Below are 57,671 nucleotides of genomic sequence, written 5' to 3' on the forward strand. Positions count from 1 at the left end.
TGTGGGAGAGTAGGACGCCGCCGAACAATCATTGCGGAAGCCCCGCACCAGCCCTTACGGGTTCGGTGCGGGGCTTTTCTGCGTTTACGGGCCGGGCCGGCGTGATATTCCCTCCGGTTCGGGGTCGGGCCGGGCTGGGTCGGGGTGACGACCCGGCGAGGGCGTGGCTCGGGGTGCTCAAAGGCGGCCGGCGGCCTTGAGGGCGAGGTAGGCGTCGGCCAGGGCTGGGGCCAGGGTGTCCGGGGTCGCGTCGACCACGTGGACGCCGTGGCGGGTGAGCTGCTCGGCCGTGCGGCGGCGCTGGGCCTGGGACTGGGTGCCGGCCGCGGCTTCGTAGACCGCGTCCACACTGCCCCGCGACTTTGTCATGTCCGCGACGTGCGGGTCGGCGACGGAGGCGAGCAGGACCGTGTGGCGCTGGGTCAGGCGCGGCAGGACGGGGAGCAGGCCCTCTTCGATGGGAGAGGCGTCCAGGCTCGTCAGGAGGACCACCAGGGACCGCCGTGGGGCGCTGCGCAGGATGGTGGACACCAGGGTGCGGGCGTCCGTCTCGACCAGTTCCGGTTCGAGGGGGGCCATCGCGTTCACGAAAGAGGGCAGGACGTCGGCGGCCGCGCGGGCCAGGACCTGGGCGCGGGGGCGGCGGTCGTGGGCCAGGAGGTCCACGCGGTCGCCGGCGCGGGTGGCCAGCGCGGCGAGGAGGAGGGCCGCGTCCATCGCGGAGTCCAGGCGGGGGGCGTCGCCGACGCGTCCCGCCGAGGTGCGGCCCGTGTCCAGGCAGATCAGGATGTGCCGGTCGCGTTCGGGGCGCCACGTACGGACCGCCACCTTGTGCTGGCGGGCGGTGGCGCGCCAGTCGATCGAGCGGGTGTCGTCGCCGGGGACGTAGTCGCGCAGGCTGTCGAACTCGGTGCCCTCGCCGCGGGTCAGGACGCTCGTACGGCCGTCCAGTTCGCGCAGGCGGGCCAGGCGCGAGGGAAGGTGCTTGCGGCTCGTGAAGGGCGGCAGGACACGGACCGTCCAGGGGACGGTGTGGGCGCCCTGGCGGGCCAGCAGGCCGAGCGGGCCGTACGAGCGGATGGTGACGCGGTCGGCCGTGCGGTCGCCGCGGCGGGTCGGGAGCAGGCGCGTGGTGAGGCGGCGGCGCTCGCCCGCGGGGATCCGCACCTCGTGGCGGGACGCGGCCGCTTCCGTACCGGGGAGCCAGCTGCTCGGGGGCCAGGCGTCGCGGACGCGGGCCCGCAGCATGCGGCTGCCGGGGTTGGTGACGGTGAGGTGGACGTCCGCGGGCTCGCCGAGGCGGACCGAGGTGGCTCCCGAGCGGGTGAGGCCGAGGGAGCCGACCGGGGCCGCCAGGGCGTAGTCGACCGCGCAGGCCAGTGCGAGCGGGCCGTTGACCGCGAGCATCCCCGTCCAGCTCGGCTCCAGGATGCCGACGGGGATGCTGCCGAGGGCCGCGAGCAGCGCGGCGCGTCCGGTGAGGGCCATCAGCGCGGGACGGGGACGTGGGTGAGGATCGCCGCGATGACCGCGTCCGGGGTGACGCCTTCCATTTCGGCTTCCGGGCGCAGCTGGACGCGGTGGCGCAGGGTGGGCAGGGCCAGGGCCTTGACGTCGTCGGGGGTGACGTAGTCGCGGCCGGTCAGCCAGGCCCAGGCGCGGGAGGTGGCCAGCAGGGCGGTGGCGCCGCGGGGCGAGACGCCGAGGGTGAGCGAGGGCGATTCGCGGGTGGCGCGGCAGATGTCGACGACGTACCCGGCGATCTCGGGGGAGACGGAGACCTTGGCGACGGCCTCGCGGGCGGCTTCGAGCTGGGCCGGGCCGGCCACCGGGCGGATGCCCGCGGCGTGCAGGTCGCGCGGGTTGAACCCGGCGGCGTGGCGGGTCAGGACCCCGATCTCGTCCTCGCGGGACGGGAGCGGGACGGTCAGCTTGAGCAGGAAGCGGTCCAGCTGGGCTTCCGGCAGGGGGTACGTGCCCTCGTACTCGACCGGGTTCATGGTGGCGGCGACCAGGAAGGGCTCCGGGAGCGCGCGCGGGGTGCCGTCGACCGTGACCTGGCGCTCCTCCATGGCTTCGAGGAGGGAGGACTGGGTCTTGGGCGGGGTCCGGTTGATCTCGTCCGCGAGGAGGAGGTTGGTGAAGACCGGGCCGTTCTGGAAGGAGAACTCGGCGGTGCGGGCGTCGTAGACCAGCGAACCCGTGACGTCGCTCGGCATCAGGTCCGGGGTGAACTGGACGCGCTTGGTGTCGAGTTCGAGGGAGGCGGCCAGGGCCCGTACGAGGAGGGTCTTGGCGACGCCGGGGACGCCTTCGAGGAGTACGTGGCCGCGGCACAGGAGCGCGACCACGAGACCGGTGACGGCGGAGTCCTGACCGACCACGGCCTTGCCGATCTCGGTGCGGAGCGCTTCGAGGGAAGCGCGGGCGCTGTCCGCGGTCACAGCCGTGGACTCGGTGGCCGGGTACGTCATGACGTACGGACCTCTCTTTCGAGGGCGTCGAGGTGGTCGGCGAGCGCGACGAGTGCCGCGTCGTCGGAAGGGGTGGGGCCGAAGAGCAGGGTCGTCAGGTCCCCGGACCCGTCCGTGAGTCGGGCGGATACCGCCGAGACGAGCGCGGCGGGGTCATGGGCCTGGGTGTGCGGTACGCCGACCAGTGCGGCCAGGCGTTCGCGGGTGGCGGCGCGCAGCACGGTGGCGGCGCGGTCGCGGGCGCCGGCCTTGCGGTAGAGGCGGGCGCGGCCCTCGGTGGCCTCGGAGGCGCGGATGGCGACGGGGAGCCTCTCGGTGACGAGGGGGCCCAGCCGGCGGGCGCGCCAGAGGGCGGCGAGGGCGGCGGCGACGAAGAGCTGGAGCAGGGCCCAGGACCAGCCGGCCGGGATGAGGTCGAAGAGGCTCTTCTCCTCGGAGGGGCCGGTGTCGGGATCGGAGTCCGCGGGGGACGGCAGGTACCAGACGAGGTTCGGGCGGGAGCCGAGGAGTTGGAGGGCGAGGGAGGCGTTGCCCTGCTCGGCGAGGCTCTCGTTGAGGAGGATCGTCTCGGAGCCGAGGAGGACGGTGTCGCCGCCGGTTCCCGCCGGGAGGAGCAGGAGGGTGGGGTGGCCGCCGCTGGGGTAGCAGGCGGTGACCGGGGTCCCTGCGGGGGGCTTGGCGGTTCCTGCCGGGGTCCCTGCCGGGGTGGTGGTGTAGCGGAGGCCGCCGCCGGTGGATGCGCGGCCGGCGGAGGTGGCGGCGGGCAGGGTGCAGGCCGGGTCGAGGTCGTCGCTCGCGGCGTCGCCCTTCGTACGGATGCCGGGGGCCAGGTCGGGGAGGCTGTGGCCGCTGGGGCCGAGGAGGACGGTGCGACCGCCGGAGAGGTCGATGGCCGAGCGGATGGCGCTGCGCTGGGGTGTGCCGAGGCGGTCGGGCTCGGTGACGAGGAGGGTGGTGCGGGGGCCGGCCGCGTCGGCGGCCTCGCGCGCGGTGGTGACGACGCGGGTGGTGACGCCGCGGGCCTTGAGGAGCTCGGCGACGGCGCGGCTGCCGGAGGGGTCGGCGGAGCGGGGGTCCAGGTGGCCGTGGCGGGTGCCGGAGTCGAGGGCGGCGAGGAGGATCGCGCCTGCGGCGAGGACGGCGAGGGTGGTGAGGGCGCGGCGGATGCGGCGCGTGCGGGTCGCTGCGCGGGCGGGGGCGGTGCTGCTCTGCGGGGCCGTTGCGTTTGCGTGGGCGGCGGGTGCGGTGTCCTGCGGGGCCGGGGCCGGGGCCGGGGCGGGGGTGGGGCCGGTGCCGGCGGGGCCGGGCGCGCGCCGGGGCGTCTCCTCGGGCGCCGAACGTGGCGAGGGGTCGGGGGGTGCGGCGGTGGTGTGTTCGACGCCCTGCGGGGAGCGCCCCGGCGCACACCCGGCCCCGCCGTCACCGGCCGGGCTGGGACCGGCCGAGATGGGGTCGGCCGGCACACACCCGGCCCCGCCGTCACCGGCCCGGGTGGCACCGGCCGAGGTGGGGTCGTCCGGCGCATGCCCGGTCTCGCCGGCATCGGCCGGGGGCGAGCCGGGGGAGGGTGCGGTTGGGGTGGGTTCGGCGGCCTGCGGGGAGCGCCCCGGCACACGCCCGGCCTCGGCGTCACCGGCCCGGGTGGGACCCGGGGCATGGCCGGCATCGGCCGGGGGCGAGTCGGGGGAGGGGGCGGTGGGGGTGGGTTCGGCGCCCTGGGGGGTGGGGTCCTGGGGGCGGGTCATGGGGTGGGTCCCGTCAGGAGGGGCTTCGTGCGGTCCAGGGTGAGGTCGAGGGTGCGGAGGCGGGCGTAGGTGGTGGCGTCGGCCGGGCGGCCGCCGTAGGTGACGTCGTCGAAGGCACGGGCGGCGGCGCGGAGGTCTGCGGCGTGGTCCGGGAGGGATACGGCGGCTTCCGCGGCGGCCTCGTCGGCGGTGCGGCCCGGGCGCGGGTCGAGGAGGGTGCGCTCCTCCAGGGAGCGGACGACGGCGCGCATGCGTTCCTGGACGGCTTCGGTCCAGCGTCCTGCGGCGGCGTGGGCGTCGGCGGCGGCGCGGTGGTCGGCGGCGCTGCGGATGCCTTGGTCGAAGAGGGCGGCGGTGGTGAGGGCGGTGCGGCGGGGGGCGCCGAGGCGCCACCAGAGGGCGGCGACGGCCAGGACGACGAGGAGGACGATGACGACGAGACCGACGGTACCTCCGGGGGTCGCCCCGGAGGCCGCGCCGAACGCGTCGTCGAGCCAGTCGAAGAAGGCGCGCAGGGCGCGGTTGATCAGGCTCGGGTCGTTCTCGTGGTAGATCGGCTTGGACAGTTCGCCCTCGGCCGCCTCCCGGGCGGGTTCGCGCGGTGTCGTGACCGGTGGTGTCTCCGCGCCCGGCAGCAGCGCCGTGGCGCGGGTGATGAGGCCCCCCGTACTCATCATCGGTGTGTCAGCCTCCGGTCGTGCCGTAGTTGTCGAGGCCGGCTGCCCGGGCGAGCTCCAGGTCGAGGCCCTCGCGGCGGATGCGCTGGTCGACGTAGAGGAGGACGGTGACGCCGGCCTGCATCGGCATGACGATGGTCTGGGCGATGATCAGACCGATGGCGCTGGTGATCAGTACGCCCCAGGAGGTCGCGCCCGTGCCGTTCAGGATGCCGTCGAAGCCGCCTCCGAAGGCCAGCGCGCCGCCCATCTGGAACGGGAAGACGATCACCCCGGCGACGAATCCGGTGATCAGGGCGGTCAGGACCGTGATGCCGAAGATGCGCCACCAGGCGCCCTTGACCAGCTTCGAGGAGCGGGCGAAGGCCGTGATGACGGTGCTCTTCTCCAGCATCAGGGCGGGCGAGGCCAGGCTGAACTTGATCCCCAGCCAGGCGATGAGCGGCAGCCAGACGAGGAGGCCGAGGACGGCCAGGGGGATGTTCTCGGCGAGGAGTCCGGGAGCGATCAGGACCGCGCCGAGCAGGAGGGCGCCGACGGCCGTCAGCAGGGTCACCCCGATGAGGCGCAGCAGCTGCGGCCGGGCGTCGCGCCAGGCGTCGGAGACCGAGGAGTCCCGGCCCAGCACCGCGCGACTGAAGATCATCGTGAGCATCGCGGTGACCACGATGGTCCCCAGGAGCTGGATGAACTGGACCACCACGGACACCGACAGGGTGGCGCCGATGTCGTTGAGCATCTCGTCGACGGTGGCGTCCTCGGGCGAACTGAGGGCGAGGTCGCTCAGCATGTACTTCTGCACGAGCACGCTGATCAGCTGGACGACCGTGGCGACGACCAGGGTGATCGGCAGGACCGAGCGCCAGTGGGAGCGCATGGTGGCGACCGCGCCGTCGAGGATCTCGCCGAGATCCATGGGGCGCAGCGGGATGACGCCGGGCTTGGCGGCGGGGGGCTTGCCCCACGGGGCGGGCCCGCCCGGGTAGCCGTACGGGGTGCCGGGCTGCTGGCCCCAGCCGGTGCCCGGCTGGGGCTGGGGCTGCGTCCGCGGGGGCTCGGGGGTCGCGGAGCCCGGGCTGGACCACTGGCCGGGCGGCGGCTGCTCGGCGGACCACTTCGGTCCGCCGGCGGGCGCGGAGGACTGCGGGGCGCCGCCGTCGGTTCCCGGCCGCTCGCCGTCGGACGGAGAGGATCCGGGCGTAGCCCAGCCCGGAGAGTCGTTCATCGTCGCTCCTTCACGTGCGCCTGCTGCGGCGGGGGCGCTGGTCGCTGCCATCGTGCCACGTGGGGTCCACGGATGGACCAGCCGTCCCCCTGGATGCCCGGCAGGCCGTACCTTCAATTGTCACCCGGATCCGGGGGAGACTGGTCGAGCTGATCACCACGCAGGTTCGAGGGGCGATTTCCAGCCCTTTTGGCTGTGGGACAGCTCACCGCCAGGTAACGATTAGCTAATGGGATGATGTCAACCATGAAGGGACGCGTCCTTGTCGTCGACGACGACACCGCGCTGGCCGAGATGCTCGGCATTGTGCTGCGGGGAGAAGGTTTTGAGCCGTCGTTCGTAGCGGACGGCGACAAGGCACTTGCTGCCTTCCGGGAGGCGAAGCCGGACCTCGTGCTGCTCGACCTCATGCTGCCCGGACGGGACGGCATAGAGGTGTGCAGGCTGATCCGCGCGGAGTCCGGCGTACCGATCGTGATGCTCACCGCCAAGAGCGACACGGTCGACGTCGTCGTGGGCCTGGAGTCCGGGGCCGACGACTACATCGTCAAGCCGTTCAAGCCGAAGGAGCTGGTGGCCCGCATCCGGGCCCGTCTGCGCCGGTCGGAGGAGCCCGCCCCCGAGCAGCTGACCATCGGTGACCTCGTCATCGACGTGGCCGGGCACTCGGTCAAGCGGGACGGCGCCTCCATCGCCCTCACGCCGCTCGAGTTCGACCTGCTGGTCGCCCTCGCGCGCAAGCCCTGGCAGGTGTTCACCCGCGAGGTGCTGCTGGAGCAGGTCTGGGGCTACCGGCACGCGGCGGACACCCGCCTGGTCAACGTGCACGTACAGCGCCTGCGCTCCAAGGTCGAGAAGGACCCGGAGCGCCCCGAGATCGTCGTGACGGTGCGCGGTGTCGGCTACAAGGCCGGACCCAGCTGACGTGCAGTCCGGCACGTCCGGCGGGGGCCGGCGCGGTTCCCGCTGGGGGAACCCGCGGGTCGCCCGGCTGCTCCAGGAGGGAGCACCCGGCGGCGCCGTGCTGCGGCTGTGCGTGCGTCTCGTACGCCGGCCGCTGCTTCCGGCTGTCCGGCTGTGGCGGCGCAACATCCAGCTGCGGGTGGTGGCCGCCACCCTGCTGATATCGCTGTCCGTGGTGCTCGCCCTGGGCTTCGTCGTCATCGCGCAGGTCAGCAAGGGCCTCCTCGACGCCAAGGAGGAGGCCGCGGAGAGCCAGGCCGCGGGCGGTTTCGCGGTCGCGCAGGAGAAGGCCAACACGCCGGCGACGGTGGACGGGCCCGACGCCAGCGACAACAAGGTCGGCCGGGACGCCAGTACCTGGATGAACTCCCTGATCAAGCAGCTCGCCAGTGGCGGCCAGAGTGCCTTCGAGGTGGTCGCGCTCGGCGCGGGGAGCGGTGAGCAGGCGGCGACCGGCACGCAGGGCGTCAAGGGCGCCCGCGCCTCCGGCAACGTGGACCCGACCGCGAGCGTCCCGCTGGCGCTGCGCCGGGCGGTCGACCATGCCACCGGGGCCTTCAAGACCTTCTCGCAGATCCGGTACACGAGCGGCGCCGAGCAGAAGGAACCCGAGTCGGCGCTGGTCGTGGGCAAGCGGCTCACCGACATCAACGGGGACCCGTACGACCTGTACTACCTCTTCCCGCTGACCCAGGAGGAGGAGTCCCTCAACCTGGTCAAGGTCACCATCGCCACGGCCGGCGTGTTCGTGGTCGTGCTGCTCGGCGCCATCGCCTGGCTCGTGGTGCGCCAGGTCGTCACTCCGGTCCGGATGGCAGCCGGGATCGCCGAGCGGCTCTCGGCCGGGCGGCTCCAGGAGCGGATGAAGGTCACCGGCGAGGACGACATCGCCCGGTTGGGCGAGGCCTTCAACAAGATGGCGCAGAACCTCCAGCTCAAGATCCAGCAGCTGGAGGACCTGTCCCGGTTGCAGCGCCGGTTCGTCTCGGACGTCTCGCACGAGCTGCGGACCCCCCTCACGACGGTCCGGATGGCCGCCGACGTCATCCACGACGCCCGGGTCGACTTCGACCCCGTCACCGCCCGCTCCGCCGAACTCCTGGCCGGGCAGCTCGACCGGTTCGAGTCGCTGCTCGCCGACCTGCTGGAGATCAGCCGGTTCGACGCCGGCGCTGCCGCCCTGGAGGCGGAGCCGGTGGACCTGCGCGACGTCGTACGCCGGGTCATCGAGGGCGCCGAGCCGCTCGCCGAGCACAAGGGAACCCGGATCCGGGTCCTCGGCGACACCCAGCCCGTGATCGCCGAGGCCGACGCGCGCCGCGTCGAGCGGGTGCTGCGCAACCTCGTCGTCAACGCCGTGGAGCACGGCGAGGGCCGCGACGTCGTGGTGCGGCTCGCCTCCGCGGGCGGGGCCGTCGCCGTGGCCGTACGGGACTACGGGGTCGGGCTCAAGCCCGGCGAGGCCACGCGCGTCTTCAACCGCTTCTGGCGGGCCGACCCGGCGCGGGCGCGCACCACGGGCGGGACGGGCCTGGGCCTGTCCATCGCCGTGGAGGACGCCCGGCTGCACGGCGGCTGGCTCCAGGCCTGGGGCGAGCCGGGCGGCGGCTCGCAGTTCCGCCTGACCCTGCCGCGCACCGCCGACGAGCCGCTGAGGGGCTCGCCCATCCCGCTGGAGCCCGAGGACTCCCGGGCCAACCGGGCCAGGGCCGCCGCCGAGGCCGCGGGCAGCGCGAAGGACCGTACGGCCCCCGACGCCGGGGACCGCTCGCCGATACCGCCGCGCTCGCCGGTCGCCGGAGCGCTGCCCGTGCCCGCCGATCCGACCGCCCTGCCGGGGAACGGGGCCCGGGTCGTGGCCCGGCCGGCCGAGCAGGCACAACAGGAGGACCGAAGCGATGCCGATGGACGCTGAGCCCGCGAGCCGGCGGGCGGGGGGCGCGCGGTCGCCACGCGCGCGGGCACGGGGCCGGCGGCTGCGCACCGTACGGGCGTACGCGTTCGGGGCGGCCGGGCTGCTGCTGGCCGGCTGCGCCTCCATGCCCGACCACGGCGAGATCCGCCCGCTGGGGGCCTCGCAGGGCGTCGACTCCCAGGTCCGGGTCTTCGGCGTACCGCCCGCCGACAAGGCCAGCGCGGCCGAGATCGTCGACGGCTTCCTGGAGGCGATGACCAGCGACGACCCGCAGCTGGAGACGGCCCGCAAATACCTCACCGAGGAGGCGGCGAAGAGCTGGAAGCCCGGCTCCGCCGTCACCGTCCTGTCGGCCGGCCTGGACCGGGCCCAGGTCCGCGGCGAGAAGGACCCCGAGCGGCCCCGCTGGAAGGTGACCGGCAAGAAGCTCGCGACCGTGGACGAGCGCAGCGCCTACCAGCCCGAGACCAGCGGCGGGCAGTACGAGGAGTACCTCCAGCTCGTCCAGAACGAAGAGAAGCAGTGGCGGATCTCGACCCCGCCCACCGGTCTCGTGCTCAGCGAGTCGGACTTCCAGCGCATCTACATGCCGGTCAACAAGTACTACTTCGCGGGCGGCACGCTCGTCGCCGATCCCGTCTACGTGCGCCAGCGCACCGACCCGGACTCGCGGATGGACCCGACCACGCAGACCGTGCAGTCGCTGCTGGCCGGACCGTCGAGGTGGCTCGGCCCGGTCGTGGAGTCCAGCTTCCCCACCGGCACGGAACTGCGCGAGGGCACCAAGTCCCTTTCGTACGACGGACAGAACACGCTGCGCGTGCCGCTCAACGAGAAGGCCGACAACGTCGCGCAGCCGCAGTGCAAGAAGATGGCGACCCAACTGCTCTACACGGTCAAAGACCTGACGGGTTCCCGGCTCGACCAGGTCGAACTGCTGCGTTCCGACGGCAAGTCGTCCTCGCTGTGCTCGGTGACCGAGGTGAGCGCGGCCGCGATCGCGGGCCGCCCCAAGATCCCCGACTACCAGTACTTCGTCAACGACGAGAAGCGACTCGTCCGGATGAAGCTGGACACCAGCAGCCAGGACCAGCAGAGCCGGCCCGAGCTGGTGCCGGGGCCGCTCGCCGCAAACGCCTCCTTCAAGGTCAGCTCGGCGGCCGTGACCTACGACGAGCGGCGCGCGGCCGTGGTCTCCGAGGACGGGCACTCCCTGTACGTCCTGCCGCTGGTGGGCGGCGGGGCCGTGCCCCCGCCGGTGTACGTGGGCAAGGGCGGCAAGACGGACACCCTGACCCCGCCCAGCTGGGACGCCGCGGGCGACCTGTGGATCGCGGACCGCGATCCGCAGCGCCTCGGGCTGTGGCGGGTGCCGGCCGGGGCCGGCACGGCCGAGAAGGTGCAGGTGGCCGGGCTGGACGGCGGGCGGATCACCTCGCTGAAGGCCTCTCCCGACGGGGTGCGGATCGCGCTGCTCGTGGAGCGGGGCAGCCGTACGAACCTGTACGTGGGCCGGATCGAACGGCCCGACGGCAAGGGGGACTCCTCCGCGGTGTCGGTGCGCGAGCTGCGCCCGGCGGCCCCGCAGATGGCGGAGGTGACGGCGATGAGCTGGGCGCCGCGCGGGCGGCTGCTCGTGGTGGGCCGGGAGAGCGGCGGGGTCCAGCAGGCCCGCTACATGCTGGCGGACGGCTCGATGGTCGCGGCGAGCCTGCCGGGGGCGGCGGGGCTGAGCGCGGTGGCGGTCGCGGCCTCGGAGGACGAGGCGAAGCCGAAGCCGGTGGTCGCGTACTCGAAGGAGGACGGGATCGTGTGGCTGCCGCCGGGGGCGCAGTGGCGCACGGTGGCCGCGGGCGGCCAGGCTCCGGTGTACCCGGGCTGACCTGGCTGCGGGGCGCGGGCCCGGCCCGGCCGGTCCGGTCCGGGGTGCGCGCGTCGTCCACAGGGGTGGCGGGGCGCGGTCCGGCCCGTCAGGGTGGAGCCATGCGGGGGTGGTGGCGGGAGCTCGCCGGGCTGGTCCTGCCGGTGGACTGCGCCGGCTGCGGCGCGCTACGGGTGCTGCTCTGCGGGGGCTGCCGGGCTGCGCTGAGCGGGGCCGGTGCGGGACCGGTGCGGCCGTATCCGTGCCCGGAGGGGCTGCCGGTGGTGACGGCCGCCGCCGTCTACGAAGGGGCCGTACGGGCCCTTCTGCTGGCGCACAAGGAGCGCGGGGCACTGCCCCTGGCCGGGGCACTGGGCGGGGCCCTGGCGGCGGCTGTGGTGGCGGGAGGGGTGCTTGGGGCGCGCGGTGTGCCTGCTGTGCCCGCTGAGCCCGGTGCGCCCGCTGGGGCGCGGTCGGGGCGGGCGGACGTGATCCTGGTGCCCGTTCCCTCGGCGCCGCGGCAGGTGCGGGCGCGCGGGCACGATCCCGCGCGCAGGATCGCGCTGGCCGCCGCGGGGCGGCTGCGCCGGGCCGGTGTTCCCGCGCGCGTGGCGCCCGTACTGCGGCTGCGGCGGGCGGTGGCGGACCAGGCGGGGCTCGGGGCCCGGCAGCGCCGGGAGAACCTCGCGGGGGCGCTGGTGGTGCGCGGGGACGGGGCGCGCCTGACCGCCGGAGCGCGGATCGTGCTCGTGGACGACGTGATCACCACCGGGGCGACGCTGGCGGAAGCCGCCCGGGCGGTGCGCGCCGCGGGCCTGGCCAGGGGCTCGGACGGGCGCTCGGGCGGGGTGCTGCGGGCGGCCGTGGTGGCCGCTCCCGCGGACTCCTTCGGGGCCGCCAACTCCGTTCGGCCGAAAAACCAGTGAATAGATTTGGAACTGGGAGGGAAGGCCCATCGTTGCAGGTTGTGAGAGGGAACAGTCGACAGACCGGAAGTATGTTCCGGTAGCGGGTGCCGACAACCGCCATAGAGGGATATGTTCGGTTGTAAGGAACTCAGGAGGCCGTCTCTCGACTCCGAAATCGGTGGGGTTGCGATCTTGCCGATGGGGGAGGAGGAGGTGAAGTCGCCAAGTCCGAGGCTCCGGCTTTCACCGGAGTCTGGTGCGAAAGGGAGACGCTTCGCCCCGTCGGGCGGAGCTATCCGGGAACGGAGTTCTGCGTGGACATCGTCGTCAAGGGCCGCAAGACCGAAGTGCCCGAGCGGTTCCGCAAGCACGTGGCTGAGAAGCTGAATCCGGAGCGGATCCAGAAGCTCGACGCCAAGGTGATCAGCTTGGACGTCGAGGTGTCCAAGGAGCACAACCCGCGTCAGGCCGACCGTTCCGACCGCGTGGAGATCACCCTGCATTCGCGGGGCCCGGTGATCCGGGCCGAGGCCGCCGCCGCCGACCCGTACGCGGCGCTGGACCTGGCTCAGGACAAGCTGGAGGCCCGGCTGCGCAAGCAGCACGACAAGCGCTACACCCGCCGTGGCAGCGGCCGGCTCTCAGCGGCCGAGGTCGCCGACGTCGTGCCGGGCGTCGCGTCGCTGAACGGCAGCGGCCAGCCGGTCACCGAGGAGAAGGCGAACGGGGTCCCGATCACTCGGATCGGATCCCTTGAGGTACAGGGCGAAGGCCCCCTCATCGTTCGCGAGAAGACCCACTCGGCCGCCCCCATGTCGCTCGACCAGGCGCTGTACGAGATGGAACTGGTCGGCCACGACTTCTACCTGTTCGTCGACTCCGAGACGAAGTTGCCCAGTGTCGTCTACCGACGCCACGCCTATGACTACGGAGTCATCCACGTGAACCCGGACGGTGCCTCCAGCTCGGAGGAGCCGCGAGGCGGCGCCGGGGGTGCGCTCGGCGGCTGAGCAACCCGTTTCGCTGCCCCTGCGGGGTGCGCTCAGGCGCCTCCGCAGGGGCACCTGTATGGACGGGTATGCGCCAGCCGGGTCACTCGCTTCCCCCCCGCGCCCCGGTGCGGGCATGGAATCATGGCGGGCAGTCAACCGGTGGCGGTGCGTGACCGGTTGGCCCAGCAGCTCAGCACATGCAGGGGGAGGAACGATGGCGGACAGCTTCGGGCCGGCGCGCGGGGAGGACGGCGCGGGCTGCCGTCCGGCGGACCGTGAGGCGCAGGCCGCCGGGTCGCCGGCCGGGGAGCCCATCCGGGTGCTCGTGGTCGACGACCACGCGCTCTTCCGCCGCGGACTGGAGATCGTCCTCGCACAGGAGGAGGACATCCAGGTCGTCGGCGAGGCGGGGGACGGCGCGGAGGCCGTGGACAAGGCGGCCGACCTGCTGCCGGACATCGTGCTGATGGACGTACGGATGCCCCGGCGCGGAGGGATCGAGGCGTGCACCTCGATCAAGGAGGTGGCCCCCTCCGCGAAGATCATCATGCTGACGATCAGCGACGAGGAGGCGGACCTCTACGACGCGATCAAGGCGGGCGCGACCGGGTACCTGCTGAAGGAGATCTCGACGGACGAGGTGGCCACGGCGATCCGGGCGGTGGCGGACGGCCAGTCGCAGATCAGCCCGTCGATGGCGTCGAAGCTGCTCACCGAGTTCAAGTCGATGATCCAACGGACCGACGAGCGGCGGCTGGTGCCGGCGCCGAGGCTGACGGACCGGGAGCTGGAAGTCCTGAAGCTGGTGGCCACGGGCATGAACAACCGTGACATCGCCAAGGAGTTGTTCATCTCCGAGAACACCGTGAAGAACCACGTCCGCAACATCCTGGAGAAGCTGCAGCTGCACTCCAGGATGGAGGCCGTGGTCTACGCGATGCGGGAGAAGATCCTCGAAATCCGCTGACGCGTCACAGCGCGGCGAGTTCCGCCGTGACGGCCGCCGCCTCAGCGCCGGTGGCGGCGCGCTCCACGCGGACCGCGTCGCAGCCCACCCACTCCGCGGCCTCCCGCAGGGCCTGCGCCATCGGTCCGGCGGCCTTCGGGGAGGTCAGCGAGAGCTGCCGGGCGACCAGGGTGCGGCCCTCGCGGGCCGGGTCGACCCGGCCCTGGAGCAGGCCGCCCGCCAGCAGCGGCATGGCGAAGTACCCGTGTATCCGCTTGGGCTTGGGGACGTACGCCTCCAGGCGGTGCGTGAAGCCGAAGATCCGCTCCGTGCGCGGGCGGTCCCACACCAGGGAGTCGAAGGGCGAGAGCAGCGTGGTGCGGTGGCGGCCCCTGGGAGGCGTCGCGAGCGCCGACGGGTCGGCCCAGGCGGGCTTCGACCAGCCCTCCACCTCGACCGGGACCAGCCCGGAGTCCGCGATCACCGCGTCGAACTGGTCCCCCTTGAGGCGGTGGTAGTCCGCGATGTCGGCGCGGGTGCCGACGCCCAGGGAGCGGCCGGCCAGGGCGACCAGGCGGCGCAGGCACTCGTGGTCGTCCAGGTCGTCATGGAGCAGCGCGTCGGGCACCGCCCGCTCGGGGAGGTCGTAGACCCGCTTCCAGCCGCGGCGCTCGCTGCACACCACCTCGCCGGTGTCGAGGAGCCACTCGACCGCGATCTTGGTCTCGGACCACTCGAACCACTCCCCGCCGTTCTTGGCGCCGCCCAGCTCGGTGGAGGTCAGCGGCCCGTCGGCCTTCAGCCGGTCCAGGACCGCCTGCGTCGAGCGCTCCTTGTCCTGGAGGATGTGCCAGCGGTGGCCGCGCGCCCGGCGGGCCCGGCGGCGGAAGGCGAAATGCGGCCATTCCTCGATGGGGAGGATGCAGGCCGCGTGCGACCAGTACTCGAAGGCGTGACGGTCGGACCAGTACGCCTTCTCCACGGTGTCGCGGCCCACCGCGCCCAGCCGCGCGTACGGGATCAGCTCGTGCGAGCGGGCCAGGACCGAGATGGTGTCCAGCTGCACGGCGCCGAGGTGGCGCAGCACCCCGCGCACGCCGCCGCGGCGGTCGGGCGCTCCGAGGAAGCCCTGCGCGCGCAGGGCGATCCGGCGGGCCTCGTCGGCGGACAGCGAGAGCGAAGTCATGCTGCGCAGCCTAGGCGGCGCCACTGACAGCGGGCAGGTACGGGAGCCGGGCGGGCAGTCCGAGGTCGCAGGGGAGCAGGGAGCCGACCCAGCAGTCCCGGGAGGTGCCGCGCTGCTCGATGCCGGCCCTCAGGAGCCCCTCGATCCGGAAGCCGGCCTTCTCGGCCACGGCGCGCGAGCCCGCGTTGCCCACCTGGGCGCGCCACTCCAGCCGTACGACGCCCAGCTCGGTGAAGGCCCAGCGGGCGACGGCCCGCACGGCCTCGGTCATGTAGCCCTGCCCGCGGTGTTCCTTCACCGCCCAGTAGCCGATCTCGTAGCCGTCCGCGCCGTGGACGTGCACGCCGATCGCCGCGACGAGCGGGCCCTCGGCCCCCAGCCGTACGGCGAAGGGGTGGGCCGTGCCCTCGCGCCAGCCGTTCGGCACGATCTCGTTCACGAAGGAGTGCGCGTGTTCGCGCTCGTACGGGGAGGGGACCAGGGTCCAGCGCTGGATGTCGGGGTCCTGGGCGGCCGCGTAGACCTCGTCCTCGTCGGACGGGAGGAAGGGGCGCAGTACGAGGCGGTCGGTGCTGAGTGTGGTGGGCTCCATGAACGGATTCTGCTGTCGCGGAGGCCTTCGGGGCGAACACTTTTCGGGAATCTGCCCGGGGATGCGGCACCTTCGGCGTCCCCCGTACGTTCTCAATCCGGGCAGCCGTGCCCCCAGCGGAACGGCGGACCTCCCGACGCGGGCACGTCCTCGCTTACGATGGCCGTTGCGGTGGGTCCCACCTGCCGTGCCCGTGTACGTACAGTGCTCAGGCCCGACCGGCAAGGAGACAAACCTCGGTGTCCGTCTTCAACAAGCTCATGCGTGCAGGCGAAGGCAAGATCCTGCGCAAACTGCACCGCATCGCGGACCAGGTCAACTCCATCGAAGAGGACTTCGTCAACCTCTCCGACGCCGAGTTGCGTGCGCTCACTGACGAGTACAAGCAGCGCTACCAGGACGGCGAGAGCCTGGACGACCTGATGCCCGAGGCGTTCGCGACCGTCCGCGAGGCCGCCAAGCGCGTCCTGGGCCAGCGTCACTACGACGTCCAGATCATGGGTGGCGCGGCGCTGCACCTCGGCTACGTGGCCGAGATGAAGACCGGTGAGGGCAAGACCCTCGTCGGCACGCTGCCCGCCTACCTGAACGCGCTGTCCGGCAAGGGCGTCCACCTGATCACGGTGAACGACTACCTCGCCGAGCGCGACTCCGAGCTGATGGGCCGGGTGCACAAGTTCCTCGGCCTGGAGGTCGGCTGCATCCTGGCGAACATGTCGCCGGCGCAGCGCCGCGAGCAGTACAACTGCGACATCACCTACGGCACGAACAACGAGTTCGGCTTCGACTACCTGCGCGACAACATGGCGTGGTCCCAGGACGAGCTCGTCCAGCGCGGCCACAACTTCGCCGTGGTCGACGAGGTCGACTCGATCCTCGTCGACGAGGCCCGCACCCCGCTGATCATCTCCGGCCCGGCCGACCAGGCCACGAAGTGGTACGGCGACTTCGCGAAGCTGGTGACCCGCCTGACCAAGGGCGAGGCCGGCCAGCCGCTGAAGGGCATCGAGGAGACCGGCGACTACGAGGTCGACGAGAAGAAGCGCACCGTCGCCATCCACGAGAGCGGCGTCGCCAAGGTCGAGGACTGGCTCGGCATCGAGAACCTCTACGAGTCGGTGAACACCCCGCTCGTCGGCTACCTCAACAACGCGATCAAGGCCAAGGAGCTCTTCAAGGTCGACAAGGACTACGTCGTCATCGACGGCGAAGTCATGATCGTCGACGAGCACACCGGACGTATCCTCGCCGGCCGCCGCTACAACGAGGGCATGCACCAGGCGATCGAGGCGAAGGAAGGGGTGGACATCAAGGACGAGAACCAGACCCTCGCCACGATCACCCTCCAGAACTTCTTCCGCCTGTACTCGAAGCTGTCGGGCATGACCGGTACGGCCATGACCGAGGCCGCCGAGTTCCACCAGATCTACAAGCTCGGTGTCGTCCCGATCCCGACCAACCGCGACATGGTCCGCAAGGACCAGCCGGACCTGATCTACCGCACCGAGGTCGCGAAGTTCGCCGCCGTCGTCGACGACATCGCGGAGAAGCACGAGAAGGGCCAGCCGATCCTCGTCGGTACGACGTCGGTCGAGAAGTCCGAGTACCTCTCGCAGCAGCTCTCCAAGCGCGGCATCCCGCACGAGGTGCTGAACGCGAAGCAGCACGACCGCGAAGCGCAGATCGTCGCCCAGGCCGGCCGCCGCGGCGCCGTCACCGTCGCCACGAACATGGCCGGCCGCGGTACCGACATCAAGCTCGGCGGCAACCCGGACGACCTCGCCGAGGCGGAGCTGCGCCAGCGCGGTCTGGACCCGGAGGAGCACATCGAGGAGTGGGCGCACGCCCTTCCCGAGGCGCTCGAGCGGGCCGAGGCGGCCGTCAAGGCCGAGTTCGAAGAGGTCAAGGAGCTCGGCGGGCTGTACGTGCTGGGCACCGAGCGCCACGAGTCGCGCCGTATCGACAACCAGCTGCGCGGCCGCTCCGGCCGACAGGGCGACCCGGGCGAGTCCCGCTTCTACCTGTCGCTGGGCGACGACCTGATGCGCCTGTTCAAGGCACAGATGGTGGAGCGGGTCATGGCGATGGCCAACGTGCCGGACGACGTGCCGATCGAGAACAAGATGGTGACGCGCGCGATCGCGTCGGCCCAGTCGCAGGTCGAGACCCAGAACTTCGAGACCCGCAAGAACGTCCTGAAGTACGACGAGGTCCTCAACAACCAGCGTGAGGTCATCTACCGCGAGCGCCGCCGCGTCCTGGAGGGCGAGGACCTGCAGGAGCAGGTGCGCCACATGATGGACGACACCATCGACGCGTACATCGCGGCCGAGACGGTCGAGGGCTTCGCCGAGGAGTGGGACCTGGAGCGGCTGTGGAGCGCCTTCCGGCAGCTCTACCCGGTGAAGGTCACCATCGAGGAGCTGGAGGAGGCCGCGGGCGACCGGGCGGGCATCACGGCCGAGTTCATCGCGGAGGCCGTCAAGGACGACATCCACGAGCAGTACGCGGAGCGCGAGAAGGCGCTCGGCTCCGACATCATGCGTGAGCTGGAGCGGCGCGTGGTCCTGTCGGTGCTCGACCGCAAGTGGCGTGAGCACCTGTACGAGATGGACTACCTCCAGGAGGGCATCGGCCTGCGGGCGATGGCCCAGAAGGACCCGCTGGTCGAGTACCAGCGCGAGGGCTTCGACATGTTCAACGCCATGCAGGACGGCATCAAGGAGGAGTCCGTCGGCTACCTGTTCAACCTGGAGGTCCAGGTCGAGCAGCAGGTCGAGGAGCTTCCGGTGCAGGCCGCGGCGCCGTCCCTGACCAAGGAGTCGGCCGTGGCCACCGCCACGCGTCCGGAGATCCGGGCGAAGGGGCTGGACGCTCCGCAGCGGCCGGACCGCCTGCACTTCTCGGCGCCGACGGTGGACGGGGAGGGCGGGGTCATCGAGGGTGACTTCGAGTCCGAGGGCGCCGGTGCGGACGGCGACGGCATGACGCGGGCGGAGCGCCGCAAGGCGCAGAAGGCTGCCGGTGGGCGCCGCCGCAAGAAGTAGGCCCCGCTGGGGTTGATCGACCATCGGCCGGGGCCGGACACCGTACGCGGGGTCCGGCCCCGGCCGCGTGGTGCGTGGGGGCGGGTGCGGCGCCGTCGCCGGGGGCCCTGCCCCCGGACCCCCGCGCCTCGAACTCCGACGGGGCTGGGTGGTGCGGCGGGGCTGGGTGGTGCCGGGCCACAAGATCGGGGCTCCGCCCCGGAACCCGCGCCTCAAACGCCGGCGAGGCTGAAAAGTCATGGGCGGGGGCCCTGGATCTCTACCGCCGCGCAGCGCCAGCGCAGGTCCGGGCCCTGTTCCAGGCGGAAGGCCATCGCCGTCACGCGGTCGCCCGTGGCGATGCGGGCGAAGGCCTCGATGACTCCCGGGCCGGGGGTGAAGCGGCCGCACTGGCGGATGACCGGGCGGAGCCGGTGGCCTAGGGGGTCCTCGGGGGCCAGGGTGACCAGCTGCTGGTAGGCGGGGCCCACGGTGTGGCCGAGGAGCGAGTGGACCGGGCGCCGGCCGCTGACCACCGCCAGGAGGCGTTCGGCGAACCAGTGGTGCGGGCCGAGCCGCAGGGCGCGCGGGGGTCCCGCGGGCCGCCTCGGGTCGCGCCGCCCGGCGGGGCGGGTGCGCGGCCGGTCCGTGGGCCGGCGACGGCTCCCGTCGTTGCCGATCGTGCCGCGCGTCGTGGTGTCCATCGCGATCTGCCCCCGAACTGGCCGGGCCCGGCGGGTACCGGGCGGTAACTTGATGGGGATCTTCTACGGCCGCCGCACACGCTCCGCAACCGCGCCCGCGCCCCGCCCGGCCGCCGTCTCGGTTCACCTATCCGAGTGCCCGCCGCCCCGCCCGCGGCCCCGGCCGGTCCGCCGTCGCGTACCCGGGTGGACGCCTGGGCGCCGCCGCCCCGCACCCCGATCGGGTACGCCGAGCGTCACCCGGCCGGCCCCGTGCGGGTCGTATCCTGGGGGCGTTTCCGACTACCGAAAGCAGCCGGCCATGCGCGTGTACGTCCCCCTGACCCTCCCCGGGCTCGCCGAGGTGCACAAGGCGGGTGAGCTGGGCCCCGCCCCGCTGCGTGCGTACGGCGTGACGCCCGGGCTGCGCGAGTGGTACGTGTCGGACGACATCGAGGAGCTGGAGTACGCGGCCCTGAGCCGGGCCGCCCTCGCCTCCCTGCGGCTGCTCGCCGCGGACGCGAGCGCGCCGCGCCGGCGCGTCGTCGTCGCCCTCGACGTCGACGACAAGGCCGTCACCGCCACCCCCGGGATCGACGAGGACACCCTCGGCCAGGTGAGCCTGGGCGCGGCCGTCCGCCTCGCCGTGGCCGCCGCCGTGCACGTGGACGCCGATGACGCCGAGGAGGACGTCGCCGCCGCCGCGGGGGCCCTCGACGCGGCCGACGGCGGGGACGCGGACGCGCAGTTCGTCGTCGACGGAGCCGATGACCACGAGCTGCTGTGGTTCGGCGTGCAGGAGATTCCGGGGTTGCTGAAGTGACGGAGAGAGGGACGGAAGCGATCGCGGTGACCGTGGTGGCCGCAGTGACGGAAGTGGCCGTCGTCGCGAGCCCGCCGCACATCGTCTGGGACTGGAACGGCACGCTGCTCCACGACATCGACGCCGTCATCGCCGCGACCAACGCCTCCTTCGCCGAGCTCGGCTTCGCGCCGATCACCCTGGAGACCTACCGCGACATGTACGTCGTCCCGGTGCCGAAGTTCTACGAGCGCCTGATGGGACGCCTGCCCACCGAGGACGAGTGGCTGGTCATGGACGAGACCTTCCACCGGCACTACTGGGCCGCCGCCGAGGACGCCGGGCTCGCCGAAGGCGCCCGCCAGCTGCTGCACGACTGGCAGGCGGACGGGCTCACCCAGTCCCTGCTGTCCCTCGCGCCCCACGACAAGCTCGTGCCGCTCGTACGGGCCCACGGCATCGACCGGCACTTCCTGCGCGTCGACGGGCGGGTCGGCCCCTCCCACACCTCCAAGGCGGGGCACCTCGTACGTCACCTGGCCGCCCTGGACCGGACGGGGGTGACGGCAGAGCGTACGGTCCTCATCGGAGACGCCGTCGACGACGCCCTCGCCGCCGCCCACGTCGGGGCCCGGGCCGTCCTCTACACCGGTGGTTCGCACAGCCGTAGCAGTCTCGAATCGGCCGGGGTGCCGGTCGTGGACACCCTGGCCGAGGCCGTACGGACAGCTCGCGAGCTGTCCGAATAGCTACTGGACAGACCTCCTGCACGCCAGGCCGGTCACGTCGCTGGCCAGAGTGTCAAAGTTCCACCCCAAGATTTGTACGGATGCGGTGAATGACGACTTGGGGGTAGGTCGAGATAGCCTTGTACCCGTGATCAGCGCGATAGTCATCGGGGGCACTGGAGCCTCCGGCCTGCGCCCGGCGCGCGAGCGTGCCCGGGCCTTCGCTGATTTCCGCTGCCGGGATCTCCCACCGCACGTGGCTGATTCCTTCCCGGCCGCCGCTCTCGACGGCATAGCGTCGATCTCGTTTAAGGACGGACCTCCCGCCTCGCGGCGGCGCTCCGTCATTCCTTCCTTCACCTACGTCACGCAATGGCGCGCGACAGGAGCCAGAGGACATGCAGACCAAGCTGGACGAAGCAAAGGCCGAGCTGCTCGCACGGGCGGCCCGGGTAGCTGAGCACAGCCCGGCCGGGGGGCTACTTCCGACTGGGTCCGAGCAGGGAGAGCGTCCAGACCGGGACACGGTGCTCTCCTATCTCCAGCGCTACTACCTGCACACGGCGCCAGAGGACCTCCTGGACCGCGACCCGGTCGACGTGTTCGGAGCCGCGCTCTCGCACTACCGGCTCGCCGAGAACCGTCCGCAGGGCACCGCGAACGTCCGCGTGCACACCCCGACCGTCGAGGAAAACGGCTGGACCTCCAGCCACTCCGTCGTCGAGGTGGTCACCGACGACATGCCCTTCCTCGTGGACTCCGTGACGAACGAGCTGTCCCGCCAGGGACGCGGCATCCACGTCGTGATCCACCCGCAGGTCGTCGTCCGCCGTGACGTCACCGGCAAGCTGATCGAGATCCTCGGTCCCGACTGCGACGCGCACGGCCCCCGTACCGCGCGCCCCCACGACTCCCTCGTCGAGTCCTGGATCCACGTCGAGATGGACCGCGAGACCGACCGCGCCGACCTCAAGCAGATCACCGTCGACCTGCTGCGCGTCCTGTCCGACGTACGCGAGTCCGTCGAGGACTGGGAGAAGATGCGCGACTGCGCGCTGCGCATCGCCGACGGCCTGGCCGAGGAGCCCACCGCCCCCGACCTGCGCGAGTACGAGCTCGAAGAGGCGCGCGAGCTGCTGCGCTGGCTCGCCGACGACCACTTCACCTTCCTCGGCTACCGCGAGTACAACCTCGTCGACGGCGACTCCCTGGCCGCCGTGCCCGGCACCGGCCTCGGCATCCTGCGCTCCGACCCGCACCACAGCGGCAAGGACGACGGCCACCCCGTCTCGCCGTCCTTCAACCGGCTGCCGGCCGACGCCCGCGCCAAGGCCCGCGAGCACCGCCTGCTGGTGCTGACCAAGGCCAACAGCCGCTCCACCGTGCACCGCCCCTCGTACCTCGACTACGTGGGCGTCAAGAAGTTCGACGCCGACGGCAACGTCGTCGGCGAGCGCCGCTTCCTCGGCCTGTTCTCCTCCGCCGCGTACACCGAGTCGGTGCGCCGCGTCCCCGTCATCCGCCGCAAGGTCGTCGAGGTCCTCGAAGGCGCCGGCTTCGCGCCGCACAGCCACGACGGCCGGGACCTGCTGCAGATCCTGGAGACCTACCCGCGCGACGAGCTGTTCCAGACCCCGGTCGACCAGCTCCAGGCCATCGTCACCTCCGTCCTGTACCTCCAGGAGCGCCGCCGGCTGCGGCTGTACCTGCGCCAGGACGAGTACGGGCGCTACTACTCGGCCCTCGTCTACCTGCCCCGCGACCGCTTCACCACCGGCGTCCGGCTGCGGCTGATGGACATCCTGAAGGAGGAGCTCGGCGGCACCAGCGTCGACTTCACCGCCTGGAACACCGAGTCGATCCTCTCCCGCATCCACTTCGTGGTCCGCGTCCCGCAGGGCACCGAGCTGCCCGCGCTCACCGACTCCGACGTCGAGCGCCTGGAGACCCGCCTGGTCGAGGCCGCCCGTTCCTGGGCCGACGGCTTCCAGGAGGCGCTGATCGCCGAGTGCGGCGAGGAGCGCGCCGCCGAGCTGCTGCGCCGCTACGGCAGCTCCTTCCCCGAGGGCTACAAGGCGGACCACTCGCCGCGCGCCGCCGTCGCCGACCTGGTCCACCTGGAGCGCCTGGCCGCCAGCGACCGCCAGTTCGCGCTCTCGCTGTACGAGCCGGTCGGTGCGGGCCCCGGCGAGCGCCGGTTCAAGATCTTCCGCACCGGCGAGCAGGTCTCGCTCTCCGCGGTCCTGCCGGTGCTGCAGCGCCTCGGCGTCGAGGTCACCGACGAGCGCCCGTACGAGCTGCGCCGTTCCGACCGCGTCAGCGCGTGGATCTACGACTTCGGCCTGCGGATGCCGCTGCCCACGGGCGGCGGCGACGCCCCGGCCTCGTCCGGCTACCTCGGCGACGACGCCCGCGAGCGCTTCCAGGACGCCTTCGCGGCGGTCTGGCAGGGTGACGCGGAGAACGACAACTTCAACGCCCTGGTGCTGAGCGCCGGTCTGACCTGGCGCCAGGCCGTCGTCCTGCGCGCGTACGCCAAGTACCTGCGCCAGGCCGGCTCCACCTTCAGCCAGGACTACATGGAGGACACCCTCCGCAACAACGTCCACACCACCCGGCTGCTGGTCTCGCTCTTCGAGGCCCGGATGTCGCCCGGCCGCCAGGCCGCCGGCAGCGAGCTTGTGGACGCCATGCTGGAGGAGCTCGACGGGGCCCTGGACCAGGTCGCCTCGCTCGACGAGGACCGCATCCTGCGGGCCTTCCTCACCCTCATCAAGGCCACCCTGCGCACCAACTTCTTCCAGCTGAACGACGCGGGCGAGCAGCACGCGTACGTGTCGATGAAGTTCGACCCGCAGGCCATCCCCGAACTCCCGGCGCCGCGCCCGGCCTTCGAGATCTGGGTGTACTCCCCGCGCGTCGAGGGCGTCCACCTGCGCTTCGGCAAGGTCGCCCGAGGCGGTCTGCGCTGGTCCGACCGCCGCGAGGACTTCCGTACGGAGATCCTCGGCCTGGTCAAGGCGCAGATGGTCAAGAACACCGTCATCGTGCCGGTCGGCGCCAAGGGCGGCTTCGTCGCCAAGAACCTGCCGGACCCGTCGGTGGACCGCGACGCGTGGCTGGCCGAGGGCATCGCCGCGTACAAGATCTTCATCTCGGCGCTGCTCGACATCACCGACAACATGGTGGCCGGTGAGGTCGTACCGCCGAAGGGCGTGGTCCGCCACGACGAGGACGACACCTACCTCGTCGTCGCCGCCGACAAGGGCACCGCGACCTTCTCCGACATCGCCAACGGGGTCGCCGAGGCCTACGGCTTCTGGCTCGGTGACGCCTTCGCGTCGGGCGGCAGCGCCGGCTACGACCACAAGGGCATGGGCATCACCGCCCGCGGCGCGTGGGAGTCCGTCAAGCGGCACTTCCGCGAGCTCGGCCACGACACCCAGAGCCAGGACTTCACCGTCGTCGGCGTCGGTGACATGTCCGGCGACGTCTTCGGCAACGGCATGCTGCTCTCCGAGCACATCCGACTGGTCGCAGCATTCGACCACCGGCACATCTTCCTCGACCCGAACCCGGACGCGTCCAGCTCGTACGCCGAGCGCCGCCGGCTGTTCGAGCTGCCGCGCTCCTCGTGGGCCGACTACGACGCCTCGCTGATCTCGGCGGGCGGCGGCATCCACCCGCGTTCCGCGAAGGCGGTCCCGATCACCGCGCAGGTCCGCGCGGCCCTCGGCATCGAGGCGGGCGTCACCAAGATGACCCCGGCCGAGCTGATGCAGGCCATCCTGCGGTCCCCCGTGGACCTGCTGTGGAACGGCGGCATCGGTACGTACGTCAAGGCCACGGCCGAGACGCACGCGGACGTCGGTGACAAGGCCAACGACGCCATCCGCGTCAACGGCTCCGAGGTCCGCGCCAAGGTCATCGGCGAGGGCGGCAACCTGGGCCTGACCCAGCTCGGCCGGATCGAGTTCGCCCGCTACGGCGGCAAGGTCAACACCGACGCCATCGACAACAGCGCGGGCGTGGACACCTCCGACCACGAGGTGAACATCAAGATCCTGCTCAACGCGGTCGTCGCCGACGGGGACATGACCGTCAAGCAGCGCAACAAGCTGCTCGCCCAGATGACCGACGAGGTCGGCGCGCTGGTGCTGCGCAACAACTACGCGCAGAACACCGCGCTCGCCAACGCCGCGGCTCAGGCCCCGAGCCTGCTCCACGCCCAGCAGCGCTTCATGCGCCGCCTGGAGAGCGAGGGACTGCTCAACCGCGAGCTGGAGTTCCTGCCCACCGACCGGCAGATCCGCGAGCTGCTCAACGGCGGCAAGGGCCTGACCCAGCCGGAGCTGGCCGTCCTCTTCGCCTACACCAAGATCACGGTGGCGGAGGAGCTCATCCACACCGGGCTGCCGGACGACCCGTACCTGCGCCGCCTGCTCCAGGCGTACTTCCCGGTCGCCCTGCTCCAGAAGTTCCCGGAGCAGATCGACGCGCACGCGCTGCGCCGCGAGATCATCACCACGGTCCTGGTCAACGACACCGTCAACACCGGCGGTTCGACCTTCCTGCACCGCCTGCGCGAGGAGACGGGGGCCTCCACGGAGGAGATCGTCCGCGCGCAGCTCGCGGCCCGCGAGATCTTCGGCCTGGCCGAGGTGTGGGACGCCGTGGAGGCGCTCGACAACAAGGTCGCCGCCGACGTCCAGACCCGGGTGCGGCTGCACTCGCGGCGCCTGGTCGAGCGCGGTACCCGCTGGCTGCTGAACAACCGGCCGCAGCCGCTCCAGATCACCGAGACCATCGCCTTCTTCCAGGCGCGGGTGGGCCAGGTCTGGGACGAGGTGCCGAAGCTGGTGCGCGGCGCGGACCTGGAGTGGTACCAGTCGATCATGGACGAGCTGACCGGTGAGGGCGTGCCGGAGGAACTGGCGGCCAAGGTGGCCGGCTTCTCCTCCGCCTTCCCGACGCTCGACGTCGTCGCGATCGCGGACCGCCTCGGCGTGAACCCGCTGGACGTCGCCGAGGTGTACTACGACCTCGCCGACCGCCTCGACATCACCCAGCTGATGGACCGCATCATCGAACTGCCGCGGGCCGACCGCTGGCAGTCGATGGCCCGTGCGTCCATCCGCGAGGACCTGTTCGCGGCGCATGCTGCGCTGACCGCCGACGTGCTGTCGGTGGGCAACGGCAGCTCGACTCCCGAGGAGCGCTTCAAGGCGTGGGAGGAGAAGAACGCGGCGATCATCGGGCGGGCGCGGACGACTCTGGACGAGATCCGGGGGTCGGACGACTTCGACCTGGCGAACCTCTCGGTGGCGATGCGGACGATGCGGAGCCTGCTGCGCGTGCACAGCTGAGCCTTGGGTGCCTGAACGGGCCGGGCCTGGAACCTTTGGTGGTTCCGGGGCCGGCCCGTTGCCGTTGCCGTTACCGTCGGGTGTGCGGTGCGGCGCCGTTGCCGGGGGCGCTGCCCCCGGGCCCCCGCGCCTCAAACGCCGGCGGGGCTGTACTTGGCGTAGGCGTCGCAGACCTCGTCGGCCGGGCCGTCCATGCGGAGGGTGCCGGCTTCCAGCCAGAGTGCGCGGTCGCAGGTCTCGCGGACCGTGTTGATGCCGTGGCTGACGAGGAAGACGGTGCCGGCGCGCTCGCGGAGTTCCTCGATGCGGGCCTGGCTGCGGCGCTGGAAGGCCGCGTCTCCGGTGGCGAGGGCCTCGTCGATCATCAGGACGTCGTGGTCCTTGGCGGCCGCGATGGAGAAGCGCAGGCGGGCGCCCATGCCGGAGGAGTACGTACGCATCGGCAGGGAGATGAAGTCGCCCTTCTCGTTGATGCCGGAGAAGTCGACGATGTCCTGGTAGCGGTCCTTGATCTGCTCGCGGCCCATGCCCATGGCGAGGCCGCCGAGGACCACGTTGCGCTCGCCCGTCAGGTCGTTCATCAGGGCGGCGTTCACGCCGAGGAGCGAGGGCTGGCCGTGCGAGTAGACCGCGCCCCGGGCCACCGGCTGCAGTCCGGCGATGGCCTTGAGGAGGGTGGACTTCCCCGAGCCGTTGGAGCCGATGAGGCCGATGGCCTCGCCCTTGTACGCGGTGAAGCTGACGCCCTTGACCGCGTGCACCTCGCGGACGCCGGGGGTTGGCCCGCGGGAGAAGATCCGGCTGAGCGCGGCGGTGGCGCCGCCCTTGCGGGCCCCCGAGCCGTACACCTTGTAGATGACGTGGACCTCGTCGGCGATCACGGTGGGGACGCGGGTGCCGGTCTCGGTCTGCGGTGCGGTCTCAGCCACGGCCGTACTCCTCCTCTGCCTTCCAGAAGTAGACGAATCCGCCGACGCCGGCGAGCAGGGCCCAGCCGATGGCCATCGGCCAGACGTGGTGCGGGAGCGACTGCGCCCCGAAGCTGTCGATCAGCGCGAAGCGCATCAGGTCGATGTAGACGGCCGCCGGGTTGATCCGCAGCGCCGTCGACACCCAGTGGGGCAGGCCGGCGGTCTGGAGCAGGGTGCCGATGGACCACATGACGCCCGAGGAGTACATCCAGGTGCGCAGGACGAACGGCATCAGCTGGCTCACGTCCGGGCTCTTGCTGCCGATGCGGGCCATGACCAGGGCGCAGCCGGCGGCGAAGACGGCGGTGAGGAACAGGGTCGGGACGGCCAGCAGCCAGGACGCGCTCGGGGTCTGGCCGAAGGCCAGCAGCAGGATGACCAGGGCGCCCATGGTGACGAGCAGCTGCTGGAAGAGCTGCACGACGGTGGAGAGGGGCAGGCTCGCGCGGGGGAAGTGCAGGGCGCGGACCAGGCCGAGGTTGCTGTGGACGGCCCGGGTGCCGGCGTTGACGGAGCTGCCGATGAAGTCCCAGACGAAGACGCCGGTGATCAGGAAGGGCAGGTAGTCGGGCACGCCGTGGCTGGCGCGCATGACGATGCCGAAGATGAAGTAGTACACCGCCGCGTTGAGCAGCGGGGTCACCAGGTGCCAGACCTGGCCGAGCTTGGCGCTGCTGTACTGCGCCTGCATGCGGGCGGTCGCGTACGTGGTGACGAAGTGGCGGCGGCCCCAGAGCTGCGCGATGTAGCGGGGGAGGGTGGGGCGGGCGCCGCTGAGGGTCAGGCCGTGGGCGGCCGCCAGCTCGGCGGGGGTGGCAGGGGCCGGGGCCGACGGGGTCGGCGGGGTCTGCGGGGGTGCGGTCGCGGTGGTCACAAGAGGTCGCTTTCGCCGGGGTCGGGGCGTCTTGCTGCGCGTGGTGCGGTGGGGATAGGACGGGACGGGTCCGTATCGTCGTTACGGCGAGGTTAGGGCGTGAGGGCGTCGGAACGCAACCGTATCGTCGTGACGTAGGTGACGTTATGCTCGGCTCATGACTCCGGAGCCTGCCGCCCCCGCCCCTGCCCGCCGTGCCCCGGCCGGGGCCGCCGTCCTGCGCGAGGACGTGACCGAGGCGATCCGGGCGGCGGTGTTGGACGAGCTGGCCGCGGTCGGCTTCTCCCGGATGTCCATCGAGGGGATCGCCCGGCGGGCGGGAGTCGGCAAGACCGCGGTGTACCGGCGCTGGAAGTCGAAGCTGCACCTGGTGCTGGACCTCGTGGAGGTCTTCGCCGTGGACGGGCTGCCCGTGCCGGCTACGGGGTCGCTGTACGGGGACGTACGGGCCCTGCTGGAGGTCATGTCGCACGTGCTGCGGCACCCGGTGGCGTCGGCGGTGATTCCCGACCTGCTCGTGGAGGCGGCGCGGAATCCGGAGATCGCGGATGCGGTGCGGGGAGCGCTGCTCGAAGGGCAGCGGCGGCTGGCCGCCGGGATCGTCGGCGAGGCGGTCGCGCGGGGTGAACTGCCGGAGGGGGCCGATCCGGAGCGGGCGCTCGATCTGGCGATCGGGCCGTTGTACTGGCGGCAGGTGGTCGTGCGGGATGCCGTCCCGGCGGGTTACCTGGATGCACTGGGCCGGGCGGTGGTGGCGGGGCTGCGGGCCGTCTGAGCCGTGCCGCCGGGTGTGCCGGGGCGCCGCCCCGGGCCCCGCGCCTCAAACGCCGGCGGGGCTGGATTCGGGGCGCCGCCCCGGGCCCCGCGCCTCAAACGCCGGCGGGGCTGGAACGGTCGGCGGGCTGGATTGGGCTACGGCCAGCGTGCGGCCGGGCTCAGGTTGGCCAGGGGGAGGTCCGGTTGGGGGGTGGGGGCTGCCGGGGGGCAGGGGTGGCGGTCTGCCAGGGGGACGGCTGCGGGGAGGTCCTGGGACTGGCCCAGGAAGACGCGGCGGACCACCCGTTCCGCCGCGTTGCCGTCCTCGTACGGGCAGAAGCGCGCGCGGAAGGCCGCCCTCAGCTGCGCCGAGCGCGACCCCTGCCAGTGGCCCGTGGTGAAGATGTCCACCAGCTCGTCCTGGGTCCGGGCGATGGCGCCCGGCGGGCACGCCCGCAGGTCGAAGTAGGTGCCGCGGGCCGCCTCGTACGCCTCCCAGTCGTCGGCGTGGATCACGATCGGCCGGTCCAGCGCCGCGTAGTCGAACATCAGGGACGAGTAGTCGGTGACCAACGCGTCCGAGGCCAGGCACAGTTCCTCCACCGACGGGTGGGAGGAGACGTCGATCAGGCGGGGGTGGGTGTCCGCCTGCGGCGGCGCGTCCGCGTACGTGAGGTGGGTGCGGGAAAGGATCGTGAAGCGCGGCCCGAGGTCCCGCAGGACCCGCTCGAAGTCCAGGTGGTCCGGCCGGCTGCGCCGGTAGTCGCGGTGCGTGGGCGCGTACAGGATGACCGTCGAGCCCGCCGGGACGCCCAGGCGTTCGCGCAGCTCCAGGACCTCGGCCCGGGTGGCCCGGTGGAAGACGTCGTTGCGCGGGTAGCCGTATTCGAGGGTGGTGTAGGAGGACGGGACCGCCTTCTCCCAGACCAGGGTGGAATGGCGGTTCGCGGAGAGCAGGTAGTCCCACTGGTCGGCGCCGCGCAGCAGGCCCGCGAAATCCGTCGTCGGCGTGGCCGCCGGGTGGTCCTGGAGGTCGAGGCCGACGCGCTTGAGCGGGGTGCCGTGTTGCGTCTGGAGCAGGATCTGGCCCGGGCGCTTGACCAGGGCGCGGTCGAAGTTGACGTTCGTGACCAGGTACGAGGCCCTGGCCAGGGCCGTCCAGTACGCCGCCGAGCCCGGCCGCAGCGGCCTCGTCTCCGGGGGCAGGGTCGCGGCGTGCGCCGGGTCGCAGATCCACGCCGTCCGCATGCCCGGCGCGAGCTCGCGCAGTGTGGCCTCGATCGCCGCCGGGTTGCAGGCGTAACCGCCGTGCCAGTACGCGGAGAAGACGGCCAGGTCCCGGCGCAGGGGCAGCAGCCGCTGGAGGCGGTAGTGCAGGCGCAGCGCGGCCTCGCGTAGGCCCCGGACCAGTGAGGCGACCCCGTGGGCGGAGGCCAGTGCGCAGGAGCGCAGCACCGACAGCGCCCGGTAGGTGCGCCGCACCCCCAGCCGCATGAGGAGGTGGCGCACCCGGTCGGTCCGGGACGGCGACAGCGGCAGCCCGCCGGCGCGGCCGGGGCTGCGGTAGCGGCGCAGCAGGGCCGAGGCCCGCTTGAAGAACTCGGCCCGGCTGGCGCGCGGGAGGCGGCGCGGGTCGGCGTACAGGGCGCAGAAGTGCTCGGCCATCCGGCGGTGCACGGCGGGGCGCCAGCGCTCCAGCTCGGGGCGGCCGCCGAGGTAGCCGAAGACCCGGTCGTACTGGTCGAAGACGTCGAGGTGGCGGCGGCTGGAGGTGGTCAGGATCGAGCCGGTGCGGCGCTGGCGGTAGTGGACGCAGACCCGGTCGAGGACGGCGAGGGACTGCGCGGCCAGCAGCGCCGGATAGGTCCAGGGGGTGTCCTCGTAGAGGCCGGGCGGGAAGGAGAGGCCCTCGCGCTCCACGTACTCGCGGCGGTAGGCCTTGTTCCACACCACCATCAGCATGGCGAGCAGCGCCGGGCGGTCGGCGAGCCGGAAACTGGCGGGCCCCTCCTCGGACAGCCGGTGCGAGAGGCGGTTGCGGACCAGTTCGCCCGTCCAGTAGGTGCGCGCGTAGTCGTAGACCAGGACGTCGGGGGAGCCGGTGGCCTTCAGCCGGTCGGTGATGGCCTGGAGGGCGCCGGGGGCGAGGGTGTCGTCGCCGTCGAGGAAGACCAGGTAGTCGCCGGTGGCCCGGGCCAGGCCCGCGTTGCGGGCCGGGCCCAGGCCCAGGTTGTGCGCCAGGTGCACGGCGGTCACCCGGGGGTCGCGCGCCGCGTACTCGTCGATGATCGAGCCGCAGGCGTCCGGGGAGGCGTCGTCGACCGCGATCAGTTCCAGGTCCGTGTACGACTGCGTCAGGACCGAGTCCAGACTTTCCTGGAGGTACGCCTGGACCTTGTACGCGGGCACGATGACGCTGAACCGGGGCACGGCACATCCAGGGGTCGGCGCGGGCATATGGCCCAGGAACCCCCGGCGTGGTGTTCGGGTTACGCAGCGTGCGGCAATCGGGTTACGCAGCGTCAACCTCGCACGTCGGCGCGGGCCGGAGCGTTATTTGACCGCGCCCGCCATCACCCCCGTGACGAACTGCCGCTGGAAGGCGAAGAAGACGACGAGCGGCACCACCATCGACAGGAACGCGCCGGGCGCCAGCACGTCGATGTTGTTGCCGAACTGCCGTACCTGCTGCTGGAGCGCGACCGTGATGGGCGGGTTGGCGGAGTCGGCGAAGACCAGCGCCACGAGCATGTCGTTCCACACCCACAGGAACTGGAAGATGCCGAGCGACGCGATCGCCGGACCGCCCAGCGGCAGCACCACCCGCGCGAACAGCCGCAGTTCACCCGCCCCGTCGAGACGGGCCGCCTCCAGCAGCTCGCGCGGGATCTCCGCGAAGAAGTTGCGCAGCAGGAACACGGCGAAGGGCAGCCCGAAGGCGGTGTGGAAGATCACCACGCCCGCGGTGGTCTCGAACAGCCCGATGGAGCCGAAGAGTTGGGAGACGGGGATCAGCGCCACCTGCACGGGGACGACGAGCAGCCCGACGACGAGGAGGAAGAGCCAGTCCCGGCCGGGGAACTCCAGCCAGGCGAAGGCGTATCCGGCGAAGGCGCCCAGGACCAGCACGAGCAGGGTGGCCGGTGCCGCGATCGCGAAGGTGTTCAGGAGGGAGCCGGTGATCGTGTCGTTGGCCAGCAGCCGCTCGTAGTTGTCGCCCGTCAGGCGTGACGGTGCGCTCAGCACCTGCCACCAGCCGCCCTCGTTGAGGGCCGTGGGGGACAGGAACGAGGAGATCAGCAGGCCCAGGGTGGGCAGCAGCCAGAACAGCGCGGCCAGCACCAGGAACACCCGTAGCGCCCCACCCGCCGCCCGTGCGGCCAGCCTGCCGGCCGTCCCCCCGGTGCTGCTCATCGGAGTCATCGGCGTCCCTCCTTGCGGAGCCTGCGGATGTTCACGAGCATCACCGGGACCACCAGCACCAGCAGCAGCACGGCGATGGCACTGCCCAGCCCCGGATCGGCGTCCGTCCCGAAGGAGGTCCGGTACAGCTGGAGCGCCAGCACGTTCGCGTCGTCCTGGACCGCGCCCGGCGCGATCACGAAGACCAGGTCGAAGATCTTCATGACGTTGATGACGAGGGTGACGAGCACGACGGCCAGCACGGGCGCCAGCAGCGGGATCGTGATCCTGCGGAACACCTGCCACTCGTTCGCCCCGTCCACCCGCGCCGCCTCCAGCAGCTCACGCGGTACGGCGGCCAGCCCGGCCCCGATCAGCACCATCGCGAAACCGGCCCACATCCATACGTACGCCCCGATGACCGCGGGCGTGACGAGCGTCGGGCCGAGCCACTGCACGCCCCCGTACGCCTCCCGGAAGTTCGAGGCGGGCAGCCGCAGCACGGCCCCGTCCGCCTTCGCCGACAAGGTGAAGGTGCCGTCGGCGCGGGCCGTCGCCGTGTCGACCACCTTGCCGTCCTTGACCGCCTCGATCCGCATCCCGGAGAACCCCGTCTCCGCGGGGTCGACCGCGTTGGTCGCGCCGCCCCCGCCCCGGGTGAAGTCCTGCCAGACGGTGCCGGTGACCTTCCCCGGCTCGGGGGCCGCGGCCGCGGCGGTACGGGTCCCGTCCGGCAGGGCCTCCGGGGCCACCCCGACCAGCGGCAGCAGCACGGCCGCACCCGCCCGTACGGGCTCGCGGGTCACGAAGGCGCCGCCGGCGGCCGGCACCAGCGGGGAGTCCCGGCCCGGGCGGGCCTTGGGGAAGGCCGAGGACTCCGCGAAGGTGTCGTGGACCCCCACCCAGACCGCGTTCGCGACGCCCCGGTCGGGATCGTGGTCGTAGACGAGCCGGAAGATGATGCCCGCCGCCAGCATCGAGATCGCCATCGGCATGAAGACGAGCAGCTTGAACGCGGTGCCCCAGCGCACCCGTTCGGTGAGCACCGCGAAGATCAGGCCCAGTGCGGTGGCCGTGGTCGGGGCGAGCACCACCCACACCGCCGTGTTCTTCAGGGCGGTGCGGATCGTGTCGTCGTGCAGGATCTCGCGGTAGTTGCCGGCCCCGACGAAGGTGCCGCCGGAGCGGTCGAAGAAGCTGCGGTAGACCGAATAGCCGATGGGGTGCACGACGAGTGCGCCGAGCAGCACGAGGGCCGGGAGGAGGAACGCCGCCGCGATCAGGCGGCGGCGCCGCACCTCCTGGGAGGTGGCCGCCACCGGGATCAGTTCCCGTACGCCTTGGCCGCGTCCGCCTCCAGCCTCGCCTGGGTGCCCGCCACGTCCGACGGGTTCGCCAGGAAGTCCTGCAGCGTCTTCCACTCGCCCGCGCCCGGGGTCCCGCCGAAGGCCGCAGGGGCCTGGTCGGACATGTCGAAGCGGAAGTCGTCGCCCGCCGCGATCAGCGCCTTGGCGATGCCGCGCTGGATGTCGTTCGGGTAGGCCGCCGGGTCGACCGCCTTGTTCGGGGAGACGAAGCCGCCCTCGCGGGCCTGGATCTCCGCGGCGTCCGCCGAGGCCAGGAAGGTCAGCAGGGCCTGCGCGCCCTTCGACGGCTTCAGCGCGACCGCCACGTCACCGCCCGACACGACCGGCGCCTTCTGGCCGACCGCGGGGAAGGGGAAGACGAGGGCGTCCTCGCCCACCTTGGCCTCGGTCTGCGCGATGTTCACCGCCACGAAGTCGCCCTCGAAGACCATCGCGGCCGCCGGCCGGTCACCGCCGGTGAAGGTCTGCGTGACCGACTTGGGGAACTCGGTGGACAGCGCCCCGCTCGGCCCGCCCGCGAGGAAGTCCTTGCGCCCGAAGAGCTCGCCCAGGGTGGTCAGGGCCTGCTTGACGCTGTCGTCCGTCCACTTGAGCTGGTGCTTGGCCAGCTGGTCGTACTTCTCCGGGCCCGCCTGGGAGAGGTAGACGTTCTCGAACCAGTCGGTCAGGGTCCAGCCGTCCGCGCCCGCCACCGAGACGGCCGGGGTACCGGACGCGGACAGCGTGTCGGCCGCCGTGATCAGCTCCTTCCAGGTCGTCGGGGGTTTGACGCCCGCCGCCTCGAAGGCCTTCGCGTTGTACCAGATCAGCGACTTGTTGGCGGCCTTGTAGTAGACCCCGTACTGGGTGCCGTCGACCGCGCCGAGCTTCTTCCAGCCCGCCGAGTAGTTCGCGTCGAGCTGGGCCTGGGCCTCCTCGCCCACCGGCTGCGCCCACTTGTTCTGCACCGCCGAGACCAGCGCGCCGACCTGCGGCAGCAGCGCCACGTCCGGCGGGGCGCCGCCCGCGATCTTCGAGCCGAGGAAGGTGACGATCGGGTCCTGGGCCGGTACGAAGGTGACGGTGGCCCCCGTCCGCTTCTCGAACTCCTTCAGGACCTTGGTGAAGTTCTCCTGCTCCGGGCCCGTCCAGACGGCGGCGACCTGAAGCTTCTCGCCGGGCAGCTTCGGTAACTGCACGCTCTGCTTCGGCTCGGCCGAACCGCCCTGCGGCGGCTCCGCCTTCTGGTCCGCATCGCCTCCGCACGCGCAGAGCGCGAGCGCGCCCGCCGCGGCGAGCGCCGTCCAGGTGAGTGTCGTACGGCCCGTTCCGTGCTTGCGCATGGTTCTGCCCCCGATGCCCGTGGTGTGTCCCGGACCACAAGGTCTACGCCGACGTGCGCGGCCCCGCAATACCGCGTCGGCCCCCTGCGCCCAAGAACCACTCTTAGGGGGTGTCTGGTGGATCACGCCGGGCGCGCGGGGTCTGGCACCGCGCCTCGCCGCGTTGCCTAGGGGGTGTCCTGCCGATCGGGCGGGAAGAGCACCGGTATCGCCGAGACCAGGTGCGCGGCCCGGTCCAGGGCGCTGGCCAGCAGGGCGAGGTCCGTCGGGCCGTTGCCCAGCTCACGTACCGGGCGGCGGGCCGGCGGATCACCCATCCGCTCCCACTCCACCGGGACCACGGTCGGCCGCTGGGTCGCCGTCCGCGGGATCCGGCCGGTGACCCGCCCGGCCTGGAAGGGGACCGTGCGGTCGTCGGAGTGCCGCAGCAGCCCGCGGCCGGGGCCCGGCTGGTCGGGGGCGTCGAGCTCCACCCGCAGGGTGGCCAGCCGGGCCAGACCGGTGCCGGCCGTACGGTCGGGTCGGGCGGTGGTGGCCACCAGGTGCACACCGAGCCGGGCGCCCTCGCGGGCCACCGCCTCCAGCGCCCGGACGACCGAGCCCGCGGCGGGCCGGCCCGTACTACCGAGCCCCGGCGCGACCAGCGCGTCGAGGTCGTCCACCAGCACCACCAGGCGCGGCAGCGGGCTCGGCCCGGCCGGCTCCGTACGGGTGATCGAGGCGCGGAGCCTGAGCGTTCCCGTGCGCGGCGGGTCGAGGTCGCCGCGCAGCTCGCCCGGGCTGGGCCGGCGGGGCGAGACCAGCCGGTCGGCGACCTCGCGCCGCGCGTGCCAGTCGGCGAACGCCAGCCCCTCCAGCAGTTCGTCGCGGCGCTTGAGCTCCGCGCCCAGCGCCTGCGCGAACTCCCGCATGCGCACCGGGTCGGAGGCGACCAGGTGGGCGCAGACGTGCGGGAGCTCCGTACAGGGCGCCAGTCCCTCTCCGCGATCGCCCCCGGCCCCGTCGAGGAGGACCAGCCCCAGCCGGTCGGGCCGGGCGCCCGCGGACAGCGAGGCCGCCACCGCCCGCAGCAGCTCGGTCCGCCCGCTCCCGGCGGGTCCCTCGATGAGCAGGTGCGGGCCGTCGTGGACCAGCTCGGCGCCGACCGGCCCGCGCCGCCCGCTGCCCAGCACCATCTCGGCCAGGCCGCCCACGCCCTGCCCCTGGTCGGTGGCGGCGGCCCAACGGGCCATCAGCGAAGCCGGGGTGGCCCGGGCCAGGCCCAGCTCGTCCAGCAGCCGCGCAGTGGCGGGCAGGGTGGCGGTCGCCGGCCGGACCGGCGCCGTGGAGCCGCCGTCGGTGGGGCGCAGGGGTGCCAGGGCGCGGGCGAAGCGCTCGGCCCAGGCGGCGGAGACGGCGTCCGCGGTGGCCGTCGCCCCGGACGGCACGGGCCTTCCGCCGGAGACCGAGAAGGTCCGTACGGCCGTGGCCACCTCCCCGCTGAGCAGGGCGACCGCGCCGCAGTCCCGGAAGGCGGGGGCGCTCGCGCACGCGGCGTCCCAGGTCTCGGTGACCGGCGAGGCGGCCGTGGCGGCGGGGGCCTCGGCCAGCGCGAGCACGTGGATCCCGGCGGCCGGGCCGTGCGAGGCGAGCCGGCCGGTGATGTCGCGCAGCGGGCCCGCGCCGGTGTCGCCGTCCAGGACGACGAGCGTGTACGGGCCCTCGTAGGCCTCGGCGGCCTGCCGGACCCGCGCGGGATCGGCGGCGGCCCAATGGGTGCCGAGCGGACCCTCGTCCAGACGCCGGGTCAGCTCACCGGTACGGGCTGTGGCCTGGTCGCGGTCGTACGCGAGGAGGAGCCGGCAGTCCTGGCCGTGCGCGGGCCGGACGTGGGGCAGCCAGCCGAGCCAGCCCCAGTCGCGCCGCCGCTCGGCCGGCGTGCGCGCCCGGTCGGTGGAGATGAGCACGATCTCCAGCTGCCCCGGCGCGTGCAGGGCGGCCAGCTGCGCGACGGCCCAGCGGGCCACCCCGGCCAGCCGCGCCCGCGGACCCGCGATGCCCAGGGCGCCGACGGCGGGCAGGGACACGCGGCACCCGGCGCCGAGCCCCACGGTCAGCGCCGCCGGGTGCCCGGGCGTACGGGACCACAGGCGCTCGGTGGGCCCCATCGCGGCCAGCAGCAGGGTGGCCGGATCGTCGGGGTCGGGCGCGGCCGCGGTGGCCACGGCTTCCGGGACGGCCTCGGCCAGGTCCTCCCCGCGCACCCACTTGCGGGCCCAGGCCCCGAGCCCCTTGCGCCGGCCGCCGGCTGCGGCGGCCGGCGGGCCCGCCGGTCCGGCTCCGCCCGCGGTCGCCGGACCGGGGCCCGGCTCTCCCGCCGCTCCGGGGCCCGTCGACCCGGCCGAGGGGCCGGAAGCCGCCGATCCGCCCGGGTCAGGCGGGCCGGCGACCCGTCCGGCTCCGCCGGGGCCGGGCCCCGAGGACTCATCGGAGCCGGCCGCACCGGAGCCGGCCGCACCGGAGCCCGGCCAGCCGGTCTGACCACCCGGTGCGGCCGCGCCCGGCGCCTCCGGCGCGAGGGCGAGGTGGCCCTCCCGGTCCGGGACCACCGCGCGGGGGCCCGCGCCCGCCGGGGCCAGCCGCAGGGTGGACTCGCCGATCCGCAGCAGCGCCCCCGGCGGCAGGGCGACCGGTTGGGCCCCCACCGGGAAGCCGTCCAGCGTGGTGCCGTTCGTCGAGTTCAGGTCGGCGACCGCGACCCGCCCGTCCCGGATCACCGTCACCGCGCAGTGCAGCCGGGACACGTCGGGGTCGTCGAGGGGGACGTCGGCGTCGGCGGAGCGGCCCACCCGGATCTGCCCGCTGTGCAGCAGGTGCACCCCGCCCGCGTCGGGTCCGGCGACGACCTGCAACTGGGGTGCGCCGAGGCCCTCCTCCGGCAGGACGTCCGCGACCGGCGCGTGCAGGGCCAGGACCGCCCCGTCCACGAGCGGGGGTTCGCCGAGCAGCCGGCGCTGGAGGTCGAGGCGCTCGGAGCCGGCGTACAGCACGACCGTGCCACCGGTGTCCGGTCCGCCGACGGTCGCCGCGAGCCCGGAGGCGACCGCGGCGAGGGCGGTGCCGGCGGGGGCCGTGACGAGCACGTCACAGCTCGCGGGTGCGCTCTGGTGGCCGCTGCGCGACCCAAGGACGGTCAGCCGGATCTGCATCGCCGTCAGCGGTCCCTTCTGCGCGGTGCGCCGTGTGTGCGCCCGGCAGGGGAATGTCGGGACATGGCTGCCCGATCGCCCCCCACCCGGCACGGACGCGTCGTCCGGTCAGGTCTGCCGGAAGGCGGGGCTCCCGACCCTGACTTCCGTATGTGTGCATCCTCGCACCTGTCACCGACAACACGCCCGGCACCCACCGACAAGTGATCTTGATCGGCTGCGGTCCGGCCCCGACCGCGGCTGGAAAGCGACGGCAGGGCTGGGGAAGAGGGGAAAATCGCCTCCGGCATACCCCCCAAACGTCACCCTCCGTACATATGTGCGGCAACCAACCTCCGACGACCGGCGTCTTCCCCGGGGACACCCCCTAGAGTGGGCCGGAAAACCCAAGCAGCGGATCGACCACGCAAGACCGCGGCAAGACCGCAGCGAGAACCGCAGCGAGACCGCAGCAAGACGAACAGCAGGACGACAGCAGGGGAGCGCGAGACGTGCGGCCAGTCGGCAGCAAATACCTGCTCGAGGAGCCGCTCGGGCGCGGCGCCACGGGCACTGTCTGGCGTGCACGCCAGAGGGAGACCGCGGGCGCCGAGGCGGCCGTCGCGGGGCAGCCCGGCGAGACCGTGGCCATCAAGGTCCTCAAGGAGGAGCTGGCCCAGGACGCCGACATCGTCATGCGCTTCCTGCGCGAGCGCTCGGTCCTCCTGCGCCTGACCCACCCCAACATCGTGCGCACGCGCGACCTCGTCGTCGAGGGCGACCTGCTCGCCCTGGTCATGGACCTGATCGAGGGCCCGGACCTGCACAAGTACCTGCGCCAGAACGGCCCCTTCACGCCGGTCGCCGCGAGCCTGCTGACCGCCCAGATCGCGGACGCGCTCGCCGCCAGCCACGCCGACGGCGTGGTCCACCGCGACCTGAAGCCCGCCAACGTGCTCCTCGACGAGCGCGGCGGACAGATGAAGCCGATGCTCACCGACTTCGGCATCGCGCGCCTCGCCGACTCCCCGGGCCTGACCCGCACCCACGAGTTCGTGGGCACCCCGGCCTACGTCGCCCCCGAGTCCGCGGAGGGCCGCCCGCAGACCTCCGCCGTCGACATCTACGGCGCCGGCATCCTCCTGTACGAGCTGCTCACCGGGCGCCCGCCGTTCGGCGGCGGCACCGCGCTCGAAGTGCTGCACCGCCACCTCAGCGAGGAGCCGCAGCGCCCCTCGACCGTCCCCGACCCGCTGTGGACGGTCATCGAGCGCTGCCTGCGCAAGGAGCCGGACGAGCGCCCCAGCGCGGTGAGCCTGGCCCGCGCCCTGCGCGTGGTCGCCGCCGGCATCGGCGTGCACTCCTCGGCCGCCGAGGTGGAGGCCGCGCTCGGCGTCGGCGCGCTGCTCGCGCCCGACCCCTCGCCGGCGCCGGTCCCCGAGACCCCGGGCGCCGCGGACGCCACCCAGGTGCTGCCCGCGGGCGCGGGCGCCGCGCCCATGGGCGCCTACGACCCGAACGCCATGACCAGCGTCATGCCGCCGGTCGGAGCGCCCGACCCCACCTCGGTCATGCCGCCCGTACAGCGGCCGGACCAGCCGCACCCGTGGCAGTCGCAGCTGCAGGCCGCCCGGGACCGCAACGAACAGACGCAGATGCAGTACCTCGACCCGAGCGAGGACCCGCTGCGCCGCCGCCCGCAGCGCCAGGCGCCCCCGCCGCCGCACCGGCCGCAGCAGCCCCAGTCGCAGCAGCCGTACGGTCAGGGCTCGCCGCAGCAGCCTCCCCAGTACCGGCAGCCGCAGCAGCAGCCCCAGCACCAGCAGTACGCGCCTCCGCCTCCGCCGCAGCACTACCAGCCGCAGCGTCAGCAGCACCAGCCTCAGCCGTACCAGCAGCCGCAGGCGCCGCAGCAGCCCCAGTACCGCCAGCCGCAGCAGCCCCCGCAGGCTCCGCCGCCGCAGCCCCCGGCCCCCCGGGAGCCCCGCGAGCCGCGCCGCCGCAGCGCCAACCCGGTGCGCATCCCCGGCCTCGGCTGCCTCAAGGGCTGCCTGGTCGTGATCCTGCTGTTCTTCGTGGCGGGCTGGCTGGTCTGGGAGCTCACCCCGCTCCAGGAGTGGGTCGGCACCGGCCGTGGCTGGTGGGACCAGCTGTGGACCTGGGGCGGCGACATCGTCGACTGGGTCGGCACCCTGGGGGACTCCGGCTCGGCGCCGTAGGGGGCGTCATAGCGAGGCCCGTAGCGCCGACTTCGTGGATTTGTCGACTTCTGGGACGTGATTTCGCCCGCAGAAGTGAAGGTCGCCGCGAATCCGGCCCCCTGCTGGCCTCCAACGCCCATCCGGCCGCGTAGCTTTGATGCGTACGCCAGCCGCTGAGGGAGCAGTCGTGGCACGGAAGATCGGCAGCCGGTACACCGCGCACCAGATCCTGGGGCGGGGCAGCGCGGGCACGGTGTGGCTGGGCGAGGGGCCTGACGGGCCCGTCGCCGTCAAACTGCTGCGCGAGGACCTCGCGTCCGACCAGGAACTGGTCGGACGGTTCGTCCAGGAGCGCAGCGCGCTGCTCGGCCTGGACCACCCGCACGTCGTCTCCGTCCGCGACCTCGTCGTGGACGGCAACGACCTGGCCCTCGTCATGGACCTCGTACGCGGTACGGACCTGCGCACGCGCCTGGACCGCGAGCGCCGGCTCGCCCCCGAGGCGGCCGTGGTGATCGTCGCGGACGTGGCCGACGCGCTGGCCGCGGCGCACGCGGCCGGGGTCGTGCACCGCGACGTCAAGCCGGAGAACGTGCTGCTGGACATGCAGGGCCCGCTCGGCCCGGGCGGCGCGCACCCGGCGCTGCTGACCGACTTCGGCGTGGCCAAGCTGATCGACTCCCCCAGGCGGGCGTCCGCCGGCCGGGCCTCGGCCCCGACCACCCGGATCATCGGCACCCCGGACTACCTCGCGCCGGAGATCGTGGAGGGCCTGCCCCCGCGCGCCGCCGTGGACATATACGCCCTTGCCACCGTCCTGTACGAACTGCTGGCCGGTTTCACCCCCTTCGGCGGCGGCCACCCCGGCGCGGTGCTGCGGCGGCACGTGACGGAGACGGTCGTCCCGCTGCCGGGGATCCCCGACGAGCTGTGGCAGCTCATCGTGCAGTGCCTGGCCAAGGCCCCGGCCTCGCGGCTGCGGGCCTCGGAATTGTCGGTCCGGCTGCGGGACCTGCTGCCGCTGCTGGCCGGGATGCCCCCGCTGGACGTGGACGAGCCGGACGACGCGGAGCCGGACCCTCCGCAGGAGGCGGCCGATCCGGTGAGCGACCCGGTGCGGCGGCGGGGCGTGGTCCCGCTGGTGCCGGGGTCCGCGACCGACTCCAACCGGGACACCCACACCTCGATGCGGGTGCCCGGGCCGGAGGAGCTGGCGGGCGGCGCGCTGGGGACCGCGCGGGTCCCGCGGCCCGCGGGCGGCCACCGCCCGGGCGCGGCCCGGCACCGGGCCGAGGCCGCGCGCAAGCGGAGGCTGGTCGTCTCGGCCGCGGCCGTCGCGCTGGCCGCGGCCGTCGGGGTCGGCGCCTGGTTCGCCGTCTCGGGCGACGACGCCCCGGCCGCCCCGCAGGACAGCAAGCAGTCGGGCCCGCGCACCCCGTAACGCCGCTCGCCGTGGTCGGGGGCGCCGCCCCCGAACCCCCGCGCCTCAAACGCCGGCGGGGCTGAAATACAGCCCCGCGGGCTACGCCGCGACCAGCTCCGGGTGCCAGCGCCGCGCCACGGCGGGATGGGCGCGCACCCAGCCCTTCAGCTCGTTGCGGCCGTACTCGGCGTGCAGCGGGTTCGAGGCGTCGTGCGCGACGCCCGGCGCCTCGCGCAGGTAGGCGCCGGGCACCGTGTCGATCACCGCGTCGAGCCGCGGGTTGTAGAAGAACGGCACCGAATACCGCTCCACCGCACCCGGAGGGCTGACCACCCGGTGGTCGGTCGCGGTCAGGTAGCCCTCCGTCGCGATCTCCAGCAGCTCGCCCAGGTTCACCACGAACGCGCCGGGCAGCGGCGGGACGTCGAGGTAGCCGCCGTCCCGGACCACCTGGAGCCCGCCGACCGAGTCCTGGAGCAGCAGCGTGAGGAAGCCGTAGTCCTTGTGCGCGCCGACGCCCTGGTCCGTGCCCGTCGGGGCGGATCCCGGGTAGCGGATCAGCTTGGTGTGCAGGTGGGGGCGGTCCGCGAAGGCCTCGTCGAAGAAGTCGGCCGGGGCGCCGATCGAGAAGAGGATCTCCTGGAGCAGGCGGTGGGCCACCGCGGCGAGGCGGGACTGCCACTCCAGGACCGCCGTGCGCAGCTCCGGGAGCGCCGCGGGCCACTGGTTCGGCCCCTCCAGCCACAGGTACGCCGGGTCGTCCGGCCCCACCACCGGCGCCGGCCGCTCGGCGCCGACGTCCAGCTGGTCCCGCCAGTCGCTGGCCCCGCCGGTCAGCTCGTGGCCGATCCGGGTGTAGCCGCGGAAGTGCGGGGAGTTCAGATTGCTGACGGCGAGCCGGTCGGCTTCCGGGAGGGCGAAGAACGCCCTGGTCAGCGCCAGGATGCGGTCGCTCTCGGCAGCGGTGATCCCGTGCCCGGTGAGGTGCAGGAATCCGGTGTCCCGGGCTGCCGCGTGCAGGTTCTTGAGGAAGTCGGCCCGCTGGGCGGGATCGTCGGCCTGGGAGAGGTCCAGGACGGGAAGAGAGGTGTGCGCGGACGGCATGACGGCTCCGTTTCGGGATGTCACGGGGTCCTGTTCCCCTTCGGGTGGCGGGGGCCGCGGGTGGGGAGGGTCGCCGGCAGGGATGGCGCCGGGACCGCTTGGGCCGCGTACAGGACCAAGTCGGATCGGGCTTGATCAGGCTTGGGACAGGTCCGGCGGCAGACAGCTCGTCGTCGTGACACGCATGTGGTCCACATGGCGGCGCTTGACGAGGCGAACGGTCATACGCTGAGCGTACGCCCGTACGACCCGCCATCAGTACGGGCGATCCGGCCTGCCCGGACGGCCTCCTCCGGGGACCGGCTACGCTGGACCCGTGGCAGTCGTCGATGTTTCCGAAGAGTTGAAGTCCCTCTCCTCGACCATGGGGTCGATCGAGGCCGTCCTGGACCTCGACAAGCTGAGGGCGGATATCGCCGTGCTCGAGGAGCAGGCCGCCGCGCCGTCCCTGTGGGACGACCCGGAGGCCGCCCAGAAGATCACGAGCAAGCTTTCGCACCTCCAGGCCGAGGTCCGCAAGACCGAGACCCTGCGCGGCCGCATCGACGACCTCGCGGTGCTGTTCGAGCTCGCCCAGGAAATGGACGACGCGGACACCCTCGCCGAGGCCGAGACCGAGCTGGTCTCCGTGCGCAAGGCGCTGGACGAGATGGAGGTCCGGACCCTGCTCTCCGGCGAGTACGCCGAGCGCGAGGCCCTGGTCAACATCCGTGCCGAGGCCGGCGGCGTCGACGCCTCCGACTTCGCCGAGCGCCTCCAGCGCATGTACCTGCGCTGGGCCGAGCGCCACGGCTACCCGACCGAGGTCTACGAGACCTCGTACGCGGAAGAGGCCGGCATCAAGTCGACCACCTTCGTCGTCAAGGCCCCCTACGCCTACGGCACCCTCTCCGTCGAGCAGGGCACCCACCGCCTCGTGCGGATCTCGCCCTTCGACAACCAGGGCCGCCGCCAGACCTCCTTCGCGGGCGTCGAGGTGCTGCCGGTCGTCGAGTCCAGCGACCACGTCGAGATCGACGAGGGCGAGCTGCGCATCGACGTGTACCGCGCTTCCGGCCCCGGCGGCCAGGGCGTCAACACCACCGACTCGGCGGTGCGCATCACGCACATCCCGACCGGCATCGTCGTCTCCTGCCAGAACGAGCGCTCGCAGATCCAGAACAAGGCCAGCGCCATGAACGTCCTCCAGGCCAAGCTGCTGGAGCGGCGCCGCCAGGAGGAGCAGGCCAAGATGGACGCCCTCAAGGACGGCGGCAGCTCCTGGGGCAACCAGATGCGGTCCTACGTCCTGCACCCGTACCAGATGGTCAAGGACCTGCGGACGGAGTTCGAGGTCGGCAACCCGCAGGCGGTGCTCGACGGCGAGATCGACGGCTTCCTGGAGGCCGGAATCCGCTGGCGCAAGCAGCAGGAGCAGACCGCGTAATCAGCGCATGTGAACGACGGAAGGGCCCGGACACCCCTGGTGTCCGGGCCCTTCCGCTTCACGGCATGTGATCGGTACGTCTACGCGGTCTGCTGGGCCACCAGGACCAGTGCCGCCACGAGGATCACCATGAGCGCGATGAGCGTCACGGGATTCAGGCCGGAGAAGGGGCCCTCCTGCTGCTGGAGGCGCTCCCGGTTCGCCCGGCACACCGGGCAGCGGCCCTGGCTGACGGGTGCGGCGCAGTTCGCGCACACGAGCCGGTCATATGTCATGCGCTCCTCCTCTCGTCCCCTTGGTCCTCTTACACATGCACAACGGCACGGGGGAGCACTCCGTTCCCCCTCCCACTGTGCCAGCTTCGGCGGCATTCGGCGCGGCCCGTCCGGGCAATCACCAGCGGGACCACCCCGCACCACGGGATAAATCGCGCAACTCGGGCTGCTGGGTCCACACCCCGCGCCCGTTCGCGTATGGTCACGCACACCTACTCCCGGCGACCGTGGTGCACCCGTGATCCGATTCGACAGTGTCTCCAAGTCCTACCCGAAGCAGAGCCGCCCAGCACTCAGAGAAGTCTCCCTCGACATCGCCAAGGGCGAGTTCGTCTTCCTGGTCGGCTCCTCCGGCTCCGGCAAGTCCACCTTCCTGCGGCTGATCCTGCGCGAGGAGCGGGCGAGCCACGGCCAGGTGCACGTCCTGGGCAAGGACCTCGCCAAGCTCTCCAACTGGAAGGTCCCGCAGATGCGGCGCCAGTTGGGGACCGTCTTCCAGGACTTCCGCCTGCTGCCCAACAAAACGGTGGCCGAAAACGTGGCCTTCGCGCAGGAGGTCATCGGCAAGCCGAGGGGCGAGATCCGCAAGGCCGTCCCGCAGGTCCTCGAACTCGTGGGCCTCGGCGGCAAGGAGGAGCGGATGCCCGGCGAGCTGTCCGGCGGTGAGCAGCAGCGCGTGGCCATCGCCCGCGCCTTCGTCAACCGCCCCGCCCTGCTGATCGCGGACGAGCCCACGGGCAACCTCGACCCCCAGACCTCCGTCGGGATCATGAAGTTGCTCGACCGGATCAACCGGACCGGCACCACCGTGATCATGGCGACGCACGACCAGCAGATCGTGGACCAGATGCGCAAGCGCGTCATCGAACTCGAACAGGGCCGACTCGTACGCGACCAGTCGCGCGGCGTCTACGGCTACCAGCACTGAAAGGCCCTTGAGTCGCATGCGCGCCCAGTTCGTCATGTCGGAGATCGGCGTCGGCCTCCGTCGCAATCTCACCATGACCTTCGCGGTCATCATCTCCGTGGCCCTCTCGCTGGCCCTGTTCGGCGGCTCCCTGCTCATGAGCGAGCAAGTGAGCCGGATGAAGGGCTTCTGGTACGACAAGGCCAACGTCTCGATCTACCTCTGCAACAAGCAGGACGCCCAGGAGGCGAGCGAGGCCGCCGCCAAGCCCGACGGCTCGGGAGGCGGCGCCGCGGGCGTGGCCACCTGCCGCAAGGGTGCGGTGACCGAGGAGCAGAAGAAGCAGATCGAGTCCGAGCTCAAGCAGATGTCCCTGGTCAAGTCCGTGGCCTACGAGTCCGCGGACGAGGCGTACAAGCACTACCAGGAGCAGTACGGCCACACCGCGCTGGCCTCCTCCATCACCCCCGACCAGATGCAGGAGTCCTTCCGGGTCAAGCTCAAGAACCCGGAGAAGTACAAGGTGGTCACCTCCGCCTTCGCGGGCCGCGACGGCATCCACACCGTCGACGACCAGCGCCAGGCGATCGACGACCTCTTCCGGATCCTGAACTACCTCAACTACGCCGCCCTCGGCATCATGCTGATCATGCTGATCGTGGCGCTGCTGCTGATCGTCAACACCGTGCGCGTCTCGGCGTTCAGCCGGAGGCGGGAGACGGGGATCATGCGGCTGGTGGGTGCCTCCAGCTTCTACATCCAGGTGCCCTTCATCATGGAGGCCGCCTTCGCCGGCCTCATCGGGGCGCTCTTCGCCTGCGTGATGCTCGTCTCCGGCCAGTACTTCGTGATCGACCACGGCGTCGGCCTGCGGGACAAGATCCAGCTCATCGACTTCATGGGCTGGGGATCGGTGCTGGCCAAGCTGCCGTACGTGCTGTTCATCGGCCTCCTGATGCCCTCCATGGCCGCCTTCATCGCCCTGCGCAAGTACCTGAAGGTGTGACAAGTGCCCCGCGCGCGGTCCGGTCAACCCTCCGAACCGGCACGGGGCTTGTCCTAGACTCGGCGCCATGCTGGGTCTGCCCGCCTTCAGTCTCCGGCCCCGCGACCAGCGTCGCGGGGCCGTTTTGACGTTGGCGTTCCTCGCCGCGGTCGCCGCCGGTGCGTGTACGGGCTGCTGGGACCGCGAGGACGGCGCGGACGCCGCGGTGCTCGCGGACGCCCCCGCGCCCTCCGCGCCCCGCGAGGCCGGCACCGCAGACCGCGACGCGGTCGCCCGTGCCGCGGCCGAGGCCGCAGCCGAGGGCAAGTCCGGCAAGAGCGCCGCACAGGAGGTGGTCAGCCGCAGCGGCGACCGCTGGGGCACCGTCTACGACCAGGGCGAGTACGCCGCCTTCAGCGAGCGCCTCGACGGTCACTGGACCGGTGTCGGCGTCTGGGCCGCGCGCGGCCCGGGCGGCACGATCAAGGTCGAGAAGGTGCAGCCCGACAGCCCCGCCGACCGCGCCGGGCTGCGCGCCGGGGACCGGCTCGTGAGCGTCGACGGGCACGCCGTCACCGGCCTCGCCGTGACCGACGTGGTCACGCTGCTGCGCGGTGAGGCCGGCACCCCCGTCGTGCTGAACCTGAGCCGGGACGGCGCGGACCTCACCGAGACCGTCCGCCGCGAGCAGTTGCGCACCGAGCCGGTGACCGTACGGCAGCTCGGGGGCGGTGTCACCGTCATCAAGGTGGCCTCCTTCACCCGCGGCGCCGGTGAGCTGGTCAGGTCCGCGGTCCGCGCGGCCCCGGCCGGCGGCGGGGTCGTGCTCGACCTGCGCGGGAACCCGGGCGGGCTGGTCGGCGAGGCGGTCACGGCCGCCTCCGCCTTCCTGGACGGCGGGCTCGTGGCGACGTACGACGTACGGGGGGACCAGCGGGCCCTCTACGCGGCCCCGGGCGGCGATACGACCCGGCCGCTGGTGGCCCTGGTCGACGGCGGCACGATGAGCGCGGCCGAACTGCTGACGGGCGCCCTCCAGGACCGGGGCCGGGCGGTGGCGGTGGGCAGCCGCACCTTCGGCAAGGGCTCGGTGCAGATGCCGACCGAGCTCCCGGACGGCTCGGTGGCCGAGCTGACGGTGGGCACGTACCGTACTCCGGCGGGCCGCAGCCTGGACGGCAGCGGCATCACGCCGGACGTCCCGGCGGGCGAGCGGGCCGAGGAGCGCGCCGTCACGGTATTGGGTGGCCTCGGGGTGGGTCCGTAGTGCGAAAATGACCGCACTATGGCTAAGGAAAAAGGGCGCAAGCTGATCGCCCAGAACAAGAAGGCGCGTCACGACTACACGATCCTCGACACCTACGAGTGCGGTCTCGTGCTCACGGGCACCGAGGTGAAGTCCATGCGCCAGGGCAGGGCCTCGCTGGTGGACGGCTTCGTGTCGGTGGAGGGCCGCGAGGCGTGGCTCTACAACGTGCACGTGCCGGAGTACAGCCAGGGCACGTGGACGAACCACAGCGCCCGCCGCAAGCGCAAGCTCCTCATGCACCGGGAGGAGATCGACAAGCTGGAGCGCAAGGCGGACGAGTCGGGTCACACGATCGTGCCCCTCTCGCTGTACTTCAAGGACGGCCGGGCGAAGATCGAGATCGCGCTGGCCAAGGGCAAGAAGGAGTACGACAAGCGGCAGACGCTGCGGGAGAAGCAGGACACCCGTGAGACGAACCGGGCGATCTCGGCGGTGCGGCGCAGGCAGCGGGGTACGGTTTAATCTCCTGGCACGCAGTGGTCCACTTCGCGTACCATGGCGTCAGCACCACCCGCTCGCGGGTGGAGCGCTTGTGAATCGAACAATTGAACAGTGTGAAACATGGGGATGATCGGTTTCGACAGCGGATGTCGATGCAGGGGAAGCGAGCCGAGGAAGCGGCAATGATCTCGCTAACCACATGTCGCAAACAATAATCGCCAACTCCAAGAGCGATAACTCCCGCTTCACCCTCGCTGCCTAATAACAGTGAGCTGAAGCCTCTGTGAGGAGCGTCAGCCCGGAAGTGGTCCCGGTCCGGATCCTGGCGTCAACAAGGGATCTAAACCTCTAGCCCCGGTCACGGGGGTTGGAGGGAAATCAAACAGTGACTGAGCCCGTCGGAGACTTGTCCGTGTGATCTCCGGGGCTGAGAAAAGCGCAGCGGACTGCGCTCGGAGAAGCCCTGCTTCTGCACCGTTGGACGCGGGTTCGATTCCCGCCATCTCCACCACCCCATGTGGGCAAAGGCCCCGCGGCCTCTCGGCTGCGGGGCCTTCGTCATGCTGCGGGGCCTTTGTCGTGCGTGACGTCCGCTCCCCTGGTGCGCGTGGTGGCGCGGACGGTTGCCAGGGCCGCGAGGGCTGCTGCGGCCGGGAGGGCGTACGGGGTGGTGGGACCGAGGTGGTCGACCAGGGTGCCGGCCGTGGCCGCGCCCAGGGAGATGCCCGCGAAGATGGCGGTGACGGCGAGGGTCATGCCCTCGTTGAGGCGGCCCGGCGGGGTCAGGGCGTGCACGCGGGACATCGCCGTGACCATCGTCGGGGCCGTGGCCATGCCGGCCAGCAGGAGGGCGCAGGCCAGGGCGGGCACGGAGCCGGTGGCCGCCGCGGCCCAGGGCAGGGCCATGAGGGCGGCCAGTGCGGCCACGCAGGCCGTCAGGGAGCGGGGGCGCAGGGTGCCGTAGAGCAGACCGGCCACGCAGGAGCCCGCCGCCTGGAGGGCCAGGACCGGGCCGGAGGCCGCGCCCAGGCCGTGGGCGTCGAGGTAGGCGATCGAGGTGACCTCCATCGAGCCGAAGACCACGCCCGTGGCGACGAAGAGGGGCAGCAGCGGGCTCAGTGCGCGCAGCGGCGAGCCGCGCCGGGGCGCCTTCGTCACCGGGGGCTCGGTGGAGCGGCAGGAGGTGAAGACGAGCATGCCGGTGAGCAGCAGGGCCGCGCCGACGAGGGTGCCCGCCTCGGGGAAGACGGCGGTGCACAGGAAGGCGGCCACGACCGGGCCGAGCATGAAGCACAGCTCGTCCGCGGCCTGTTCGAAGGACATCGCCGTGTGGTGGGAGGCGGGGACGTCCCGCAGCAGGTGCGTCCAGCGGGCGCGGGACATGCCTCCGATGTTGGGGGTGGTGGCGGTCGCGGCGTAGGAGGCGAAGAGGGTCCAGGCGGGGGCCTGCGTACGGACGCACGCGATCAGCGAGAGCGAGCCGAGGACCGCGATCAGCGTGGCCGGGACGGCGACCCGGGCCTGGCCGTGGCGGTCGACCAGCCGGGCGGTCCAGGGGGCGACCAGCGCCGTGGCGGCCAGACCGGTCGCCGTGACCGCGCCGGCGAGGGCGTACGAGCCGCGCTGGCCCGCGATCATCATGACCGCGCTGACCCCGAACATGCCCATGGGGAGCCGGGCGAGGAGGTTGCCCGCGGTGAACCCGCGGGTGCCGGGGAGCGCGAACAGGCGGCGGTACGGGCCGGGCGCCCGGAGGGCCGTGCGGGCGGCGGGCCGGGCGGCGGCCGGAGCGGCCGCGATGACGAGGGTGCCGCCGGTGACGGTCATACGGGGGGCGGGGACGCGAGCAGGAGTACGAGCGGGGACCGGGGCGGCGGTCGTGGTGGTGGCGGGCATGGGAAGAGCCTCGCGCCGCACCCCCGGGCGGGTCCAACACCTGTTCGGAGCCCATTCACGCCGTTGTGTTGTTAGTCTCCGGGGATGACGCCCCGTGATGTGGACCCCCGACTGCTGCGCGGGTTCGTCGCCGTCGCCGAGGAGCTGCACTTCACCCGGGCCGCCGCCCGCCTGTACGTCGCCCAGCAGGCGCTCAGCCGTGACATCCGGCGGCTCGAACGGGCCCTGGGCGCCGTGCTGTTCGTCCGCACCACCCGCGCCGTCGAGCTGACCGCCGACGGGGAGCGGCTGCTGCCGCCGGCCCGCCGGGTGCTGGCCGCGCACGAGGAGCTGGCCGCCGCCTTCACCGCACCCCGGCCCCTGCTCGTCGACCTGAACATGGCCGGGCCCAGCACGGGCCGCGTCGTCCTGGAACGGGCCCGCGAACTCGCCCCGGACTGCGAGCTGATGGCCCGCTTCGAGAGCGGGCTGACCCACGCCGCCGCCGAGATCGCGGCCGGGCGCCTCGACGTCTCCTTCGGCTACGCCGACGGGCTCGACCCGGCGCTGCGGACGCCGCTGGCGCAGCTCCCCGTACGGTACGAGCCGCTCGCCGTGCTGCTGCCCGAGGGGCACGCCCTGGCCGCGCGCCAGGCCGTACCGCTGGACGCGCTGGCCGGGGAGACCGTGTACGCGGGCGCCGGGAACCCGCGGACCCTGGAGTGGACGGGGCTGGCGCGCGAGCTGTTCGCCGGGCGGGGCATCCGGATGGCGCCGCCCGCACCGGTGGCGGTGGGCGAGGAGGAGTTCAGCCGGGTGATGGCCAAGACCGGTCATCCGGTGCTGGCGACCGTGGACTTCCTCGACATGCCGGGCTGCGTGAAGCGGCCCCTGGTCGACCCCGTGCCCCTGTCGCCGCTGTCGATGGTGTGGCGCCAGGGCTTCGGCCACCCCGGGCTGGACGCCCTGCGCGCCGCGGCCGCCTCCCTCGCGGCGGAGCGCGGATGGCTGGAACCGCCGCCCGGCAGCCGCCTCCCGGCAGGGCTCACACACGCTGCCGGCGGCGGGTGAGAGCAAGGTTTCCCGGCGGTCATCCGGCGGGGACCGAGGCCGAAACGCACCCTTCCTACGGTCGTCACCACGGACGCGACAGCTGTGGAGGCGTGTGATGACCGGTACGACCGCACCGCGCAAGGGGGGCCGCTGGATCGAGCGGTGGGATCCCGAGGACGAGACCTTCTGGAAGGAGACGGGGGAGCGGACCGCCCGCCGCAACCTGGTCTACTCCGTGCTCTCCGAGCACATCGGGTTCTCCATCTGGTCGCTCTGGTCCGTGATGGTCCTCTTCATGAGCCCCGCCTACGGGATCGACCCGGCGGGCAAGTTCTTCCTGATCGCCACCGCGACCTTCGTCGGCGCGCTCGCGCGGGTCCCGTACACCTTCGCCGTCGCCCGCTTCGGCGGCCGGAACTGGACCGTCTTCAGCGCGCTGCTGCTGCTCGCCCCGACGACGGCCGCGATCGTGGTGATGGAGCCGGGGACCTCGTACGGGACCTTCCTGCTCGTCGCCGCCCTCACCGGGGTGGGAGGAGGCAACTTCGCCTCCTCCATGACCAACATCAACGCCTTCTTCCCGCTGCGTAAGAAGGGCTGGGCGCTCGGCCTGAACGCCGGCGGCGGCAACATCGGCGTACCCGTGGTCCAGCTGGCCGGACTGCTGGTCATCGCCACCGCCGGTGCCACCCACCCGCGGCTGCTGCTCGGCGCCTACCTCCCGCTGATCGTGCTCGCGGCGGCCCTGGCGGCCGCACGGATGGACAACCTGGCACCCGTGCGCAACGACACCGGCGCGGTCCGCGAGGCGGTCAGGGACGCGCACACCTGGATCATGTCGTTCCTCTACATCGGGACCTTCGGGTCCTTCATCGGATACAGCTTCGCCTTCGGACTGGTCCTCCAGACCCAGTTCGGGCGCACCCCGCTCCAGGCCGCCTCGCTGACCTTCATCGGACCGCTGCTCGGTTCGCTGATCCGGCCGGTGGGCGGGGCGCTGGCGGACCGGTTCGGCGGGGCGCGGATCACCCTGGGGACGTTCGTGGCGATGGCGGCGGCGACCGGAGTGGTCGTCTTCGCCTCGCAGCGGCACTCGCTGGCGGTGTTCCTCGTCGGCTTCGTGGCGCTGTTCGTCCTGTCCGGCCTCGGCAACGGCTCGACGTACAAGATGATCCCGGGCATCTTCCAGGCCAAGGCGCTCGCCCGCGGCATGGACGGCGAGGCCGCCGCGGCGTACGGACGACGGCTCTCCGGCGCCGCCATGGGCCTGATCGGGGCGGTCGGCGCCCTCGGCGGACTGGGCATCAACCTGGTCTTCCGCGAGGCGTTCCGCACCTCCGGCTCGGGCACGGCCGCCTTCGTCACCTTCCTCGGCTTCTACGCCGTGTGCTGCGCGGTGACCTGGGCGGTATACCTTCGCCGGCCGGCGGCCGCGGTGATCGCCTCGGCAGGGGTCGAGGCGAAGACGCAGCTCACGTCGGTGTAACCGCGGCGAAATACGGGTGAACCGAGACCGACACGCCGCCTTGGCACTCTCGGTTCACCCGTACCGCCCCCCATGCAGTCAGTAGGCAGGTCACGATGGACGACACGAAGACCGGCCCGCTCGCGGGCTTCACCGTCGGGGTCACCGCCGCCCGGCGGGCTGACGAACTCATCGCGTTGCTGCGGCGGCGCGGAGCGGCGGTGCTGCACGCGCCGGCGCTGCGGATCGTGCCGCTCGCCGACGACAGCGAGCTGCTGGCCGCCACGAAGGAACTGATCGGTCTGGCGCCGGACGTGGTCGTGGCCACCACCGCCATCGGCTTCCGCGGGTGGATCGAGGCCGCCGACGGCTGGGGGATCGGCGAGGAGCTGCTGGAACGGCTGCGGGCCGCCGAACTGCTGGCGCGCGGGCCGAAGGTGAAGGGGGCCATCCGGGCCGCCGGGCTCGTGGAGACCTGGTCCCCGGAGTCGGAATCGCTCGCCGAGGTACTGGAGCGGCTGCTGTCGGCCGGGGTGGCCGGGCGGCGGATCGCCCTCCAGCTGCACGGGGAGCCCCTGCCGGGTTTCGTCGAGGCGCTGCGGGCCGGCGGCGCCGACGTGGTCGTGGTCCCGGTGTACCGGTGGATGGCGCCGGAGGACCTCGCGCCGCTGGACCGGCTGCTGGACGCGATCGTCTGCGGCGCGGTGGACGCCGTCAGCTTCACCTCGGCCCCGGCGGCGGCCTCGCTGCTGTCGCGGGCCGAGGAGCGGGGCATACGGGAGGCCGTGCTGGACGCGCTGCGCGGCGGGGTGCTCTCCGCGTGCGTGGGGCCGATGACCGCGCTGCCGTTGCAGGCGCAGGGGGTGGACACGGTGCAGCCGGAACGGTTCCGGCTGGGCCCGCTGGTGCAGCTGCTGTGCCAGGAGCTGCCGGGGCGGGCCCGGGTGCTGCCGGTCGCCGGCCACCGGGTGGAGATCCGCGGCCACGCGGTCCTGGTCGACGAGGAGTTGCGGCCGGTGCCGCCCGCCGGGATGGCGCTGCTGCGGGCGCTGGCCCGGCGGCCGGGATGGGTGGTGTCCCGCGCGGACCTGCTGCGGACGCTCCCGGGCGCGGGCCGCGACGAGCACGCGGTGGAGACGGCGATGGCCCGTCTGAGGGTGGCCCTGGGAGCGCCGAACCTGATCCAGACGGTGGTCAAGCGCGGCTACCGGCTGTCGCTGGACGCGGGCGGCGAGGCCAAGTACGGGGAGCTCGCGCCGGATGCGGTGACGGCCCGGGGGGTTCTGGGTTAGCGTGCCCGGATGATCATTGACGGGGTGGAGATGAGGGGCGTCGCGCTGGGCGACGCCGCCGGGCTGGCCGAGGCGTTCGCGCGCAACCGGGCCCACATGGCGCCCACGGAGCCGGGTCTCTTCCGGCCGGACGCCTTCTACACCGAGGCGGGGCAGCGGGAGCGGATCGAGCAACAGCTGGAGTCGCGGGCCGCCGGGCGGCTGCTGCCGTACGTCTTCGTGGACCTAGCCGAGGGGACGATGCTGGGCACCGTCAACCTCGGCAACATCCAGCACGGGCCGCTGAGCAGCGGCGGGCTCGGCTACTGGGTCGACCGGGCCTGGCACGGCAGGGGGCTGGCCACGGCAGCGGCCAAGGAGGTCTGCCGCATCGCCCGCGACGAGCTCGGCCTGCACCGCGTGGAGGCCGGGACGCTGGTCGACAACCTGGCCTCGCAGCGGGTGCTGGCGAAGGCGGGCTTCGAGCAGTACGGGCTCGCGCCGCGCTACCTGCACATCAACGGGGCGTGGCGCGACCACTGCCTGTTCCAGCGGCTGCTGCACGACGACCCGCCGGTGGGCTAGGTCCTGTCGTCAAAGTGGCGCCGGTCAGGCCCGCGGCGCCGGGCGCCGCGGGCCAGGCGGGACTTTGACGACAGGGCCTCGGGGGCGGTCCCGTCCCGGACGGGCGTACGGCGCAAGCCCCCGGCACCGCTACCGGTCCGGGGGCTTCCGCTGCGACCTGCCCGCGGGCAATCTGGTACGGCACCCGACGACGGGAGGCTGACGGCATGCGGTTCGACTGCGGGCGGGTCTGCCTGGACCTGGTGGCCACCTTCGCCCCCCGTGAGGGGATCCGGGACGGTGACGCGCTGCGGCTGTGGCTCGCCGGGGCGGGGCTGGTGCCCGACCGGACCCCGCTCGCCCGGGTGGGGCCCGACTGGGCCGCCGCCTTCCGGGCCCTGCGCGCCGACGTGCAGATTCTCGTACGGGCGCAGCTGCTCGGGGGCGAGCCCGACGAGAGCGCCCTGGCCCGGGTCAACGCGCTGGCCGCCGGACCACCCCCCGGACTGTGTGCCGTACGGGACCAAGAGGGGCACCTCGTACGGGAGTTGTGCGGCGGCGTGGAATGCGGCGCGATGCTCGCGGCCGTCGCCCGCGACGCCGTCGAGCTGCTCACCGACCCCGGCGAGCTGGCGTTGCTGCGTGCCTGCGAGGGCGACGGCTGCACCCGGCTCTACCTGGACACTTCCCGCGGCCACCGGCGCCGCTGGTGCTCCAGCGAGCTGTGCGGCAACCGGGAGCGGGTCGCCCGGCACCGCCGCCGGGCCCTGTCGGCCGGCTCCGCCTGACCCGGTGATCACCGGTTCCGGAACGGGCGTGCGGACAGGGCCCCGGTTCGCGTACGGTTGACGGTCGCCCATGCACGTCAGAAGGGGGCCTTGGTGGCCGCGCAGAATGCCGCTGTCGACAGCACGGCGGATTCCGTCCGCGATCGGGAGATCGCGGTCGAGCAGACGCATCTCGACCAGGTGTACAGACGCCTTGAGGAGAAGATCCACGAGGCTGAGTTCCTCATGAACGACGCCGCCCAGCGCGGCCAGGTCGGCACGCCCGGCGCGCTCGCCGAGCGCGACGCGCAGGTCTTCCGGGCGGGCATCCACCTGAACCGGCTGAACAACGAGTTCGAGGACTTCCTCTTCGGCCGCATCGACCTGGTGCGGGGCAAGGACGGGGAGAAGGGGCCGGACGGCGCCTTCACGTCGGTCGAGCCGGCCGACGACGCCATCCGCGAGGACCTCACGGCCGACATCGCCGAGACCCTGCACATCGGCCGCATCGGGGTCCTGGACTCCGACTACGCGCCGCTGGTCATCGACTGGCGCGCGCCCGCCGCCGCGCCCTTCTACCGCTCCACGCCCAAGGACCCCGGCCGCGTCGTGCGCCGCCGCGTGATCCGCTCCAAGGGCCGCAAGGTCCTCGGCGTCGAGGACGACCTGATGAGGCCGGAGGTCACGGCCTCCCTCGACGGCCGCGAGCTGCCCGCCATCGGCGACGGCGCGCTGATGGCCGCCCTCGGGCGGGCCCGTACGCACTCCATGCGCGACATCGTCTCCTCCATCCAGGCCGAGCAGGACCTGGTCATCCGGGCCCCCGCCACCTCGGTCGCCGAGGTCGCCGGCGGCCCCGGCACCGGCAAGACCGCCGTCGCCCTGCACCGCGCCGCCTACCTGCTCTACCAGGACCGGCGCCGCTACTCCGGCGGCATCCTGATCGTCTCCCCGACCCCGCTGCTCGTCGCCTACACCGAGGGCGTGCTGCCCTCCCTCGGCGAGGAGGGCCAGGTGGCCATCCGGGCGCTCGGCTCGCTCGTGGACGGCGCGGAGGCCACCACGTACGACTCCCCGGCCGTGGCCCGCGTCAAGGGCTCCTCCCGGATGCTCAAGGTGCTCCGCAAGGCCGTACGGGGCGCACTGGAGCTCGGCGGCGCCCCCGACCGGCTGCGCGTGGTGGCCTTCGGCCGCCGCCAGGAGCTGGAGGCCGACGAGCTGAACCGGATCCGGCAGAACGTGCTCAGCGGCACCGCACCGGTCAACCTGCTGCGCCCGCGCGCCCGCAAGCTGCTGCTCGACGCCCTCTACGCGAAGTCGGGCGGCGCCGGGCGGCACAGCGACCCCGAGCTGGCCGCCGAACTGCGCTCCGCCTTCGACGAGGACATCTCCACCGAGGACGCCTTCATCGGCTTCCTGAACGCCTGGTGGCCCGAACTCACCCCCCGCGCCGTCCTCGCCGCGCTCGCCGACGAGCGCCACCTCGGCCGCTGGGCGCGCCGGGACCTCAACCAGCGCGAGATCCGCCAGCTGGCCCGCTCGCTGCGCCGGGTGGGCCCGGACGGAAAGGGTCCGTTGTCCGTGCACGACGTGGCGCTGCTCGACGAGCTCCAGCAGCTGCTCGGCGCCCCCGCCCGGCCCAGGCGCAAGCGGGAGATGGACCCGCTGGACCAGCTCAGCGGGCTGGAGGAGCTGATGCCGACCCGCGAGGAGACCCAGTGGGAGCGGGCCGAGCGGCTCGCCGCGGAGCGCACCGAGTACGCGCACGTCATCGTCGACGAGGCCCAGGACCTGACGCCGATGCAGTGGCGGATGGTGGGCCGACGGGGCCGGACGGGCACCTGGACGGTGGTCGGAGACCCGGCGCAGTCCTCGTGGACCGACCCGCAGGAGGCGGCCGCGGCCCGCGACGAGGCCCTGGGCAACCGGCCGCGTCGGCGGTTCACCCTGACGGTCAACTACCGCAACCCGGCGGAGGTCGCCGAGGTCGCGTCCCGGGTGCTGCGTCTGGCGATGCCGGGGATGGAGCCGCCCACGGCGGTGCGCTCCACGGGCCTGGAGCCCCGTTTCACGGCGGCGGGCGGGGATCTCGCGGCCACCGTCCGCGAGGAGACCAGGCGCCTGCTGGAGCAGGTCGACGGCACCGTCGGCGTGGTCGTGGCCATGGACCGGCGCGAGCAGGCCGCGGGCTGGCTCGCGGACCTGGGCGAGCGGGCGGTGGCGCTGGGCAGCCTGGAGGCCAAGGGCCTGGAGTACGACGCCACGGTGGTCGTCTCCCCGGCGGAGATCGCGGACGAGTCCCCGGCGGGCCTGCGGGTGCTGTACGTGGCGCTGACGCGCGCGACGCAGCAGCTGACGGTGGTGTCGGCCGACCGCGACAAGCCCGGCGCGGACGGGGTGCCGGAGCTGCTGCAGCCGTAGGGGCGGCCCGGGCGGGGCCCGGGCGGGGCCCCGGCGGGGCCCGGGCGGGGCGCTCATAGGGCCGTATGGTCCGCGGCCAGGAGCGTGGTGCTTTGAACCGACTTCGAGCGGGGGGACCCGTTCCGGCGATCCTTTGTTAGCCTGGGTACGGCACCGACTCGATCCAAGCCCCCGGGCCCAACCTTCGTCGCCTAGAGCGACCTCTTGCCGCGAGGCGAGCATGGCGGGTCGGTGTC

Annotated in this window: 42 protein-coding genes and 1 other RNA gene; 25 read left to right on the forward strand and 18 right to left on the reverse strand. The window is 72.8% G+C overall.

The window, feature by feature from the left end; genetic code table 11:
* Nucleotides 1–177: 177 nt before the first annotated feature.
* Genes AC07DU_RS28955 through AC07DU_RS28975 form a run of 5 tightly spaced genes read right to left on the reverse strand, consistent with a single transcriptional unit; the run spans nt 178 to nt 6,121 of the window.
* Nucleotides 178–1,488, reverse strand: coding sequence for a DUF58 domain-containing protein (locus tag AC07DU_RS28955; RefSeq protein WP_479114638.1), 1,311 nt, complete (start codon nt 1,486–1,488; stop codon nt 178–180).
* Nucleotides 1,488–2,474, reverse strand: a complete 987-nt coding sequence (locus AC07DU_RS28960) for an AAA family ATPase (protein ID WP_360905244.1) — start codon at nt 2,472–2,474, stop codon at nt 1,488–1,490. Before AC07DU_RS28960 ends, AC07DU_RS28955 begins: the two co-directional genes overlap by 1 nt.
* Complete coding sequence (locus AC07DU_RS28965) at nt 2,471–4,219, reverse strand: DUF4350 domain-containing protein (protein ID WP_479114640.1); 1,749 nt, start codon at nt 4,217–4,219, stop codon at nt 2,471–2,473. The genes AC07DU_RS28960 and AC07DU_RS28965 overlap by 4 nt, the downstream gene beginning before the upstream one ends.
* Nucleotides 4,216–4,896 (reverse strand): DUF4129 domain-containing protein, encoded by a 681-nt coding sequence (locus AC07DU_RS28970; protein WP_479114642.1) that lies wholly within the window; start codon nt 4,894–4,896, stop codon nt 4,216–4,218. Before AC07DU_RS28970 ends, AC07DU_RS28965 begins: the two co-directional genes overlap by 4 nt.
* Before the next feature lie 7 nt (nt 4,897–4,903).
* Complete coding sequence (locus tag AC07DU_RS28975; protein ID WP_360903201.1) at nt 4,904–6,121, reverse strand: glycerophosphoryl diester phosphodiesterase membrane domain-containing protein; 1,218 nt, start codon at nt 6,119–6,121, stop codon at nt 4,904–4,906.
* A 234-nt stretch (nt 6,122–6,355) separates the two neighbouring features.
* On the opposite strand from AC07DU_RS28975, the gene mtrA reads away from it, so the two are divergent.
* The 6 genes from mtrA (at nt 6,356) to AC07DU_RS29005 (ending at nt 13,727) form a co-directional block, all read left to right on the forward strand.
* Nucleotides 6,356–7,045: a two-component system response regulator MtrA gene (mtrA, locus tag AC07DU_RS28980; protein WP_360903204.1), complete on the forward strand. Its 690-nt coding sequence runs from the start codon at nt 6,356–6,358 to the stop codon at nt 7,043–7,045.
* 1 nt (nt 7,046) lies between these two features.
* Nucleotides 7,047–8,999 (forward strand): MtrAB system histidine kinase MtrB, encoded by a 1,953-nt coding sequence (gene mtrB / locus AC07DU_RS28985; RefSeq protein ID WP_479114644.1) that lies wholly within the window; start codon nt 7,047–7,049, stop codon nt 8,997–8,999.
* The gene (locus AC07DU_RS28990) at nt 8,983–10,881 is read left to right on the forward strand and encodes an LpqB family beta-propeller domain-containing protein (protein WP_360903210.1); all 1,899 of its coding nucleotides are present in this window, start codon (nt 8,983–8,985) and stop codon (nt 10,879–10,881) included. Before mtrB ends, AC07DU_RS28990 begins: the two co-directional genes overlap by 17 nt.
* Before the next feature lie 101 nt (nt 10,882–10,982).
* Nucleotides 10,983–11,786: a ComF family protein gene (locus tag AC07DU_RS28995; protein WP_479114646.1), complete on the forward strand. Its 804-nt coding sequence runs from the start codon at nt 10,983–10,985 to the stop codon at nt 11,784–11,786.
* A 296-nt stretch (nt 11,787–12,082) separates the two neighbouring features.
* Nucleotides 12,083–12,778, forward strand: a complete 696-nt coding sequence (gene hpf, locus AC07DU_RS29000) for a ribosome hibernation-promoting factor, HPF/YfiA family (RefSeq protein WP_360903215.1) — start codon at nt 12,083–12,085, stop codon at nt 12,776–12,778.
* Nucleotides 12,779–12,974: 196 nt separating this feature from the next.
* Nucleotides 12,975–13,727, forward strand: coding sequence for a response regulator (locus AC07DU_RS29005; protein WP_479114648.1), 753 nt, complete (start codon nt 12,975–12,977; stop codon nt 13,725–13,727).
* A gap of 4 nt (nt 13,728–13,731) precedes the next feature.
* On the opposite strand, the gene AC07DU_RS29010 is transcribed toward AC07DU_RS29005, so the two are convergent.
* On the reverse strand, nt 13,732–14,892 hold the full coding sequence (locus AC07DU_RS29010; RefSeq protein WP_360903221.1) for a winged helix-turn-helix domain-containing protein: 1,161 nt from the start codon (nt 14,890–14,892) through the stop codon (nt 13,732–13,734).
* A 10-nt stretch (nt 14,893–14,902) separates the two neighbouring features.
* A complete protein-coding gene (locus AC07DU_RS29015) occupies nt 14,903–15,484 on the reverse strand; it encodes a GNAT family N-acetyltransferase (RefSeq protein WP_479114651.1) in 582 nt (193 codons plus the stop codon).
* Nucleotides 15,485–15,723: 239 nt separating this feature from the next.
* Here AC07DU_RS29015 and secA point away from each other — a divergent pair, with 239 nt between their 5' ends.
* The gene (secA, locus tag AC07DU_RS29020; RefSeq protein WP_479035853.1) at nt 15,724–18,531 is read left to right on the forward strand and encodes a preprotein translocase subunit SecA; all 2,808 of its coding nucleotides are present in this window, start codon (nt 15,724–15,726) and stop codon (nt 18,529–18,531) included.
* Between the two features lie 236 nt (nt 18,532–18,767).
* On the opposite strand, the gene AC07DU_RS29025 is transcribed toward secA, so the two are convergent.
* On the reverse strand, nt 18,768–19,214 hold the full coding sequence (locus AC07DU_RS29025; RefSeq protein WP_453374850.1) for an Rv3235 family protein: 447 nt from the start codon (nt 19,212–19,214) through the stop codon (nt 18,768–18,770).
* Nucleotides 19,215–19,515: 301 nt separating this feature from the next.
* Here AC07DU_RS29025 and AC07DU_RS29030 point away from each other — a divergent pair, with 301 nt between their 5' ends.
* The 3 genes from AC07DU_RS29030 (at nt 19,516) to AC07DU_RS29040 (ending at nt 26,089) form a co-directional block, all read left to right on the forward strand.
* A complete protein-coding gene (locus tag AC07DU_RS29030; RefSeq protein ID WP_360903233.1) occupies nt 19,516–20,016 on the forward strand; it encodes a DUF6912 family protein in 501 nt (166 codons plus the stop codon).
* A gap of 53 nt (nt 20,017–20,069) precedes the next feature.
* On the forward strand, nt 20,070–20,744 hold the full coding sequence (locus tag AC07DU_RS29035; protein ID WP_479114725.1) for an HAD family hydrolase: 675 nt from the start codon (nt 20,070–20,072) through the stop codon (nt 20,742–20,744).
* Between the two features lie 377 nt (nt 20,745–21,121).
* Nucleotides 21,122–26,089 carry an NAD-glutamate dehydrogenase gene (locus AC07DU_RS29040; protein WP_479035849.1) on the forward strand — a complete coding sequence of 1,656 codons (4,968 nt, stop codon included), beginning with the start codon at nt 21,122–21,124 and terminating at the stop codon, nt 26,087–26,089.
* Nucleotides 26,090–26,220: 131 nt separating this feature from the next.
* On the opposite strand, the gene AC07DU_RS29045 is transcribed toward AC07DU_RS29040, so the two are convergent.
* Together AC07DU_RS29045 and AC07DU_RS29050 are read right to left on the reverse strand one after the other, a co-directional pair.
* On the reverse strand, nt 26,221–27,018 hold the full coding sequence (locus tag AC07DU_RS29045; protein ID WP_479114654.1) for an ABC transporter ATP-binding protein: 798 nt from the start codon (nt 27,016–27,018) through the stop codon (nt 26,221–26,223).
* Nucleotides 27,011–27,934 (reverse strand): ABC transporter permease, encoded by a 924-nt coding sequence (locus AC07DU_RS29050; protein WP_360899777.1) that lies wholly within the window; start codon nt 27,932–27,934, stop codon nt 27,011–27,013. The genes AC07DU_RS29045 and AC07DU_RS29050 overlap by 8 nt, the downstream gene beginning before the upstream one ends.
* Before the next feature lie 157 nt (nt 27,935–28,091).
* Here AC07DU_RS29050 and AC07DU_RS29055 point away from each other — a divergent pair, with 157 nt between their 5' ends.
* Complete coding sequence (locus tag AC07DU_RS29055; RefSeq protein WP_479114656.1) at nt 28,092–28,709, forward strand: TetR/AcrR family transcriptional regulator; 618 nt, start codon at nt 28,092–28,094, stop codon at nt 28,707–28,709.
* A gap of 137 nt (nt 28,710–28,846) precedes the next feature.
* Here AC07DU_RS29055 and AC07DU_RS29060 read toward each other — a convergent pair whose 3' ends face one another.
* The 5 genes from AC07DU_RS29060 to AC07DU_RS29080 form a co-directional block, all read right to left on the reverse strand.
* Nucleotides 28,847–31,120, reverse strand: a complete 2,274-nt coding sequence (locus AC07DU_RS29060) for a bifunctional glycosyltransferase/CDP-glycerol:glycerophosphate glycerophosphotransferase (protein WP_479114658.1) — start codon at nt 31,118–31,120, stop codon at nt 28,847–28,849.
* Nucleotides 31,121–31,243: 123 nt separating this feature from the next.
* Nucleotides 31,244–32,113, reverse strand: a complete 870-nt coding sequence (locus AC07DU_RS29065; RefSeq protein ID WP_479114660.1) for a carbohydrate ABC transporter permease — start codon at nt 32,111–32,113, stop codon at nt 31,244–31,246.
* Nucleotides 32,110–33,411 carry a carbohydrate ABC transporter permease gene (locus tag AC07DU_RS29070; protein ID WP_479035831.1) on the reverse strand — a complete coding sequence of 434 codons (1,302 nt, stop codon included), beginning with the start codon at nt 33,409–33,411 and terminating at the stop codon, nt 32,110–32,112. The genes AC07DU_RS29065 and AC07DU_RS29070 overlap by 4 nt, the downstream gene beginning before the upstream one ends.
* 5 nt (nt 33,412–33,416) lie before the next feature.
* Entirely contained in the window at nt 33,417–34,781 is a 1,365-nt protein-coding gene (locus tag AC07DU_RS29075) for an ABC transporter substrate-binding protein (RefSeq protein ID WP_453375094.1), read from the reverse strand.
* Nucleotides 34,782–34,948: 167 nt separating this feature from the next.
* Entirely contained in the window at nt 34,949–37,969 is a 3,021-nt protein-coding gene (locus AC07DU_RS29080) for an FHA domain-containing protein (RefSeq protein ID WP_479114663.1), read from the reverse strand.
* A 491-nt stretch (nt 37,970–38,460) separates the two neighbouring features.
* On the opposite strand from AC07DU_RS29080, the gene AC07DU_RS29085 reads away from it, so the two are divergent.
* Together AC07DU_RS29085 and AC07DU_RS29090 are read left to right on the forward strand one after the other, a co-directional pair.
* Nucleotides 38,461–40,167, forward strand: coding sequence for a serine/threonine-protein kinase (locus AC07DU_RS29085; RefSeq protein WP_479035823.1), 1,707 nt, complete (start codon nt 38,461–38,463; stop codon nt 40,165–40,167).
* Between the two features lie 169 nt (nt 40,168–40,336).
* Complete coding sequence (locus AC07DU_RS29090; protein WP_479114665.1) at nt 40,337–41,590, forward strand: serine/threonine-protein kinase; 1,254 nt, start codon at nt 40,337–40,339, stop codon at nt 41,588–41,590.
* Between the two features lie 81 nt (nt 41,591–41,671).
* Here AC07DU_RS29090 and AC07DU_RS29095 read toward each other — a convergent pair whose 3' ends face one another.
* Entirely contained in the window at nt 41,672–42,676 is a 1,005-nt protein-coding gene (locus tag AC07DU_RS29095; protein ID WP_479035818.1) for an isopenicillin N synthase family dioxygenase, read from the reverse strand.
* Between the two features lie 316 nt (nt 42,677–42,992).
* On the opposite strand from AC07DU_RS29095, the gene prfB reads away from it, so the two are divergent.
* Nucleotides 42,993–44,102, forward strand: coding sequence for a peptide chain release factor 2 (gene prfB / locus AC07DU_RS29100; RefSeq protein WP_360899753.1), 1,110 nt, complete (start codon nt 42,993–42,995; stop codon nt 44,100–44,102).
* Nucleotides 44,103–44,182: 80 nt separating this feature from the next.
* Here prfB and AC07DU_RS29105 read toward each other — a convergent pair whose 3' ends face one another.
* Nucleotides 44,183–44,377: a hypothetical protein gene (locus AC07DU_RS29105; protein ID WP_360899750.1), complete on the reverse strand. Its 195-nt coding sequence runs from the start codon at nt 44,375–44,377 to the stop codon at nt 44,183–44,185.
* A 238-nt stretch (nt 44,378–44,615) separates the two neighbouring features.
* Between AC07DU_RS29105 and ftsE the strand changes: the two genes are divergently transcribed.
* The 5 genes from ftsE to ssrA all read left to right on the forward strand — a co-directional run bounded on the left by ftsE (nt 44,616) and on the right by ssrA (nt 48,530).
* Nucleotides 44,616–45,305 carry a cell division ATP-binding protein FtsE gene (ftsE, locus tag AC07DU_RS29110; protein WP_030011324.1) on the forward strand — a complete coding sequence of 230 codons (690 nt, stop codon included), beginning with the start codon at nt 44,616–44,618 and terminating at the stop codon, nt 45,303–45,305.
* Between the two features lie 16 nt (nt 45,306–45,321).
* Nucleotides 45,322–46,290 carry a permease-like cell division protein FtsX gene (gene ftsX, locus AC07DU_RS29115; protein WP_360899747.1) on the forward strand — a complete coding sequence of 323 codons (969 nt, stop codon included), beginning with the start codon at nt 45,322–45,324 and terminating at the stop codon, nt 46,288–46,290.
* A gap of 67 nt (nt 46,291–46,357) precedes the next feature.
* On the forward strand, nt 46,358–47,536 hold the full coding sequence (locus tag AC07DU_RS29120) for a S41 family peptidase (protein WP_479114667.1): 1,179 nt from the start codon (nt 46,358–46,360) through the stop codon (nt 47,534–47,536).
* An 18-nt stretch (nt 47,537–47,554) separates the two neighbouring features.
* Entirely contained in the window at nt 47,555–48,040 is a 486-nt protein-coding gene (smpB, locus tag AC07DU_RS29125; protein WP_360899741.1) for an SsrA-binding protein SmpB, read from the forward strand.
* Between the two features lie 101 nt (nt 48,041–48,141).
* Nucleotides 48,142–48,530: a transfer-messenger RNA gene (gene ssrA / locus AC07DU_RS29130) on the forward strand.
* 47 nt (nt 48,531–48,577) lie between these two features.
* Here ssrA and AC07DU_RS29135 read toward each other — a convergent pair.
* Complete coding sequence (locus tag AC07DU_RS29135) at nt 48,578–49,915, reverse strand: MFS transporter (RefSeq protein ID WP_479114669.1); 1,338 nt, start codon at nt 49,913–49,915, stop codon at nt 48,578–48,580.
* An 84-nt stretch (nt 49,916–49,999) separates the two neighbouring features.
* Between AC07DU_RS29135 and AC07DU_RS29140 the strand changes: the two genes are divergently transcribed.
* The 6 genes from AC07DU_RS29140 (at nt 50,000) to AC07DU_RS29165 (ending at nt 57,435) form a co-directional block, all read left to right on the forward strand.
* Nucleotides 50,000–50,965 (forward strand): LysR family transcriptional regulator, encoded by a 966-nt coding sequence (locus AC07DU_RS29140; RefSeq protein WP_479114671.1) that lies wholly within the window; start codon nt 50,000–50,002, stop codon nt 50,963–50,965.
* 97 nt (nt 50,966–51,062) lie between these two features.
* The gene (locus AC07DU_RS29145) at nt 51,063–52,433 is read left to right on the forward strand and encodes a nitrate/nitrite transporter (RefSeq protein ID WP_360899735.1); all 1,371 of its coding nucleotides are present in this window, start codon (nt 51,063–51,065) and stop codon (nt 52,431–52,433) included.
* 95 nt (nt 52,434–52,528) lie between these two features.
* Nucleotides 52,529–53,704: a uroporphyrinogen-III synthase gene (locus tag AC07DU_RS29150; protein WP_479114673.1), complete on the forward strand. Its 1,176-nt coding sequence runs from the start codon at nt 52,529–52,531 to the stop codon at nt 53,702–53,704.
* 9 nt (nt 53,705–53,713) lie between these two features.
* Complete coding sequence (locus AC07DU_RS29155) at nt 53,714–54,268, forward strand: GNAT family N-acetyltransferase (RefSeq protein ID WP_479035795.1); 555 nt, start codon at nt 53,714–53,716, stop codon at nt 54,266–54,268.
* A gap of 206 nt (nt 54,269–54,474) precedes the next feature.
* Nucleotides 54,475–55,035, forward strand: coding sequence for a CGNR zinc finger domain-containing protein (locus tag AC07DU_RS29160; RefSeq protein ID WP_479114675.1), 561 nt, complete (start codon nt 54,475–54,477; stop codon nt 55,033–55,035).
* 93 nt (nt 55,036–55,128) lie between these two features.
* Nucleotides 55,129–57,435 carry a HelD family protein gene (locus AC07DU_RS29165; protein WP_453374054.1) on the forward strand — a complete coding sequence of 769 codons (2,307 nt, stop codon included), beginning with the start codon at nt 55,129–55,131 and terminating at the stop codon, nt 57,433–57,435.
* The last annotated feature ends 236 nt before the right edge of the window (nt 57,436–57,671 follow it).

This window comes from Streptomyces sp. NPDC045695 (assembly GCF_056432025.1).

What these genes read in the sequence shown, in the direction of transcription:
- AC07DU_RS29135 (WP_479114669.1), bottom strand. Translation starts at nt 49,915, where the DNA reads ATGCCCGCCACCACCACGACCGCCGCCCCGGTCCCCGCTCGTACTCCT.
- AC07DU_RS29065 (WP_479114660.1), bottom strand. Translation starts at nt 32,113, where the DNA reads ATGACTCCGATGAGCAGCACCGGGGGGACGGCCGGCAGGCTGGCCGCA.
- AC07DU_RS29140 (WP_479114671.1), top strand. Translation starts at nt 50,000, where the DNA reads ATGACGCCCCGTGATGTGGACCCCCGACTGCTGCGCGGGTTCGTCGCC.
- AC07DU_RS29150 (WP_479114673.1), top strand. Translation starts at nt 52,529, where the DNA reads ATGGACGACACGAAGACCGGCCCGCTCGCGGGCTTCACCGTCGGGGTC.
- AC07DU_RS29105 (WP_360899750.1), bottom strand. Translation starts at nt 44,377, where the DNA reads ATGACATATGACCGGCTCGTGTGCGCGAACTGCGCCGCACCCGTCAGC.
- AC07DU_RS29040 (WP_479035849.1), top strand. Translation starts at nt 21,122, where the DNA reads ATGCAGACCAAGCTGGACGAAGCAAAGGCCGAGCTGCTCGCACGGGCG.
- mtrA (WP_360903204.1), top strand. Translation starts at nt 6,356, where the DNA reads ATGATGTCAACCATGAAGGGACGCGTCCTTGTCGTCGACGACGACACC.
- AC07DU_RS28960 (WP_360905244.1), bottom strand. Translation starts at nt 2,474, where the DNA reads ATGACGTACCCGGCCACCGAGTCCACGGCTGTGACCGCGGACAGCGCC.
- AC07DU_RS29015 (WP_479114651.1), bottom strand. Translation starts at nt 15,484, where the DNA reads ATGGAGCCCACCACACTCAGCACCGACCGCCTCGTACTGCGCCCCTTC.
- AC07DU_RS28965 (WP_479114640.1), bottom strand. Translation starts at nt 4,219, where the DNA reads ATGACCCGCCCCCAGGACCCCACCCCCCAGGGCGCCGAACCCACCCCC.
- AC07DU_RS29080 (WP_479114663.1), bottom strand. Translation starts at nt 37,969, where the DNA reads ATGCAGATCCGGCTGACCGTCCTTGGGTCGCGCAGCGGCCACCAGAGC.
- AC07DU_RS29095 (WP_479035818.1), bottom strand. Translation starts at nt 42,676, where the DNA reads ATGCCGTCCGCGCACACCTCTCTTCCCGTCCTGGACCTCTCCCAGGCC.
- AC07DU_RS28970 (WP_479114642.1), bottom strand. Translation starts at nt 4,896, where the DNA reads ATGATGAGTACGGGGGGCCTCATCACCCGCGCCACGGCGCTGCTGCCG.
- AC07DU_RS29055 (WP_479114656.1), top strand. Translation starts at nt 28,092, where the DNA reads ATGACTCCGGAGCCTGCCGCCCCCGCCCCTGCCCGCCGTGCCCCGGCC.
- ftsX (WP_360899747.1), top strand. Translation starts at nt 45,322, where the DNA reads ATGCGCGCCCAGTTCGTCATGTCGGAGATCGGCGTCGGCCTCCGTCGC.
- AC07DU_RS29155 (WP_479035795.1), top strand. Translation starts at nt 53,714, where the DNA reads ATGATCATTGACGGGGTGGAGATGAGGGGCGTCGCGCTGGGCGACGCC.
- AC07DU_RS28955 (WP_479114638.1), bottom strand. Translation starts at nt 1,488, where the DNA reads ATGGCCCTCACCGGACGCGCCGCGCTGCTCGCGGCCCTCGGCAGCATC.
- AC07DU_RS28990 (WP_360903210.1), top strand. Translation starts at nt 8,983, where the DNA reads ATGCCGATGGACGCTGAGCCCGCGAGCCGGCGGGCGGGGGGCGCGCGG.
- AC07DU_RS29145 (WP_360899735.1), top strand. Translation starts at nt 51,063, where the DNA reads ATGACCGGTACGACCGCACCGCGCAAGGGGGGCCGCTGGATCGAGCGG.
- AC07DU_RS29160 (WP_479114675.1), top strand. Translation starts at nt 54,475, where the DNA reads ATGCGGTTCGACTGCGGGCGGGTCTGCCTGGACCTGGTGGCCACCTTC.
- AC07DU_RS29075 (WP_453375094.1), bottom strand. Translation starts at nt 34,781, where the DNA reads ATGCGCAAGCACGGAACGGGCCGTACGACACTCACCTGGACGGCGCTC.
- smpB (WP_360899741.1), top strand. Translation starts at nt 47,555, where the DNA reads ATGGCTAAGGAAAAAGGGCGCAAGCTGATCGCCCAGAACAAGAAGGCG.
- AC07DU_RS29005 (WP_479114648.1), top strand. Translation starts at nt 12,975, where the DNA reads ATGGCGGACAGCTTCGGGCCGGCGCGCGGGGAGGACGGCGCGGGCTGC.
- AC07DU_RS29030 (WP_360903233.1), top strand. Translation starts at nt 19,516, where the DNA reads ATGCGCGTGTACGTCCCCCTGACCCTCCCCGGGCTCGCCGAGGTGCAC.
- AC07DU_RS29120 (WP_479114667.1), top strand. Translation starts at nt 46,358, where the DNA reads ATGCTGGGTCTGCCCGCCTTCAGTCTCCGGCCCCGCGACCAGCGTCGC.
- AC07DU_RS28975 (WP_360903201.1), bottom strand. Translation starts at nt 6,121, where the DNA reads ATGAACGACTCTCCGGGCTGGGCTACGCCCGGATCCTCTCCGTCCGAC.
- AC07DU_RS29025 (WP_453374850.1), bottom strand. Translation starts at nt 19,214, where the DNA reads ATGGACACCACGACGCGCGGCACGATCGGCAACGACGGGAGCCGTCGC.
- AC07DU_RS29010 (WP_360903221.1), bottom strand. Translation starts at nt 14,892, where the DNA reads ATGACTTCGCTCTCGCTGTCCGCCGACGAGGCCCGCCGGATCGCCCTG.
- AC07DU_RS28995 (WP_479114646.1), top strand. Translation starts at nt 10,983, where the DNA reads ATGCGGGGGTGGTGGCGGGAGCTCGCCGGGCTGGTCCTGCCGGTGGAC.